The sequence below is a fragment of the Stenotrophomonas sp. NPDC078853 genome, from assembly GCF_044901215.1.
GTDB lineage: Bacteria > Pseudomonadota > Gammaproteobacteria > Xanthomonadales > Xanthomonadaceae > Stenotrophomonas > Stenotrophomonas lacuserhaii.
The window spans coordinates 1-45,973 of record NZ_JBJDOQ010000026.1 but is presented as its reverse complement, the minus strand read 5'-3'; the positions used below and the strand labels follow the sequence as shown (position 1 = coordinate 45,973).

The 45,973-nt window shown below is 67.1% G+C and carries 34 protein-coding genes; 14 read left to right on the top strand and 20 right to left on the bottom strand.

Annotated features, from left to right (window positions below):
- The 3 genes from ACI2JH_RS18875 to ACI2JH_RS18865 all read right to left on the bottom strand — a co-directional run.
- Window positions 1-1,644: bifunctional aconitate hydratase 2/2-methylisocitrate dehydratase (locus ACI2JH_RS18875; RefSeq protein WP_404736928.1), on the bottom strand; the 1,644-nt coding region annotated here is incomplete at its 3' end.
- Window positions 1,645-1,704: 60 nt separating this feature from the next.
- A complete protein-coding gene (locus ACI2JH_RS18870; protein ID WP_101099684.1) occupies window positions 1,705-2,103 on the bottom strand; it encodes a type II toxin-antitoxin system VapC family toxin in 399 nt (132 codons plus the stop codon).
- 7 nt (window positions 2,104-2,110) lie between these two features.
- On the bottom strand, window positions 2,111-2,335 hold the full coding sequence (locus ACI2JH_RS18865) for an AbrB/MazE/SpoVT family DNA-binding domain-containing protein (RefSeq protein WP_057687522.1): 225 nt from the start codon (window positions 2,333-2,335) through the stop codon (window positions 2,111-2,113).
- Window positions 2,336-2,567: 232 nt separating this feature from the next.
- On the opposite strand from ACI2JH_RS18865, the gene acnA reads away from it, so the two are divergent.
- The 3 genes from acnA to ACI2JH_RS18850 all read left to right on the top strand — a co-directional run bounded on the left by acnA (window position 2,568) and on the right by ACI2JH_RS18850 (window position 6,732).
- The gene (gene acnA / locus ACI2JH_RS18860; protein WP_404736927.1) at window positions 2,568-5,321 is read left to right on the top strand and encodes an aconitate hydratase AcnA; all 2,754 of its coding nucleotides are present in this window, start codon (window positions 2,568-2,570) and stop codon (window positions 5,319-5,321) included.
- A gap of 398 nt (window positions 5,322-5,719) precedes the next feature.
- The gene (locus ACI2JH_RS18855; protein WP_101099682.1) at window positions 5,720-6,094 is read left to right on the top strand and encodes a type II toxin-antitoxin system Phd/YefM family antitoxin; all 375 of its coding nucleotides are present in this window, start codon (window positions 5,720-5,722) and stop codon (window positions 6,092-6,094) included.
- Complete coding sequence (locus ACI2JH_RS18850; protein ID WP_319276852.1) at window positions 6,094-6,732, top strand: hypothetical protein; 639 nt, start codon at window positions 6,094-6,096, stop codon at window positions 6,730-6,732. Before ACI2JH_RS18855 ends, ACI2JH_RS18850 begins: the two co-directional genes overlap by 1 nt.
- Before the next feature lie 102 nt (window positions 6,733-6,834).
- On the opposite strand, the gene ACI2JH_RS18845 is transcribed toward ACI2JH_RS18850, so the two are convergent.
- The gene (locus ACI2JH_RS18845) at window positions 6,835-8,388 is read right to left on the bottom strand and encodes a BCCT family transporter (RefSeq protein ID WP_404736926.1); all 1,554 of its coding nucleotides are present in this window, start codon (window positions 8,386-8,388) and stop codon (window positions 6,835-6,837) included.
- A gap of 171 nt (window positions 8,389-8,559) precedes the next feature.
- On the opposite strand from ACI2JH_RS18845, the gene betI reads away from it, so the two are divergent.
- The 5 genes from betI to ACI2JH_RS18820 all read left to right on the top strand — a co-directional run bounded on the left by betI (window position 8,560) and on the right by ACI2JH_RS18820 (window position 15,481).
- Complete coding sequence (betI, locus tag ACI2JH_RS18840) at window positions 8,560-9,150, top strand: transcriptional regulator BetI (RefSeq protein ID WP_042612801.1); 591 nt, start codon at window positions 8,560-8,562, stop codon at window positions 9,148-9,150.
- 52 nt (window positions 9,151-9,202) lie between these two features.
- Window positions 9,203-10,675 carry a betaine-aldehyde dehydrogenase gene (gene betB / locus ACI2JH_RS18835; protein WP_182657499.1) on the top strand — a complete coding sequence of 491 codons (1,473 nt, stop codon included), beginning with the start codon at window positions 9,203-9,205 and terminating at the stop codon, window positions 10,673-10,675.
- A gap of 123 nt (window positions 10,676-10,798) precedes the next feature.
- Complete coding sequence (gene betA, locus ACI2JH_RS18830; protein WP_404736925.1) at window positions 10,799-12,478, top strand: choline dehydrogenase; 1,680 nt, start codon at window positions 10,799-10,801, stop codon at window positions 12,476-12,478.
- 229 nt (window positions 12,479-12,707) lie between these two features.
- Window positions 12,708-14,384 (top strand): long-chain fatty acid--CoA ligase, encoded by a 1,677-nt coding sequence (locus ACI2JH_RS18825; protein WP_101099678.1) that lies wholly within the window; start codon window positions 12,708-12,710, stop codon window positions 14,382-14,384.
- A 227-nt stretch (window positions 14,385-14,611) separates the two neighbouring features.
- The gene (locus ACI2JH_RS18820) at window positions 14,612-15,481 is read left to right on the top strand and encodes a crotonase/enoyl-CoA hydratase family protein (protein WP_101099677.1); all 870 of its coding nucleotides are present in this window, start codon (window positions 14,612-14,614) and stop codon (window positions 15,479-15,481) included.
- Between the two features lie 82 nt (window positions 15,482-15,563).
- On the opposite strand, the gene ACI2JH_RS18815 is transcribed toward ACI2JH_RS18820, so the two are convergent.
- From ACI2JH_RS18815 to ACI2JH_RS18795, 5 genes are all read right to left on the bottom strand, one after another.
- Complete coding sequence (locus ACI2JH_RS18815) at window positions 15,564-17,738, bottom strand: ATP-binding protein (protein ID WP_404736924.1); 2,175 nt, start codon at window positions 17,736-17,738, stop codon at window positions 15,564-15,566.
- 2 nt (window positions 17,739-17,740) lie between these two features.
- Entirely contained in the window at window positions 17,741-18,880 is a 1,140-nt protein-coding gene (locus tag ACI2JH_RS18810; protein WP_042612809.1) for a two-component system response regulator, read from the bottom strand.
- A 195-nt stretch (window positions 18,881-19,075) separates the two neighbouring features.
- A complete protein-coding gene (lysS, locus tag ACI2JH_RS18805; protein ID WP_404736923.1) occupies window positions 19,076-20,593 on the bottom strand; it encodes a lysine--tRNA ligase in 1,518 nt (505 codons plus the stop codon).
- Window positions 20,594-20,717: 124 nt separating this feature from the next.
- Window positions 20,718-21,843 (bottom strand): peptide chain release factor 2 gene (gene prfB, locus ACI2JH_RS18800; RefSeq protein WP_101099674.1). Its coding sequence is split into 2 segments (ribosomal slippage): window positions 20,718-21,767 and window positions 21,769-21,843, totalling 1,125 coding nucleotides; the frame shifts between segments, so codons are not numbered across the junction.
- 93 nt (window positions 21,844-21,936) lie between these two features.
- Complete coding sequence (locus tag ACI2JH_RS18795) at window positions 21,937-22,827, bottom strand: LytTR family DNA-binding domain-containing protein (protein ID WP_349998968.1); 891 nt, start codon at window positions 22,825-22,827, stop codon at window positions 21,937-21,939.
- Between the two features lie 157 nt (window positions 22,828-22,984).
- On the opposite strand from ACI2JH_RS18795, the gene ACI2JH_RS18790 reads away from it, so the two are divergent.
- Window positions 22,985-24,223 carry an acyltransferase family protein gene (locus ACI2JH_RS18790; protein WP_404736922.1) on the top strand — a complete coding sequence of 413 codons (1,239 nt, stop codon included), beginning with the start codon at window positions 22,985-22,987 and terminating at the stop codon, window positions 24,221-24,223.
- On the opposite strand, the gene ACI2JH_RS18785 is transcribed toward ACI2JH_RS18790, so the two are convergent.
- On the bottom strand, window positions 24,210-27,161 hold the full coding sequence (locus ACI2JH_RS18785) for a VIT domain-containing protein (protein WP_404736921.1): 2,952 nt from the start codon (window positions 27,159-27,161) through the stop codon (window positions 24,210-24,212). The two genes, ACI2JH_RS18790 and ACI2JH_RS18785, sit on opposite strands and share 14 nt — an antisense overlap.
- Window positions 27,162-27,293: 132 nt before the next feature.
- Between ACI2JH_RS18785 and ACI2JH_RS18780 the strand changes: the two genes are divergently transcribed.
- Window positions 27,294-28,355 (top strand): DUF1176 domain-containing protein, encoded by a 1,062-nt coding sequence (locus ACI2JH_RS18780; RefSeq protein ID WP_404736920.1) that lies wholly within the window; start codon window positions 27,294-27,296, stop codon window positions 28,353-28,355.
- A gap of 76 nt (window positions 28,356-28,431) precedes the next feature.
- On the opposite strand, the gene recJ is transcribed toward ACI2JH_RS18780, so the two are convergent.
- Complete coding sequence (recJ, locus tag ACI2JH_RS18775) at window positions 28,432-30,189, bottom strand: single-stranded-DNA-specific exonuclease RecJ (RefSeq protein WP_404736919.1); 1,758 nt, start codon at window positions 30,187-30,189, stop codon at window positions 28,432-28,434.
- 114 nt (window positions 30,190-30,303) lie between these two features.
- Here recJ and ACI2JH_RS18770 point away from each other — a divergent pair, with 114 nt between their 5' ends.
- Window positions 30,304-31,362 carry a DUF1176 domain-containing protein gene (locus ACI2JH_RS18770; protein ID WP_404736918.1) on the top strand — a complete coding sequence of 353 codons (1,059 nt, stop codon included), beginning with the start codon at window positions 30,304-30,306 and terminating at the stop codon, window positions 31,360-31,362.
- Window positions 31,363-31,423: 61 nt separating this feature from the next.
- Here the strand turns inward: ACI2JH_RS18770 and ACI2JH_RS18765 are convergent, their stop codons facing one another.
- The 9 genes from ACI2JH_RS18765 to ACI2JH_RS18725 all read right to left on the bottom strand — a co-directional run bounded on the left by ACI2JH_RS18765 (window position 31,424) and on the right by ACI2JH_RS18725 (window position 41,266).
- Window positions 31,424-32,374, bottom strand: a complete 951-nt coding sequence (locus ACI2JH_RS18765) for a phosphoglycerate mutase (RefSeq protein ID WP_404736917.1) — start codon at window positions 32,372-32,374, stop codon at window positions 31,424-31,426.
- 3 nt (window positions 32,375-32,377) lie between these two features.
- Window positions 32,378-32,842, bottom strand: a complete 465-nt coding sequence (greA, locus tag ACI2JH_RS18760) for a transcription elongation factor GreA (RefSeq protein ID WP_182657515.1) — start codon at window positions 32,840-32,842, stop codon at window positions 32,378-32,380.
- Between the two features lie 8 nt (window positions 32,843-32,850).
- Complete coding sequence (gene carB / locus ACI2JH_RS18755; RefSeq protein ID WP_404736916.1) at window positions 32,851-36,093, bottom strand: carbamoyl-phosphate synthase large subunit; 3,243 nt, start codon at window positions 36,091-36,093, stop codon at window positions 32,851-32,853.
- Between the two features lie 54 nt (window positions 36,094-36,147).
- On the bottom strand, window positions 36,148-36,702 hold the full coding sequence (locus tag ACI2JH_RS18750) for a hypothetical protein (protein ID WP_319276890.1): 555 nt from the start codon (window positions 36,700-36,702) through the stop codon (window positions 36,148-36,150).
- On the bottom strand, window positions 36,702-37,832 hold the full coding sequence (gene carA / locus ACI2JH_RS18745) for a glutamine-hydrolyzing carbamoyl-phosphate synthase small subunit (protein ID WP_349998961.1): 1,131 nt from the start codon (window positions 37,830-37,832) through the stop codon (window positions 36,702-36,704). Before carA ends, ACI2JH_RS18750 begins: the two co-directional genes overlap by 1 nt.
- Before the next feature lie 236 nt (window positions 37,833-38,068).
- Complete coding sequence (dapB, locus tag ACI2JH_RS18740) at window positions 38,069-38,791, bottom strand: 4-hydroxy-tetrahydrodipicolinate reductase (protein ID WP_182657487.1); 723 nt, start codon at window positions 38,789-38,791, stop codon at window positions 38,069-38,071.
- A gap of 110 nt (window positions 38,792-38,901) precedes the next feature.
- Window positions 38,902-39,156: a DUF6587 family protein gene (locus ACI2JH_RS18735; protein WP_404736915.1), complete on the bottom strand. Its 255-nt coding sequence runs from the start codon at window positions 39,154-39,156 to the stop codon at window positions 38,902-38,904.
- The gene (locus ACI2JH_RS18730; protein WP_101099661.1) at window positions 39,156-41,018 is read right to left on the bottom strand and encodes a ferrous iron transporter B; all 1,863 of its coding nucleotides are present in this window, start codon (window positions 41,016-41,018) and stop codon (window positions 39,156-39,158) included. Before ACI2JH_RS18730 ends, ACI2JH_RS18735 begins: the two co-directional genes overlap by 1 nt.
- Entirely contained in the window at window positions 41,015-41,266 is a 252-nt protein-coding gene (locus tag ACI2JH_RS18725) for a FeoA family protein (protein ID WP_101099660.1), read from the bottom strand. The genes ACI2JH_RS18730 and ACI2JH_RS18725 overlap by 4 nt, the downstream gene beginning before the upstream one ends.
- Before the next feature lie 116 nt (window positions 41,267-41,382).
- Between ACI2JH_RS18725 and ACI2JH_RS18720 the strand changes: the two genes are divergently transcribed.
- From ACI2JH_RS18720 to ACI2JH_RS18710, 3 genes are all read left to right on the top strand, one after another.
- Window positions 41,383-42,171, top strand: coding sequence for an enoyl-CoA hydratase/isomerase family protein (locus ACI2JH_RS18720; RefSeq protein WP_404736914.1), 789 nt, complete (start codon window positions 41,383-41,385; stop codon window positions 42,169-42,171).
- Window positions 42,172-42,402: 231 nt separating this feature from the next.
- On the top strand, window positions 42,403-43,296 hold the full coding sequence (locus tag ACI2JH_RS18715; RefSeq protein ID WP_101099658.1) for a hydroxymethylglutaryl-CoA lyase: 894 nt from the start codon (window positions 42,403-42,405) through the stop codon (window positions 43,294-43,296).
- On the top strand, window positions 43,293-45,848 hold the full coding sequence (locus ACI2JH_RS18710; RefSeq protein ID WP_319276900.1) for an EAL domain-containing protein: 2,556 nt from the start codon (window positions 43,293-43,295) through the stop codon (window positions 45,846-45,848). The genes ACI2JH_RS18715 and ACI2JH_RS18710 overlap by 4 nt, the downstream gene beginning before the upstream one ends.
- Window positions 45,849-45,973: the final 125 nt, after the last annotated feature.

The following is a 45,973-nucleotide window of genomic DNA, read 5'->3' as shown; positions in this document are numbered from 1 at the left end:
AATCAAACCCCAAACCATATAGAACAAGAAGACAACAATAACCGATTCCGGCATGTCCAGCGGCATCACGCCGGTGGCGGCAGCGAAGGCCACCAGGCCCGAACCGGCCGGGAACGAAATGCCCACCGGGAAGCGGGTATGCGAGTCACCGCCGGTGCCGACCGTGTCCGGCAGCAGCATGCGGTTGAGCCAGCTGTGGATCACGCCGTCGCCCGGACGCAGCGAGATGCCGCCACGGGTGGAGATGAACTCCGGCAGGGTGTGGTGGGTCTTGACGTCGACCGGCTTCGGGTAGGCCGCGGTGTGGCAGAACGACTGCATCACCAGGTCGGCCGAGAAGCCCAGGCAGGCCAGGTCCTTCAGTTCGTCACGGGTCATCGGACCGGTGGTATCCTGGGAGCCGACCGAGGTCATCTTCGGTTCGCAGTAGGTTCCCGGACGCATGCCCTGGCCTTCCGGCAGGCCACAGGCGCGGCCGACCATCTTCTGCGCCAGCGAGAAGCCCTTGCCGGTGTCGGCCGGCTGCACCGGCAGGCGGAACAGGTCGGTGACCGGCATGCCCAGCGCCTCGCGCGCCTTGGCGGTGAGGCCACGGCCGACGATCAGCGGGATGCGGCCACCGGCGCGCACTTCGTCGAACAGCACGTCCGACTTGACCTGGAATTCAGCGATCACTTCGCCGTTCTTCAGCGCCTTGCCGTCGTACGGACGCAGCTCGATGACATCACCGTGCTCCATCTGCGTGACGTCCAGCTCGATCGGCAGCGCGCCGGCATCTTCCATGGTGTTGTAGAAGATCGGGGCGATCTTCGAGCCCAGGCAGACACCACCGAAACGCTTGTTCGGGATGAACGGAATATCTTCGCCGGTGAACCACAGCACGCTGTTGGTGGCCGACTTGCGCGAAGAACCGGTACCGACCACGTCGCCCACGTAGGCGACCAGGTGGCCCTTTTCCTTCAGCGACAGGATTTCCTGGATCGGGCCGCGCTTGCCATCTTCTTCCGGCACGAACGCCGCGTCGGGACGCTTGTTCTTCAGCATCGCCAGGGCGTGCAGCGGGATGTCCGGGCGGGTGGTGGCGTCCGGTGCCGGCGACAGGTCGTCGGTGTTGGTTTCGCCCGGCACCTTGAACACGGTCAGGGTCATGCTCTGGGCCACTTCCGGACGGCTGGTGAACCATTCGGCGTCGGCCCAGCTCTGCAGCACGGACTGGGCGTTGGCGTTGCCGGCCTTGGCCTTTTCCTGCACATCGTGGAAGGCATCGAACACCAACAGGGTGTTCTTCAGCGCGGCGGCGGCGATCACCCCGACGCTGGCGTCATCCAGCAGCTGGACCAGCGGGGCGACGTTGTAACCGCCGAGCATGGTGCCCAGCAGTTCGGTAGCGCGCTCGCGGCTGATCAGCGGGTTCTGCTCGCTGCCGAAGGCGATGGCGGCCAGGTAGGAGGCCTTGACCTTGGCGGCATCATCCACGCCGGCCGGCACGCGGTGGGTCAGCAGGTCCAGCAGGAAATCGGCTTCGCCGGCAGGCGGGTTCTTCAGCAGTTCAATGACATCGGCCGTCTGCTGCGCGGTCAGCGGCAGGGGCGGGATGCCAAGCGCAGCGCGCTCGGCGACGTGGTGGCGGTAGGCTTCCAACATGACAACTCCCGGGTAATGCGGTGAATACAACGATTGGATGAAGCGGTAAAAAGGTAAGGCTCAGGCCTGCGGCACGATCAGCTTCAGGCCCTTGAAATAATCCCGATAGAACGCGTCGTTCCAGGTGATCAGACCGTCGCACTGCAACAGCGCGTGGGCCCCGACCATGAAACCGTCCAGGCTGCGGCGTTCGTTGCCGCGCTGGCGGTGGCGGCGTTGCATCTCCCCGGCGCGCAGGGCCGATTTGGCTTCCATCGCGTTGAAATGCACGCCCATTTCTTCCAGCGCCTCCAGCACCTCGGCCCCGCCGCGCAGCGCGGCGCAGACTTCGGCCAGGGTCGCCCCGCAGACCACCACGCGGCCGCCGACCAGGCACTGCCGCAGGCAGGCCTCCACCGCATCGGCCTGCGGGCCATTGCTGAGCAGTTCGATCAGGACCGGGGAATCAACGGCGATCATGGCCGGCTTACTGCTCGTCACGGACGGCCTTCACAGCCGCATCGGTGGAGTCGAAGCCATCCAGCGCGAACTTGCCGCGGGCGCGCGAGATGGCGTCATCCACGCTCTTGCGCAGGATGATCCGGCCGCCTTCCAGCTCTACGGTCAGCTGGGTGCCCTTGGTCAGGCCCAGCGCATCGCGGACTGCCTTGGGCAAGGTGATCTGGCCGCGTTCAGCTACGGTGGCTTCCATGGGTAGGCCCTCTTCGGTATGTACGAATTATACATACTTTTCAAAAAGGGGACGGAGGGGATTAAGTCGTTTCAGGCACACACGGGGCCGAAAACGACTTAATCCCCTCCGTCCCCTTTTTGGGCCGTGATGACATCGGCGCTACATCTGAATGTGTAAGATTTCACGCTGAGCAAGCAGGCGCGCCTGGTGCGCGGCCGTTGCAAGCCAATTCGCAAAGGAGTCATCTGCAATGAGTGATTCGTTCTCCACGCGCAGCCAGCTGGACGTCGGCGGCAAGCGCTACGATTACTTCAGCCTGCCCAAGCTGGGCCAGCGCTTCGATATTTCCCGCCTGCCCTATTCGATGAAGATCCTGCTGGAGAACCTGCTCCGGCACGAGGATGGCGGCGTCACCGTGGGCAAGGACCACATCGAAGCGGTAGCGACCTGGGACCCGAAGGCCGAGCCGGAAACCGAGATCGCCTTCATGCCCGCGCGCGTGGTGCTGCAGGACTTCACCGGTGTGCCGTGCGTGGTCGACCTGGCGGCGATGCGCGATGCGGTGGTCAAGCTCGGCGGCAGCCCGGAGCAGATCAACCCGCAGATCCCCTCCGAACTGGTCATCGACCATTCGGTGCAGGTGGATGTGTTCGGCAAGCCCGACGCGCTGGACCTCAACGGCAAGATCGAATTCCAGCGCAACCAGGAACGCTACGGCTTCCTGCGCTGGGGCCAGAAGGCCTTCGACAACTTCAAGGTGGTGCCGCCCAATACCGGCATCGTCCACCAGGTGAACCTGGAAAACCTGGCCCGCGTGGTGATGGCCGTGGACAAGGACGGCACCCAGCTCGCCTATCCGGATACCGTGTTCGGCACCGACAGCCACACCACCATGATCAATGGTATCGGCGTGCTGGGCTGGGGCGTGGGCGGTATCGAGGCGGAGGCGGCGATGCTCGGCCAGCCCTCTTCGATGCTGATCCCGCAGGTGGTTGGTTTCAAGCTGACCGGCCAGATGCCCGAAGGGGCCACCGCCACCGACCTGGTGCTGACCGTCACCCAGATGCTGCGCAGGCACGGCGTGGTCGGCAAGTTCGTGGAGTTCTTCGGCGACGGCCTGCAGCACCTGCCGTTGGCTGACCGCGCGACGATCGGCAACATGGCACCGGAGTACGGCGCGACCTGCGGCATCTTCCCGATCGATAACGAATCGCTGAACTACCTGCGCCTGTCCGGTCGCCCGGAAGAGCAGATCGCGCTGGTGGAAGCCTATGCCAAGGCGCAGGGCCTGTGGCACGACGCCGATACCGCGCACGCCCAGTACAGCGCCACGCTGGAGCTGGACATGGGCACGGTAAAGCCGTCGCTGGCCGGGCCGAAGCGCCCGCAGGACCGCGTGCTGCTGGAAGAGGTTCAGGCCAATTACCGCGAAGCACTGGTCGGGCTGACCACCAACCGTGACAAGAAGGGCGTGGACGTCTCCACCTTCGTCAACGAAGGCGGCGGCACGGCGGTGGGCAACGAGCAGCTGGCCAAGGGCCAGGCCGACGTGGAACTGGATGGCAAGGCGTTCCGGCTGAAGGACGGCGCTGTGGTGATCGCAGCCATCACCTCGTGCACCAACACCTCCAATCCGGCAGTGATGATCGGTGCCGGCCTGCTGGCCCGCAACGCGGCCGCGCGCGGCCTCAACCGGCAGCCGTGGGTGAAAACCTCGCTCGGCCCGGGCTCGCGCGTGGTTACCGATTACCTGGAGAAAGCCGGCGTACTGACCGAACTGGAGAAGCTCGGCTTCTACGTGGTGGGCTACGGCTGCACCACCTGCATCGGCAACTCCGGCCCGCTGCCGGCAGAAGTCAGCGCCGGCATCGCGCAGGGCGACCTGGTGGTGACCTCGGTGCTGTCGGGCAACCGCAACTTCGAAGGCCGCGTGCATCCCGAAGTGAAGATGAACTACCTGGCCAGCCCGCCGCTGGTGGTGGCCTACGCGATCGCCGGCACCACCGACATCGACCTGACCACCGAACCGCTGGGTACCGGCAGCGATGGCCAGCCGGTGTTCCTGCGCGACATCTGGCCGAGCAACAAAGAGATCGGCGATGTGATCGCCGCGACCCTGGGGCCGGAGATGTTCAAGCAGAACTACGCCGACGTGTTCAAGGGTGATTCGCGCTGGAACACCATCGCCTCGCCCGACGGCGACCTGTACGAGTGGGACGATGGGTCCACCTACATCAAGAACCCGCCCTACTTCGAGGGCATGACCATGCAGGTCGGCACCATCGAGGACGTGCACGGGGCGCGGGTGATGGGCCTGTTCGGTGATTCGATCACCACCGACCATATCTCGCCGGCCGGCAACATCAAGAAGGAATCGCCCGCTGGCCGCTTCCTGCAGGAGCGCGGCGTGCAGCCGGCCGACTTCAACAGCTACGGCAGCCGTCGTGGCAACGATGACGTGATGGTCCGCGGCACCTTCGCCAACATCCGCATCAAGAACCTGATGTTCGGCGGCGAAGAAGGCGGCAACACGCTGTACTACCCGGCCGGCGGCGGCGAGCCGGAGAAGCTGGCGATCTACGACGCGGCCATCAAGTACAAGGCCGACGGCGTACCGCTGGTGGTGCTGGCCGGCAAGGAATACGGCACCGGTTCTTCGCGTGACTGGGCCGCCAAGGGCACCCTGCTGTTGGGGGTGAAGGCGGTCATCGCGGAAAGCTTCGAGCGCATCCATCGCTCCAACCTGGTCGGCATGGGCGTGCTGCCGCTGCAGTTCCGCAACGGTGAGAACGCGCAGTCGCTGGGCCTGGATGGGTCGGAGGTGTTCGACATCACCGGCCTGCAGGATGGCGCCAGCAAGCGTGCGACGGTCAGCGCGAAGAAGGCCGATGGCACGGTGGTGACCTTCGAGGCTTCGGTGATGCTGTTGACGCCGAAGGAAGTGGAGTACTTCCGCCACGGTGGGTTGCTGCAGTACGTGCTGCGGCAGTTGGCCGGGCGCTGAGGGTTTGGGTCTGGTCGAACGGGCTGGGCCCCCTCGCGGCTGGTGGGCTGGTTTCCGGGGGTGGCGGCGGGCGGGTGGAGGGTCCGGGGGACGGCAAAAACCGCTCCTGCGGGCCTCGTTTCGCGCCATCCATGGCGCTCAACGCCCCCGCACCCTCCACCCACCCGTCGCCCTGACGGTTTCCGGTGGCCATCAGCCGCGTATGAAAAGAAAAAGGCGGGCGACGGGCGATGCCCGTCACCCGCCTTTGCTTTTGCTTTTGCTTTTGCCCCTGCCCCTCCCTCCCAGCAACGAGGCGCCACCCGGAAAAATGATTAATTCTTATTTTAGACAATTCATATATTAAGGACGAAACAGGAGTAATCTCGACCCCAAAGGCACATCCTGTGGAGTCCGCCATGCTGCACGCCCCGATCACCTTCGAACCGATCACAGAACTCACCCGCACCACCGCGTCCTCGGTGAAGGAACACTGGCGCAAGGTCATGCAGGAAGTCCGCGAACAGCGCATGGTCGTGGTCACCAACCACAACGAACCGCAGGCGGTGATCATCTCCGCCGACCAGTACCGCGCGCTGCAGGCCAAGGTCGAAGCGCTGGAACAATCGCTGGGTGAACTGCGCAACCAGACCCCCGCCCTGACCGAACTGCGCAAGGGCTTCGACGAACGCCTGGCCGTGCTGCAGCAGGCCCAGGCCGGCCAGCGCGCACGCGACCTGCTGCGTCGCCCTGCCCACCTCGGCGGCAAGGTCAAGGCCGGCTCCGGCTTCTGATGGCACGCCCGTTCCTGTACGTGCTGGCCGGGGTCAACGGCGCCGGCAAGAGCTCCATCGGCGGCCACCTGCTGCGTGAGGCGGGACTGGACTGGTTCAATCCGGACACCTACGCCCGCGCGCTGGTGCGCCAGTTGGGCGTCGGCCAGGCCGAGGCCAATGGACAGGCCTGGCAGGAAGGCGTCAGCCGCCTGCAGGCCGCCCTGGCCGAGGGCAGCAATCATGCCTTCGAAACCACCCTGGGCGGCACTTCGATCACCGCGATGCTCCACGAAGCCACCCGCACGCACGATGTGCTGATGTGGTTCTGCGGGTTGTCCAGTCCGGAGCAGCACATCGCGCGGGTGAAGGCGCGGGTGCAGGCCGGTGGCCACCCGATCAACGAAGCCGATATCCGGCGCCGCTGGCCATTGGCGCAGCAGAATCTGATCGGCCTGATGCCGGTGCTGGCCGCGCTGCAGGTGTATGACAACAGCACAGAGGCCGCGCCCGGCGAAGCGGTGCCGGATCCACAGCGGGTGCTGCAGATGGAAGGCGGACAGCTGGAATGGCCGCCCGCCGAAGACCTGGCGCAACTGCGGCAGACGCCGGACTGGGCCGTGCCGCTGGTGGAAGCGGCGTTGCGATCAGCTTCCTGAAGGGGGTCGGAGTCCGGACCCCAGGAGCGGCCGAGCGTGGCTCGGCGCCGCCAGAACGTGACGACCAACGATCGTCACCCACCGGACCCATGGTCGCCCGCTTCAGTGCCGGTGGGGCGCGTCCGGGTCGGTGCGCAGGGCGCGCAGCAGGCCCACCATGTAGAACGCCAGGGTGAACGAAAATGGCAGGCCGCACAGTACCACCGCGGTCTGCATGGCCCCGAAATTGCCGGCCAGCAGCAGGCCGATGCTGACCACGGTGATCACCACCGCCCAGAACACCCGCAGCCAGATCGGCGCGTCATGGCCATCTTCCACGCCACCGTCCACGCGGCGCGTGCACAGGTTGGCGATCATCAGCGTGCCCGAATCCACCGGCGTCAGGAACAGCACGAAGCCGATCACCACCGCCGCACCGGCCACGTACGGGGCCCACGGCAGGTACTCCAGCAGCTTGAACAGGGTCATCGCCGCGTCGTCCTTGGCGACCTCCCCAAGCACCGCCTGGCCATGGTTCAGCACCAGGTCGATGGCGGTGTTGCCGAAGATCGACAGCCACGCCAGGGTGAAGCCCAGCGGGATCAGCAGCACGCCCAGGATCACCTCGCGGATGGTGCGCCCGCGCGAGATGCGCGCCACGAAAAGTCCCACGAACGGCGCCCAGGCGATCCACCAGGCCCAGTAGAACAGCGTCCAGCTGCCCAGCCAGTCGCGGCCGTCCGGCTGGTTGAGGTAGATGTCGAAACTCTTGCGCACGAACGAGGCCAGGTAATCGCCGGTGTTCTGCACCAGCCCATCAAGCAGGTGCAGCGTCGGCCCGGTCACCAGCACGAACAGCAGCAGCAGGCACAGCAGGCGCACGTTGAGGTTGGACAGCCAGGCGATGCCTTTCTCCACGCCGGCCACCACGCCGATGGTGGCCACCACCATCATCACCAGCACGATCATCACCAGCGTCTGCGGCGTGTCGGGCACGTTGAACAGGTAGCTCAACCCGGACTGCACCACCAGCGCCCCGATGCCCAGGTTGGTCACCATCGACACCAGCGTCGCCAGGATGCCGAAGCCGTCCACCATGTCGCCGATCCGGCCATGGATGCGTTCACCGAAGACCGGGTACAGCGCCGAACGCAGTGCCAGCGGAAGGTTGCGACGGTAGGCGAAGTAGCCCAAAGCGACACCCACCAGCGCGTACAACGCCCAACCGTGCAGGCCCCAATGCAGGAAGGTCAGCACCATCGCCTCGCGACTGGCCGCGACCGTGCCGCCCTGCTGTCCCGGCGGGGTCAGGAAGTGGTCCAGCGGCTCATAGGCGCCGTAATACAACAACGCGATGCCGATGCCGGCCGAGAACAGCATCGACACCCAGGGCACGTAGGCGAAGGCAGGCGATTCTTCGTTGTGGCCCAGCCGGATGCTGCCGTAGCGGGAGAACGCCAGCCACAGCACGAAGCCCAGGCAGGCCACGATCAGCAGCATGTACCACCAGCCGAACGCAGCGGACACCTGCGCCTGCGCGACCTGCAGCCAGTGCTCGCTGGCCTGCGGGTTGAGCACGGTGAGCAGGCCCAGCACGCCGATGGACAGGGCCGAGCTGAAGAACACGAAACCGTTCAGTCGCAGCGGCGACGGCACGGAGGAAGCCTTGGAAGACATGCTGTTGTCTCATCGATCCTGGGGGCGCAGGGTCCGGCCGGATCGAAGGGACCGGGACCAGGGCGTGGGGACGCGAGCGCATCCTACGCCTTTATTGATTGAACGTTCAATCAATAAAAAGTATAGTGGTCGCCATCACGGGACCCCCCGGTCGCAGTGCATGGAGAGACAATGCCAAAGAAAGGCATCGAGCCGGTCCGCCGCGAACAGCTGATCCGCGCCACCTTCCAGACCATCGACGAGATCGGCCTGGCCGACGCGACGGTGGCCACCATCGCGCGCAAGGCCGGCCTGTCCACCGGCATCGTGGCGCACTATTTCGGCGACAAGGACGGGCTGCTCAATGCGGCCATGCGGCAGATCCTGCGTGAGTTGAAGAGCGCCGTGGCGCGCTTCCGCGACACCTGCGCCGACGATCCCCGCGCGCAGCTGCGTGCCATCGTCGATGGCAACTTCGACGACAGCCAGACCAACGGCACCGCCATGCGCGTGTGGCTGACCTTCTGGGCAGCGAGCATGCACCAGCCGGAACTGGCCCGCCTGCAGCGCGCCAACGACCAGCGCCTGTACTCGAACCTGTGCCACCAGTTCAAACGCGTTCTGCCTGGCGAACAGGCCACCCTGGCCGCCCGCGGGCTGGCCGCCATGGTCGATGGCCTGTGGCTGCGCGGCAGCCTGGTCGGCGGTGACTTCAACGCCGACAACGCACGCCGCATCGCCTACGCGTACATCGACTTCCAGTTACAGGCAAACGCGCTATAAGCGCTTGAACGCCTGCTCCCCTCCTCTCCCCCTTCCCCTTCCAGGAGTTCCCATGTCCACCCTGCCCCTGCAGCAGCTCTACATCCACGGCAAGCTGGTCGACGCCTCCAGCGGCAAGACCTTCCAGAGCATCAACCCGGCCACCGGCGAGGTGATCGCCGAGGTGCAGATCGCCAACCAGGCCGATGTCGAGCGCGCCGTGGCCAGCGCCGCGGAAGGCCAGAAGGTGTGGGCGGCGATGACCGCGATGGAGCGTTCGCGCATCCTGCGCCGCGCCGTGGACATCCTGCGCGAACGCAACGACGCGCTGGCGCAGCTGGAAACCCTGGACACCGGCAAGGCGCTCAGCGAAACCACCACGGTGGACATCGTCACCGGTGCCGACGTGCTGGAGTACTACGCCGGCCTGGCTACCGCCATCGAAGGCAACCAGGTGCCGCTGCGCGAATCCAGCTTCTTCTACACCCGCCGTGAGCCGCTGGGCGTGGTCGCCGGTATCGGCGCATGGAACTACCCGGTGCAGATCGCGCTGTGGAAGTCCGCCCCGGCGCTGGCAGCTGGCAATGCGATGGTGTTCAAGCCGTCCGAAGTGACCCCGCTGACTGTCATCGAACTGGCGAAAATCTACACCGAAGCCGGCGTGCCGGACGGTGTGTTCAACGTGGTGCAGGGCCCCGGCCGCGAAGTGGGCCAGTGGCTGACCGAACATCCGCTGATCGAGAAGATCTCCTTCACCGGCGGCGTGGAGACCGGCAAGAAGGTGATGGCATCGGCTGCCTCGTCCTCGCTGAAGGAAGTCACCATGGAACTGGGCGGCAAGTCGCCGCTGGTGATCTGTGACGATGCCGCGCTGGAACGCGCCGCCGACATCGCGGTGATGGCCAATTTCTTCAGCTCCGGCCAGGTGTGCACCAACGGCACCCGCGTGTTCGTGCCGCGCTCCATGCTGGCGGCCTTCGAAGCGGCCGTCGTGGAGCGCGTCAAGCGCATCCGCATCGGCGATCCGCAGGATGCACAGACCAACTTCGGCCCGATGACCAGCTTTGCGCACATGGACAACGTGCTGCGCCTGATCGAGACCGGCAAGCGCGAAGGTGCCCGCCTGCTGACCGGTGGCGGGCGTGCCACCGACGGTGCGCTGGCCAAGGGCGCCTACGTCCTGCCGACCGTGTTCTCCGACTGCCGCGATGACATGACCATCGTGCGCGAAGAGATCTTCGGGCCGGTGATGAGCATCCTTGCCTACGACGATGAGGAAGAAGTCATCGCCCGCGCCAACGATACCCACTTCGGCCTCGCCGCCGGCGTGGTCAGCAATGACATCGCCCGTGCGCACCGCATCATCCATCGCTTGGAAGCCGGCATCTGCTGGATCAACACCTGGGGCGAATCGCCGGCGGAAATGCCGGTGGGCGGTTACAAGCAGTCCGGCGTGGGTCGCGAGAATGGCATCTCCACCCTGGCCCACTACACCCGCATCAAGTCGGTGCAGGTGGAACTGGGCGACTACGCCAGCATTTTCTGATCCGAACGCATCGGCCTTGCGGCCGTCGTTCCGGCCGGGCGTGTCCCTCCCCCCACGCCCGGCCACCCTACACACCGCCAGCTGGCGCGACCGCGCGCCGCCCGGCCTGCAGGAGCAAAGACCATGAGCACCCCCAACGAGTACGACTACATCATCATCGGCGCCGGTTCGGCCGGCAACGTACTGGCCACCCGCCTCACCGAAGATGCCGACGTCAGCGTGCTGCTGCTGGAGGCCGGCGGACCGGATTACCGCCTGGATTTCCGCACCCAGATGCCGGCCGCGCTGGCCTTCCCGCTGCAGGGCAAGCGCTACAACTGGGCCTACAAGACCGATCCCGAGCCGCATATGAACAACCGGCGGATGGACTGCGGACGCGGCAAGGGCCTCGGCGGCTCCTCGCTGATCAACGGCATGTGCTACATCCGCGGCAACGCGATGGACTATGACAACTGGGCCAGCATGCCGGGCCTGGAAGACTGGACCTACGCCGACTGCCTGCCCTACTTCCGCAAGGCCGAAACCCGCGACATCGGCGGCAACGACTACCACGGCAGCGATGGCCCGCTGCAGGTCACCACGCCGAAGGCCGGCAACAACGAACTGTTCGCGGCGATGATCGAAGCCGGCGTGCAGGCCGGCTACCCGCGCACCGATGACCTCAACGGCTACCAGCAGGAAGGCTTCGGTCCGATGGACCGCACCGTGACCCCGCGCGGCCGTCGTTCGAGCACCGCGCGCGGCTACCTGGACCAGGCGCGCGCGCGACCGAACCTGACCATCGTCACCCACGCGCTGACCGACCGCATCCTGTTCTCCGGCAAGCGTGCGGTGGGCGTGGCGTGGCTGCGCAACGACGAACCGCAGAAGGCGCGTGCGCGTCGCGAAGTCCTGCTGTGCGGCGGCGCCATCGCCTCCCCGCAGGTGCTGCAGCGCTCCGGCGTGGGCCCGGCCGACCTGCTGCGCGGGCTCGGCATCGAGGTGGTGCATGACCTGCCCGGCGTCGGCGCCAACCTGCAGGACCATCTGGAAATGTACCTGCAGTACGAGTGCAAGAAACCGGTTTCGCTGGCCCCGGCACTGAAGTTGTACAACCAGCCGGCGATCGGTGCGGAATGGCTGTTCAACGGCACCGGCACCGGCGCCAGCAACCAGTTCGAAGGCGGCGGTTTCATCCGCAGCAACGAAGAATTCGCCTGGCCCAACCTGCAGTACCACTTCCTGCCGGTGGCGATCAATTACAACGGTTCCAACCCGATCAAGGAACACAGCTTCCAGATGCACGTGGGGTCGATGCGCTCGCCCAGCCGGGGCCGCATCCACGTGCGTTCGACCGATCCGCGCGTGCATCCGAGCATCCTGTTCAACTACATGTCCCATGAACAGGACTGGCGCGAGTTCCGCGATGGCATCCGCATCACCCGCGAGATCTTCGGCCAGCCGGCGTTGGCGCCGTACACCGGCCGCGAGATCTCGCCGGGCAGCCAGCTGCGCACCGATGCGGAGATTGACGCATTCGTCCGCGAACATGCCGAAACCGCCTACCATCCGTCGTGCTCGAACAAGATGGGCAGTGCCGCCGACCCGATGGCGGTGGTCGACGGCCACGGCCGCGTGCACGGGATGGAAGGCCTGCGCATCATCGACGCCTCGATCATGCCGCAGGTAGTGACCGGCAACCTCAACGCCCCGACCATCATGATGGCCGAGAAGCTGGCCGACGTGCTGCGCGGCCGCGCCCCGCTGCCGCGCAGCACCGCTCCGTACTTCCAGGCCAACGGCGCCCCGGCCCGCAAAAAGTAAGGTAGTGACGACCTGGCCTGGTGGGTGACGACCGTTGGTCGTCACGCTCTGTAGAAGGGCCGCTGCGCTCGCCGAGCATCGCTCGGCGCTACCGATCATCAGTCCAGAGGCCCGCCATTGGCGGGCCTCTTCGCGTTTTCCATCCGGGACGGTATGCTGCCACGGCTGGATCTGACCGATACTGGCTACAGAACCAACCCAAACATCACAGTTTCCTGGAGGGGGAAAGATGAGCCTGGAACGTCCCTGGTTGCAGAGTTACCCGCAAGGCGTGCCCGCCGAGATCGACATCAATGAGTTCCACTCGGTCTCCTCCGTCTTCGACGCCTCGGTGGCCAAGTACCGGGATCGTCCCGCCTACTCCAGCTTCGGCAAGGTGCTCACCTATGGCGAGACCGACGCACTGGTCGAGCAGTTCGCCGCCTACCTGCTCGGCGAACTGCAGCTGAAGAAGGGTGACCGCGTCGCCCTGATGATGCCCAACTGCCTGCAGTACCCGATCGCCACCTTCGGCGTGCTGCGCGCCGGCCTCACCGTGGTCAACGTCAACCCGCTGTACACCGCGCGCGAGCTGAAGCACCAGCTGGTCGACGCCGGGGTCACCGCCCTGGTGGTGGTGGACAACTTCGGTGACACCGTGCAGGCCGTCATCGCCGACACGCAGGTCAAGCACGTCATCACCACCGGGCTCGGCGATCTGCTCGGCGCCAAGGGCGTGATCGTCAACTTCGTGCTGAAGTACATCAAGAAGATGGTCCCCAACTACACCCTGAAGGGCGCGGTGCGCTTCACCCAGGCCTTGAAGCTGGGCCGCCGCCACGACCTGCCGAAGGTGGAGATCGACCACGACGACATCGCCTTCCTGCAGTACACCGGTGGCACCACCGGCGTGGCCAAGGGCGCGATGCTGACCAACCGCAACCTGGTCGCCAACATGCAGCAGGCGTCGGCATGGATCGGCGCGTCGGGCGTGGAGCCGGGCAAGGAGTGGATCATCACTGCCCTGCCGCTGTATCACATCTTCGCGCTGACAGCGAACGGCCTGGTCTTCATGAAGTTCGGCGGCTGCAACCACCTGATCACCAACCCGCGCGACATGAAAGGCTTCGTCAAGGAGCTCAAGGGCGTGCGCTTCACCGCCATCACCGGCGTCAACACGCTGTTCAATGGCCTGCTCAACACGCCCGGTTTCGATGAAGTGGACTTCTCCACGTTGAAGGTCACCCTGGGCGGCGGCATGGCGGTACAGCGATCGGTCGCCGAGCGCTGGAAGAAGACCACCGGCGTCACCCTGGTAGAGGCTTACGGCCTGACCGAAACCTCGCCGGCGGCCTGCATCAACCCGCTGACCCTGGCTGAGTACAACGGGTCGATCGGCCTGCCGATTCCGTCCACCGATGCCTGCATCAAGGACGACAACGGCAACCTGCTGGGCCTGGATGAAGTGGGCGAGCTGTGCATCAAGGGCCCGCAGGTCATGAAGGGCTACTGGCAGCGTCCGGAAGACACCGCCGCGGCGATCGATGCCGACGGCTGGCTGCACACCGGCGACATGGCGAAGATGGACGCGCAGGGTTTCTGCTACATCGTCGATCGCAAGAAGGACATGATCCTGGTGTCCGGCTTCAACGTCTATCCCAACGAGGTCGAGGACGTGATCGCGATGATGCCCGGCGTGCTGGAAGTGGCGGCGGTCGGCGTACCGGACGAAAAGTCCGGCGAGATCGTCAAGGTGGTGATCGTCAAGAAGGACCCGAACCTCACCGCCGAACAGGTGAAGGAACACGCGCGGGCCAACCTGACCGGTTACAAGCATCCCAGGATCGTCGAGTTCCGCAAGGAGCTGCCGAAGACCAACGTCGGCAAGATCCTGCGCCGCGAGCTGCGTGACGCACCGCCAGCCTGATGCAGGCGGCGCCGAGCCATGCTCGGCGAGCGCAGCGGCAAAGGCCTGACGGCCAGCGGCCGTCACTACCGAGACGCGGATGAGCGAAAAGTGAAAAGCCCGGGGTGGAAACGCCCCGGGCTTTTGCATTTGGGGCGACTGGGCCGGTGTAGCATCCCCGCGAGTGGACCCGTTCGGCCCGCCGACCACCGATTTCCCCGCGGGCCCGCCATGCCGAGGAACCTGCCATGAGCACCATCGAAAAGCTGCCTGCAAACCGCCCATACACCACCATCCGCACCGAAGACAGCGCCGACGGCGCCGCCCATTGGCTGTTCATGCACGCCGATGCATCCACCGGCATCCGCCCCTGCTGCCGCAAGGACATGCTCGATGAAATGTGGAGCTACATGAGCGCCGTGACCCGGGGGCCTGCCAGCCGCCATGACGGCCGCCTGCGCCATTTCGTGCTGGCCTCCGACGCCACCGCCTACAACCTGGGCGGCGACCTGGACCTGTTCACCCGGCTGATCCGCGAAGGCAATCGCGACCGCCTGCTGGCCTATGCACAGCGCTGCGTGGAAGGCGTGCATCACCTGCATACCGGGTTTGGCGGTGACGTGCGTTCGATCGCGCTGATCCAGGGCGATGCGCTGGGCGGCGGGCTGGAAATGGCCCTGGCCTGCCACACCATCGTCGCCGAAGAAGGCGCAGGCATGGGCCTGCCTGAAGTGCTGTTCGGCCTGTTCCCGGGCATGGGCGCCTACTCGTTCCTGTGCCGCCGCGTGGCGCCGCAGCTGGCCGAGAAAATCATCCTGGATGGCCGCGTCTACAGTGCCGAGGAAATGCATGCGATGGGCGTGGTCGACGTACTGGTCCGCAAGGGTGAAGGCCCCAAGGCAGTGCAGGACCTGATCCGCCAGCACCAGCGCATTCCGCAGTCCTACCTGGCGATGAATGCCGCGCGCAACCTGGCCCAGGCCGTCAGCTATGACGAACTGCTGGAAATCACCAAGGTCTGGGTGGATTCGGCATTGGCACTGGGCGATCGCTCGCTGCGCACGATGGATCGGCTGATCAAGGCACAGACCCGTCGTGCCGGTCTTGACGCGGCCTGAGCTGTGCCCTCCCCCACCAAGTGAACCGACACGTGCCGGCGGCCCGCCGGCACGTTTTCCGCATCGTCGACCGGGCTTCGGGTCAGCGCGGGTCCGCCTCGTCCACGCCGGGCTGGTTACGGTGCGCGGCACGCGCAGCCAGCGCCAGCCGACCTTCCTTGAGCGCGCCAGCCAGCACCGACAGGCGCTGGCGCCATTCGGCCTTGAGCTGCCAGTCCGCCATCCGCATCAGCTCACCGGCGCGGTTGGACACCCGCACCAGTCCAAGATTGCTGGCCACGCCCTTGATCGCGTGGGCCTGCTCGCGGAACTGCACCCAGTCCATCGCCTCGCCTTCCGCATAGGCCTTGCGCATGCAGCTTTCCGCATCGCCCAGGCACTGGCGGACGAACTCTCTTTCGAAGCCGTCGCCCATGCCGAGTGAAGCCAGTTCGTCCAGCACGCCCGAATCCAGCACGCCGTCGGTGCCACCAGCCAGCGTGCGCACGACCGGCGCGGAAGGTTTTAGGTCGCGGTTGGAGGCGATCTCCGCCAGCGTATCCAGCAGCCGCACCGCCACCACCGGCTTGGCCAGGAACGTGTGCGCACCGGCCTGCTGGCAGCGCTGGATGGCGTCGGGGGTGACGTCGGCGCTGAGCACCAGCACCGGCGTGCGCGGCGCGCCGCCGGCCTGCATCACCCGCAGTTCCTTCAGCATGTCCAGCCCGCTCATGCCCGGCATGTGCAGGTCGACGATGGCCGCATCGAAATCACTCTCGGCCATGGCATCCAGGACCGCTTCGCCGCCGTTGACGCACAGCACGCGGTGCCCGGCTTTCTGCAGGAGGCGCTGCAGCACCATGCGGTTGGCCTCGTGGTCGTCGGCCACCAGGATGCTCATGCTGCGCACCCGCGCGCGGTGGCGCAGGAACGGATCGGCGAAGGCGATGACATTGCCGTTGCTGCTGTCCAGCGGGTTGCCGACCAGCGCCGGGGTGATGCCCACGCGCTCCGGCAGCGGCGGGGCGAACGGCACTTCGAACCAGAAGCGGCTGCCCTGCGGCAGGTTCTCCTGGTAGCCGATCTCGCCGCCCATCGCTTCCACCAGTCCCTTGGCGATGGTGGTTCCCAGGCCAGTGCCTTCGTGACGCCGCGCCATGCTGACATCGGCCTGCTCGAATGCTTCGAACAGCCGCGGACGCATCGGCGCGGCCACGCCGATGCCGGTGTCGATGATTTCAAAGCGCAGGCGGACGCCACCGTCGGCAGCGGCGCTGACCACGTCGATGCGGATCTCCACCCTGCCGTGGTCGGTGAACTTCACCGCATTGCCGGCCAGGTTCAGCAGCACCTGGCGCAGGTGGCCGGTATCGCCACGCAGCCGGGGCGGCACGGCTTCATCCACCCGGACGCGGTAGTCCAGCCGCTTGGCCTTGGCCTGCGGCAGCAGGATCAGGCCGATGGCCTGCACCACGTCACCGAGGGCGAAATCTTCGGCGACCACGCGCAGCTTGCCCGCTTCGATGGCCGAAATATCGAGCACTTCCTCCACCAGCGCCAGCAGGCTGCGCGAAGAGGCCTGGATGGTGTTGAGGCACTCGCGCTGCTCTTCATCCAGCTCGGTGGTGGCCAGCACTTCGGTCATGCCCGCCAGCCCGTTCAAGGGCGTGCGGAATTCATGGCTCATGTTGGCCAGGAAGCGGCTCTTGGCCTCGCTGGCGCGGCGTGCTTCGGCCATCGCTTCGGTGAGCTGGCGCAGCAGCGTGGAAAAGTACAGCGGCACCGCCGCCAGGCCCAGCCACAGCCCGAACGCCAGCCGCGCATTGTCGACCCAATAGTCGGTGTACAGCGCGGTACAGCCGAAGCTGATCATCGCCATCGCCACGGCGAGGTAGAGGTAGTTGTTGCCGAAGCGCATGCCGTTGCCCACCGTGACCCACATCACCACGATGTAGACCCACGACAGCGGCTCGCCCATCTGGATCATGCCGGCGGCAATCAGGCCGTAGTCGGCCAGCATGCCCAGGATGCGCCGCGGGTCGGAGCGCTGCGGACGCCACAGCAGCCAGCCGAAGGCCAGCAGGGACAGCCCCAGCCCACCCAGCACGATCGCCAGCACGCCCACGTACTGGTCATGCGGCAGGTCGTTGCGCACGCCCGGCATCAGCACATAAGCCAGGATCAGGCTGATCAGCACGATGCGGACGATCTGCTGCCCATGCTCGGAATCCTGGCGCTGGGCCAGACGATTGCGCAGCCGGGGCAGCAGCGCGCGCATGCTCACAACCCGGGTCGCGCCGACGCGGTGGAGTGTTCGGCGCAGATCTGCTCCAACTGCGGGCGCCCGCGCAGCAGGGCATCGACCACGCGCGGATCGAACAGCCGGCCACGCTGCGCGTACAGGTAGGCCAGGGTCGCATCGAAGGTCCACGCTTCCTTGTACGGACGCGGCGAAATCAGCGCATCGAACACGTCGGCCACCGCCACGATGCGGGCTTCCAGCGGAATCGCATCGCCGACCAGGCCGTCCGGATACCCGCTGCCGTCATAGCGCTCGTGGTGACGCAGCGCGATCAGCGCGCCGATCTGGATGAAGCGGTTCTGGCTGCCGCTCAACAGTTCATGGCCGATGCGCGGGTGGCGACGCATGATCACCAGCTCTTCGTCGGTCAGCTTGCCCGGCTTCAGCAGGACTGCATCGGGAATGGCGATCTTGCCCATGTCATGCAGCGGCGCCGCCATCTCGATCAGCTTGACCTCCTCTTCGGGAAGCCCCAGCTGTTCGGCGATCAGCCCGGCCACGCGGGACATGCGTTCCAGGTAGGCGCTGGTGCCGGCATCGCGGTATTCAATGGCACGTGCGAGCCGCGACAGGGTTTCGCGTTCACGCTCTTCCACTTCGTGCATGCTGGCAAGCAGCCGCTGCTCCAGCGACAACGCCCGCTGCTTCACGTTCTCCGATTGCTGTCGCAGCTGCAGCAGGTTGTAACAGCGCGCGCGCAGTTCGCGCGGACGGATCGGCTTGACCAGGAAATCGATCACCCCCGCCTCCAGCGCTGCCTGCCGGATCGGCTCGTCGCCGACCACGGTGATCAGGATCACCGGGATGTCGCGGTGCTTGGGCAGGCGGCGGAAACGGCGGGCGAACTCCAGCCCATCCATCTCCGGCATGCGGTAATCCAGCAGCAGAAGGTCCACCGGCTGCGATTCGCACCAGTTGAGCGCGGCCAGCGGATCGCCGAAGTCGTGCACGCTCAGTTCCGGCGCAATGTCTTCGATGACATGGCGCAGCATCGTCCGCGCGGACGTCTGGTCGTCGACGATCACAATATTCAACGCTGCTTCTGCCTGCTTGTTCGACCACCCCGGGATCAGGGTTGGCGAGGATAACCTGCCATTCTGTAGGCCCGCACCCTGCATCTGTCCGATACCTGCCATGCGCTCCCCGGATCTTGATCGCCGTCACATTGTGATGGCGTAAAGGACGCGACCCATCGCCTCCCCCCGGCAATCGGGTCAATCCGGCCACTCAGCGGCCTCGCCGATACCATACTCCAGCGCTCGCCCGCACGGTAGCACCGGGCCGCCCGTGCAGGCGGCGCCGGCGTATCCGGATCAGGCTTCCGGGCGCATGTAGGGGAACAGCAGGACGTCACGGATCGAGCTGCTGCCGGTCAGCAGCATCACCAGGCGGTCGATGCCGATGCCCAGCCCGCCGGTCGGCGCCATGCCGTACTCCAGCGCCCGGATGTAGTCGGCGTCGAAATGCATCGCCTCGTCATCGCCCCCGTCCTTGGCGGCGACCTGTGCCTGGAAGCGCGCGGCCTGGTCTTCGGGGTCATTCAGCTCGGAGAAGCCGTTGGCCAGTTCCTTGCCGTTGATGAACAGCTCGAAGCGGTCGGTGTAACCGGGCGCATCATCGTTGGCCCGGGCCAAAGGCGACACCTCCACCGGATGGTCGGTGATGAAGGTCGGCTGGATCAGGGTGTGCTCGACGGTCGCCTCGAAGATTTCCAGCAGCAGCTTGCCCCAGCCGTAGGACGGCTTGATGCGGATCTTCAGGCGCTCGCAATGCGCGACCAGCGCATCGCGGTCGGTGCAGTCGGCCAGGCTGATTTCCGGGTTGTGGTGGCGCACCGCTTCGTCCATGCGCCAGCGGCGGAAGGCGGGGGCCAGGTCGATGCGGGCACCGTCCCACTCCACTTCGGTGGTGCCCAGCACCTGGCGGGCGACATCGCGGATGACCCCTTCGGTCAGGTCCATCACTTCGGTGTACGTGGCGTAGGCCTCGTACAGCTCCATCATGGTGAATTCGGGGTTGTGGCGGGTGCTGACGCCTTCGTTGCGGAAGTTGCGGTTGATCTCGTAGACGCGCTCCAGCCCGCCCACGACCAGGCGCTTCAGATACAGCTCCGGCGCCACGCGCAGGTACAGGTCCAGGTCCAGCGCGTTGTGGTGGGTGGTGAACGGCTTGGCAGTGGCACCGCCGGGGATGTAATGCATCATCGGCGTTTCGACTTCCAGGAAGTCGCGGTTGTCCAGCCAGGCGCGCATGGCACGGATGATCCGGGAGCGCTTGATGAACACCTCGCGCGACTCCGGCGTCACGATCAGGTCCACATAGCGCTGGCGGTAGCGCTGCTCCACGTCGGCCAGGCCATGCCACTTGTCCGGCAGCGGACGCAGCGACTTCGTCAGCAGGCGGATGCTCTCGGCCTTCACCGACAGCTCGCCGGTACGGGTGCGGGTCAGGCCACCTTCCACTGCGATGATGTCACCCACGTCCCAGCCCTTGAAGGCGGTGTAGGCATCGCCCAGCACGTTGCCCTGCAGGAATACCTGGATGCGGCCGGATTCGTCCTGGATCTGGGCGAAGCTGGCCTTGCCCATGACCCGCTTGGCCATCAGCCGGCCGGCCATCCTGACCCGGCGCTCGTTGGCCTCCAGCGCTTCGGCGGTCCAGCTTTCGGCGTCGGCGAAGTCTGCCTGCAGGCTGCCGGCGAAGTCTTCGCGACGGAAATCGTTCGGGTAGGCGATGCCCTGGGCCCGCAGCGCGGTCAGTTTGGCGCGACGCTCGGCGATCAGGCTGTTTTCGTCGACGGGGGGCTGCGGCGCGGCGGTCTGCTCGTTCATGGGCTTGGTCGGTCGTTGTCTGTGGGGGGGTCTTCAGGGATTCGCGCCCGCCGAGGATACGACGGACCGGGGGTGGCTGCGGCTGCAGCCACCGGGCGGGTCACCATGCAGGCGACCCGCAGGCTCAGGCGTCGCTGCGTTTGGCGCCCGCTTCCAGGCCGGATTTCAGGCTGGCTTCGATGAACTCATCCAGGTCGCCGTCCAGCACCTTCTGCGTGTCGGTACGCTCGATGCCGGTGCGCAGGTCCTTGATACGGCTCTGGTCGAGCACGTAGTTGCGGATCTGGCTGCCCCAGCCGATATCGGACTTGGTCGCTTCCAGGGCATCGCGCTCGGTATTGCGCTTCTGCACTTCCAGCTCGTACAGCTTGGCGGCCAGCATCTTCATCGCGGTGTCGCGGTTCTGGTGCTGGCTGCGGCCGGTCTGGCAGGCAACCACGGTATTGGTCGGGATGTGCGTGATGCGCACCGCCGACTCGGTCTTGTTGACGTGCTGGCCACCGGCACCGGAGGAGCGGTACACGTCGGTGCGCAGGTCGGCCGGGTTGATGTCGATTTCAATGTTGTCATCGACCTCCGGGGACACGAACACCGAGGTGAAGCTGGTGTGCCGGCGGTTGTCCGAATCGAACGGCGACTTGCGCACCAGGCGGTGCACGCCGATCTCGGTCTTCAGCCAGCCGTAGGCGAACTCACCTTCCACGCGGAAGGTGGCCGATTTGATGCCGGCCACATCGCCGCCGGACACTTCCATCAGTTCGGTCTTCCAGCCGCGCGCTTCGCACCAGCGCAGGTACATGCGCAGCATCATTTCGGCCCAGTCCTGGGCTTCGGTGCCACCGGCGCCGGCCTGGATGTCGACGAAGGCGTTGCAGCTGTCCATCTCGCCGGAGAACATGCGCTGGAACTCCAGCTGCTCCACGTGCTTGAGGTACTTGTCCAGGTCGGCGACCACCGCATCGGCGGTTTCCTGGTCCTGTTCGCTCTCGGCCAGTTCCAGCAGGTCGGTGGATTCCACCAGGCCATCGAGGATGCTGGCGATGCCGCCCACGGTCTTTTCAAGCAGCGAGCGTTCACGCCCCAGGTTCTGGGCGTACTCCGGCTTGTTCCAGATATCCGGGTTTTCCAGCTCCCGGGTTACTTCTTCCAGGCGTTCTTTCTTGACGTCGTAGTCAAAGATACCCCCTGAGCGAGACCACGCGATCGGTGAGATCGGTGATTCGCTGGCGGACAGGATTCAGCTCGAGCATGTCGGCGGTTTCGTGTTCGAAATATGACCGGTAATGATACCAGCACAGCCGCCGCTGCTGCCTACCCCGCCCGCCCGGGGGCCTGCCCCGCCCTCACCCGCCGCCCAGCGCCTGGCGCAGCAGCGGCAGCTGGCGCCGGCTGCAGGGCACTGTTGCCCCATCGGCCATGTGCAGCAGGGCCTCGCCGCCATCCAGCGGCTCGATCGAGCGCAGGCAGCGGCGGTTCACCAGCCAGCTGCGGTGGCTGCGCAGGAACACCGCCGGATCCAGCCGGGACTCCAGCGCGGCCAGCGTAATACGCAGCGGGTAGTCATGGCCGCGCACGTGCAGGTTGACGTAGTTGCTGGCGGCCTGGGCGTACTCCACGTCGGCCGTGGCCACCAGGAACTCCTTGCCCAGCTTGCGCACGAGGAAATGCGCCGGACGCTCGACCGGCTCCACCGGCGCCGCATCATCGGGCGCTGCCAGCAGGGTCGCCTCGCCCTGCCGCCGGCGCCCGAACCAGGCCAGCGCATGCACCGCGCTGACCAGGGTGGCGTAGGTCTGCAGGTCCTTGAACAGCTCGTACAGCCATTGGGTCGGCCACGGCCCGTAGTGATAGCGTCCGCCCACCAGCGCATGGGCGAGGTGGCGCAGGGCCACCATGCCGCTCACGTGCAGCAGCCACCACGCCAGCGCGCCGATCAGGTAGGCCGGCAGCAGGCGGCGCCAGGTGTCGGCATGCAGGGGCCAGCGCGTCGCCAGCCGGATCAGCACGGCCAACAGCAACAACGACACCAGCGCACTGCTGCCCTCGTCGACGATGCCGGCAAACCAGTCGAACGTTTCGTGGTCGCGGGCGGCACGCATATACCGCACCAGTACGTTGGCGGCCGCCGTCCCGCTGAACAAGGCCACCCAGAAGCCGGCGATCCGACGCCGATCCCGGCGCTCGGTCCTGTCGGCGGGTATCGCGCCATCCGGCGCTGCAGGTGCGGATTCCATGCCGCGCATTATGCCGTGGCAGTGACGTTTCGCCCGCGCCGTTGGTCCCGCCCTGCCCGCCATTGGTCCCAGGACACCCGCAGGACGGCCCTTCGGCGATGGCGGCGGCCGCTGCCGCGCGCACGCTGGCCGCTCCTGTCCCGCACCCGGCCTGCCCATGCAACGACGCAACGACCTGGACGCCCTTCGGGTGTTCGCCCTGCTGCTGCTGATCCCATACCACGTGGCCATGGCCTACGTGGCCGAGTGGGACTTTCACCTCAAGAGCAGTCACACGGTCGAGTGGCTGCAGTGGCCGATGATCGCGCTGAACCGTTGGCGCATGCCGCTGCTGTTCATCATTTCCGGGATCGCGCTGGGGCTGGCCCTGCCCGCGAAGGGGCGTTGGCGCTTTGCCCTGCGCCGCAGCTGGACATTGCTGCTGCCGCTGCTGTTCGGCATCGTCGCCGTGGTCAGCCTGCAGGCCTACTGCGAGGCGGTGGACAACGGGGGTGTCATGCCGGGGCTGTGGGCATTCCTGTGGCGCTACTGGCAGTTCCGCCCGTGGCCGGGCGCGGGGTTCGCGGGCGCCGGATTCGGCTTCACCTGGAACCACCTGTGGTACCTGGCCTACCTGATTCCCTACTCGCTGCTGCTGATCGCGCTGGCGACCCTGCTGCGTCCCCTCCGCTTCGCTGTGCCACGCGGGAGTCCCTCCGATCGCACCGTGGCCCTTCTCGGCCTGCTCGTGCCGGTGGCCTGGCTGGCATGGACCGTGCTCTACCTGCTGCCGCGCCATCCGCCCACCCATGCACTGGTGCACGATGCCTTCGTGCATGCCGAGTCGTTGCCGCTGTTCGCCCTCGGCTTCCTCGCCGCACGCTGGCAGCGAGGCTGGGAGCTGGTACTGCGCTGGCGCCGGACCACGCTGGCACTGGCGCTGCTTGCGATGAGCGTCGAACTGGGCATCCGCGCCCTGGGGCGACTTCCCGGCGTGGAAGGGCTCGACCCGTGGGTACTGGCGCTGCCGTGGGCAACCAGCGAACGGCTCGCACGTGCGCTGTACACCTGGACCGCACTGCTGGCGCTGTTCGGCTGGGCGCGCGCCTGGCTGGACCGCCCGTTTCGTTGGCTGCCGTATGCCCGCGAGGCGGTGTTCTGCATCTACGTCCTGCACCAGACGGTGCTGATCCTGCTGCTGTATGCCTTGCGCCCGCTGGCGCTGGGCCCGTGGCTTGAGCCGCTGCTGGTGCTCGCCGGCACTTTCGCCCTGTGCGTGCTGCTGCACGAAGGACTGATACGGCGCAGTGCCCTGCTTCGGCCGCTGTTCGGGGTGCGGCCGCCGCGGCGCGCCACGCGGCCAGGTGACGCGCCGACCGCCGCCGGCGCGTCGATGGCGCGTCCTACTTCACCGTGAACTCCCCGACCAGCACGCTCTCGGTCTGGTCCTTCAGGCGCAGGGTGACCGTCTGGTCGCGCTGCTGGCGCGTGCCCCAGTGGGTGCTCAGGCGCAGGCTCAAGGTGGTCGCACCGGTCACCAGCTGCTCGCGGCTGCCGAAGAAGTTGGCCTCCACCTTGTAGGTGCCCGGCTTGGCATCACGCAGCGAAAACTGCTCCGGCCCGTAGCCGCCGGTGAAGTCCTGCGACATCTGGCCGCCCTGGTAGGTCAGCCGGTTGCCGTAGTACGCGCGCTCACCGTTGGGGTCGGTCACCCACAGGTCCATGTCACTGTTGTCGCTGTCCCAGCCCAGCACCACGCGCAGGTCCAACGGCAGGGCACGGCGCAGGCGGGGGTCGATGGCACGGGCGTCCAGTCCTTCGCGTGCCATCAGGTTGGTGGCTTCATCCAGTGCGATCAGCGAGATGCCGGTGAAGCGGCTGTCCCACGGGCGCAGCACCACTTCGTACAGCGCCGTGAGTGCCTGCGGGTACTGGCCGCTGGCTTCCAGCGCCAGGCCCAGGTCGCGGTAGCTCTGGGGCTCTTCCTCGCCCATCGCCAGGACGTCACGGAACACCGGCACCGCCAGTGCGGGGGCACCGGCCTGCATCAGCCGATACCCGAGCACGCGCAGTACGTGCCGGTTTTCGATCTGCATTTCGGCCAGGTTGGACAGCACCCGCAGCGCCAGCGCACGCTGGCCCTTAGCCAGCAGCAGGTCGGCCACGTCCAGATAGAAGGCGCTGCTGTCCGCATGTTGTGCGCGCTCGGACAGGTACAGCGGATACAGCGCATCGGCCGGAGCAGCGCGCAGCCGCATGGCATAGGAGGCATCGGGGGCCCACGGTGCAAGCGCGATGGTGATGTCGCCGCCGTTGGCGGCGCGGCTGGCTGTCTCGTCGATCGCACCGCGCTCGGCGCGTGGGGCCGGGCGCGCCAGCATCGCCTGTGGCGCCGGCATTGCCTGCGGCGCCGGGGGTGCCGGCGGCGCAGGTGCGGTGACGCTGGCGTCCGGTCGGGCCTCGAAGGCCTCCCCCGCCGCTACCGGCGCTGCCATCGCGACCGCGGCGGGGCTGGACTTTTCCTGCTTCGCCTGCGGCGGGGTGCCTTTGGGCCAGCGGGTTTCCCACCAGCGCTGACGATCAGCGACCTGCCGTGCGATGTCATCGAGCCGCTGGCTGCGCTCACGTGCCACGTCGACGCTGGCCAGCGCGTGCCGACGGTCGTACTCGGCGCGCAGCGGCGACGGCGGACGGATGCCATGCTGCAGATAGTCTTCGATCGATTCCAGCACCAACAGCGAAGTGTCCGCACTGACCAGCCCGAACGCCTGTGACAGCGTGCGTCGCGCTGCGGCGTTGGCCACCGGATCACCCGCCCAGTCGGCCAGCTGGCCGTTCGCCCAGGCATGTGCCACCAGGCCGCCAGGCAGCAGCCGCGCTTCGCCGGCACTCACACGTTGAGTGTCGATGCGCCCATCCGGCAGCCGCACGCGCAACTGCACGCTGCCGCCCGGCTTTTCGATCCTGCCCATCACCCGCAACCAGCCCTGCGCTGCCGCACCGGCATCGGCCACCAGGCCGCTGATTCCCTCGCCTTCCAGCGACAGCACCGCCGCGCCCTGCTGCAGCAACCGCGCCGCCGCCGACGCCGCATCAGCGGTCGTGGACAGCACCAGCAGCTCGCCCTGATGGGCAGCGGTCCAGGCCCGCAGGCGCGCCACGTCGGTGCGCGCGCCGGCGCCGCTCAGGGCATACAGGCGCTGGCCTGCGGCGAGTGCCGGCTGGCTGCGGTTGCCGTAGTTGGAAAGCCCGTCACTGACCAGCAGGTATTCCTGCACCGCCGGCTGCGGGGTCCATGCACCCAGCGCGCTGGCGCCGTCCAGCGGCAGCGCCTGCAGGTGGGCGCGCAGCGCGGACCAGTCGCCACCGCGGATGCCGAATCGGCGTGTTGCTTCGGGCTGGTCGCGCAACACCGTCAGTTCTACCTGGCCATCGCCGATGGCCTTGAAGTAGCGATCCAGCACGGCAAACTCGGCTTCCCGGTCGCGATGGCCCGCCGATCCGGAGGCATCCCAGAGCAATCCGATGCGGGTGGGCATGGCACGCGCCACGGCCTGCACCGGCACCGGGATCTGTGCCATCAGGTAGCGCTGGCCCTCGTGCAGGCCGGCCACCACGTCGCGTTGGCGCACCTGCGGCAGCAACCATTGCGCCTGCGCCGGCAGCTCCGCGCCACGGCCCTGCCATTGCAGCTGGTAGCGGCCATCGCGCAGCGCGAACGCCCATGGCAGTCCGTTCGAGGCACGCGGAGCGCCGATGCCACTGGCCTCCAGGTGCACGCTGGCCTGCTGCGCGCCCCGCGCGAATTGCAGCGGCAACGTCCAGCGCAGGCCCTGCGTGTCCACTGGCAAGGTCTGGTGGATGGTCAACGCCACGCGTCGGCTGCCGTGTGCCGGAATCGGGTAGATGCGCAGGCGGAACTGGTTTCCGGCGGTCTGTTCCAGCAGACCCGGATCGACCCGCCGCCGCTCGATGGCTTCGAACACCTGCCGGCCTTGCGCCTTCGGCACCGGCACCGCGTCGCGCAGTGCGCCATCGATATCGAGTGCGAAGCCCGCCACCTGCTGGCCATCGGCCAGCGGAAACTCCAGCTGTCCCTCCAGCATGCGGCCATTGGGGTTGTGGAACTCCAGTTCGATGCGGATCTCGGCCAGGCCGGCGGCCACCGTCCCGTCCAGCATGGCGCGTTGCAGCTGCACCGGCATTTCCGCGCCCTTCACCTGCAGCAACGGCGCGGTCACGGCCAATGGGGGTGGCGCGGGTGGCAGCGGACGCTGTGCGTCGGCGGCGGTACCGGCTGCCATGCCCAGCACCGTGATGCACAGCATGACCAGACCGCGAGACAGACCTTCCATGTGACGCTCCTGCGTGGGTGACCTCCCGTTGAACGGACAGGGGCACCCGTCGGGGTTTGCCGTGTTGCCATCTTGGCCTGCGCCCTCGCATCGGCCACCATGCCCGGGTCTCTTTCATAGTGCTCCTCGTCCATGCGCCTATCCTCGTTGCTGCTTCTGCTGCTGGCCCCGCTGCCCGCCCTGTGTGCTTCGCCGTCTGATCTGGTCGGCATCGACTTCAGCCATCACGATTGGACCGTGGCCTGCGACAACACGCGGACCTGCCGCGCGGCGGGCTACCAGAACGAAGAAGACGCCGACCCGCTGCCGGTATCGGTGCTGCTGACGCGCCACGGCGGGCCCGAGCAGCCGATCAGCGCCAGCCTGATGCTGGGCCAGTACGAAGAAACCGTGCTGCCCGCGAAGCTGCGGATGAAGGTCGACGGACGCGACCAGGGTCCACTGGATTACGCAGCCAGCGCGGGCACGGCGACGTTGAGCGCGCCCCAGGTAGCTGCCCTGCTGGCGTCGGTGAGCGGTCCCGGCGCAGGCCGGGTCATCTTTACCGGCGACGATCAGCGGCAATGGACGCTGTCGGCGCGGGGCGCTTCGGCAGTCTTGCTGAAAATGGATGAGTTCCAGGGTCGGCTGGGCACGCCCGGGGCGGTGATGCGCAAGGGCAAGCGCGCGGAATCATCGGTGCCTGCTGCGTTGCCGATGCCGGTGGTGGCGCTGGCGAAATTGGCCGCGGCGCGCCCGTCCGACGCCGCACTGGCGACCTCCGGTGCGCTGCGCGCCGCCCTGGTGGCCGCCACTCCGCCCGATGACTGCGCGGCCTTGCAGCCCGACCAGACCGAGTCGATGGATGAGCCTGTCGTGCCGTTGAAGGTGCAGCGCCTGAGCGCGGACAAGCTGCTGGTATCGGCCCTGTGCTGGCGTGGCGCCTACAACGCGGGCAGCGGCTACTGGGTAGTCAACGCGCAGGCACCCTACGAGCCGCAGCTGGTCACCCACTTCGGCACTGATGATGACGGCCGCAGCATCAGTGGATCGCACAAGGGGAGAGGCCTGGGTGACTGCTGGTCGATGAACACCTGGGGCTGGGACGGTAAACGCTTCGTGGCGACCTCTGCCACTACCACGGGCCTGTGTCGACTGGTCGCTGCGGGCGGTGCGTGGGACCTGCCGACGCGGGTGACCACGGTCAAGGAATGAGGGGCAGCCGCGAACGGTCATCGCATCCGCCGGGCATGGCGCGGCGCTACCAGCGCTCGCCGCAGCCCGGGATTCGTCAGGCCGCGCTGCAGTGTTCGACGATCAGCTGGATGGCGGTGCCGCCGCGGTAATCGTCGCAGGCCAACCGATACGCCAAGTGGACATTGCGGGCCGGCGCGTTGCCGGTCCAGCCACCGAACTGGATCGCATTGATCAGACCGGCCACACCGGGGCGGCGCAGTTCCAGCTTGAGGTGGCGTTCCTTCAACACCCGCCAGTTGGTCACCTCGAAGTGTCCATCGAACAGCGGTTCCGGGAACCCCTGTCCCCACGGGCCGGCAAGCCGCAGCGCGTCGGCGTGCCGATGGTCGAGCTCGTCGCTGTCGAGTTCGCCGTCACTGAGTATCTGCTGCTGCAGCATCACCGGGTCCAGCATCTGCTGGACGGCTGCGGCGAAGGCGGCATGGAACGATGCCAGGTGGGCATGCGGCAGGCTCATGCCGGCGGCCATCGCGTGGCCACCGAAGCGCTCGATCAGGCCCGGCTGCTGTGCATCGACCAGCGCCAGCGCGTCACGGATGTGCAGGCCGGGAATCGACCGCGCAGAACCGCGCAACGCGTGACCGCCCGGCTCCGCAGGCGCGAAGGCGACCACCGGACGATGCAGGCGGTCTTTCATCCTGGAGGCGACCAGCCCGACCACGCCCGGATGCCACTCGGCGTCGAACAGCACTGCGGCGATCGGCCGCTGCCCGTCGTCGTCCAGCACCACCCTGGCCACGGCCTTCTCGGCATCGTCGGTCATGGTCTGCTGCACGGCGCGTCGCTCGGCGTTGATCTGCTCCAGCGTCTGCGCGATGTCGCGCGCCTGTGCCGGGTCCTCGGTCAGCAGCAGCGCGATGCCCAGCGCCATGTCCTCCAGGCGGCCGGCGGCATTCAAGCGTGGTCCCAGCGCGAACCCGATATCGGTGGCCGTCAAGCGCGCGGCGTCGCGCCCGCTGGCTTCGATCAAGGCGTTCAGCCCGACGCAGCCCTGCCCTGCGCGCAGGCGCCGCAGCCCGGCACTGACCAGCGCCCGGTTGTTGGCATCCAGCGCCACCAGGTCGGCGACGGTACCTACCGCGACCAGGTCCAGCAGCGTGGCCAGGTCCGGTCCCTTGCCGTCGGCGAACACCGCTGCCTCGCGCAGGTGCCGGCGCAGTGCCAGCAGCACGTAGAAGATCACGCCGACGCCGGCCAGCGATTTGCTGGGGAAGGCATCGTCATGCAGGTTCGGATCAACGATGACATCGGCCGGCGGAAGCTGCGGACCAGGCAGATGGTGGTCGGTGACCAGTACCTGCCAGCCCTTGGCCTTGGCCGCCGCCACCCCGGCATGGCAGGCGATGCCGTGGTCCACGGTGACCAGAAGATCCGGCTGCAGCAGGGCCAGTTCTTCCACCAGCGCCGGCGACAGGCCGTAGCCGTGCACCATTCGATTGGGCACCGCATGCGCGACGTGGCGCGCGCCGAGCATGCGCAGGCCACGCACGCCGACCGCACAGGCCGTGGCGCCATCGCAGTCAAAATCACCCACCACCACGATGCGCTTGTCCGCGGCGATCGCCGTCGCCAGCAGCTTCACGGCGCCATCGATGCCGCTCAACAGCTCAGGGGCATGCAGGCTGCCCAGCTTGGGCAGCGCCAGTTCGGGCGTATGCGCGCCGCGTGCGGCATACAGGCGCGCCAGCAGCGGCAGCGTGCCATCGGGCCAGGCGCCAGGCAGCACCGTATCGCGACGGCGGATCATCGGCACATCGGACGTTGGCTGCGCAGCATCGGCGGCAAGGGACATCGGCATCGCCGGGTTGCGGAAGACATGCGCATGATACCGCGCAGCAGCACCATCGGGATTGGCGGAGCAAGCGCGATCAGCCATGCTTGCCCGCCCCACGCATTGGATTTCAGCATGCGCCGTCCTGTTTCGACCGCCCTGTTCGGCTTTGCCCTTTACGCCGCATCGATGTCACACGCGACCGCGGCCAGCGGTGCTGCATTCTTCGAACAGGACGCGTTCATGGCCTGCGACAATACCGGCACCTGCCGGATAGCGGCTTTCGGTCCGTTGGCACCGCTGATGCTCGGCATGCTGATCGAGCGCGCGGCGGGGCCGCAGACCGCTGTCACCGCACGCATCGCGATGGCGGAAGGCGCAGAGGATGCGCCGCCGCCGCGCTCTGCCACGGTGGGGGGGCCGCAGGGGACGCTGCGGCTGCGCGCAAAGGGAAAGGACCTCGGCGAGATCGGTCGGATGGAATCCCAAGGGCAGGATCTGGCGTTGCCCGATCGCCACGTGCCGGCCTTGATCGAGGCATTGGCGGCTGGTGATCGCGTCGAAGTGGTCGATGGCATGGGCCAGGCGTGGCCGTTGTCCGAGCGCGGTGCCGGCCCGTTGCTGCTGAAGATGGACGAGGTACAGGGGCGGCTGCACACCCCAGGTGCGCTGGTACGCAAAGGCGCGCAGCCGGAATCGAAGGTGCCCTCTGCCGTGCCGGCCCCTTCGCTGAAAGCACCGCCGCTGGTGGTCGAAACACGCGAAGACGACGGCCTGCTGGCCGAGCGCGCGGACCTGCGCCAGCTGCTGCAACCGGTGGCCGATGCCAAGGACGCCTGCATCCAGGCGTCTTCGCGCCGACTTCGCGTCGAACGGGTGGATGCCAGCCATGTCCTGGCCGTGTTGAGCTGCGCGACCGAGCGCTACATCGTTCCAGCAGGGACGTGGCTGGTCCGCGACCGCCCGCCGTTCTCCCCCACCCTGGTCTCCGGTGCCGCGCTGTTTCCGCTCCCTCCTCACGCGGTGTTCGTGGAGGAAGGCGTGGCGACCGGCACGGACACCTGCGGCAGGACCCGGCATTGGGCCTGGGACGGAGCGCGCCTGGTGATGAGCGCCGAATTCGTCGGCGCCGACTGCGTCGGTCCGAGCCACAGGCACTGGCAGCTGCCGACCTACCTTGGCAGGATGGACTAAGCCGTTCCACAGCGGTCGCATGCTGTACCGCCGAGGGCCACCCCGCTACGGCGGGGCTGCTTCAGGCCTCGTGCAACTGTCGCGGTTTCTTCCAGAACCGCCAGCGCTGCGAGCGCTGGAAGCCGAACTGCACGCCGTCCTCGAAATCCAGCACCAGCCGGTGCAGCTCACCGCGCTGGAGCGCCTGCAGCAGCGGGATGATCGCCTGGTTCGCCAACTGGTCCAGCGAGCGCAACGGACGCAGATCGACCAGCGCATCCACCGATTGCTCGCCATCCACCTGCACTCCGGCGGCCGTCGCCAACGCACGCAGCAGCGCGTCCCGGCTGCGCACCTGTGCGTGCGGCGTCGCCACGCTGTGCGGAAGGCGTCCTGCGCCCCAGAACCACAGCGAGTTGATCGGGCTCAGCCCCTGCGCGACCCGTTGTCCGTTCCACGGATGTGCATGCAGCACCACCTGGGTTTCGGTAAGCAGCGCACGCCAGTGCCGGCCTTCCGCGCCGCTCGGCAGGTGGCTGAAAAGATCATCGCCGAGCACGTCATCCGGGCTGGCGAACACGGGCAAGGTCATGTCGTCCGGTACGCGCAGGTACCATCGCGACGCCACCGGGGCATCCAGGTGCAGGCCGTGTCCGGCGAACACCGGCAGCAGGTCCGGCAGCAGGGCGACGGCATCCTCGTGTGACGGGCGCAGCGTGTCGCCGTATCCCATCATCCGCGCACCGTGCATGTCCGGCACCATGTGCGCCGGATCGGCGCGCAGCCAGACGTGGCCGGCCGCATCGCCGGCATCCAGCTGCCGGGTCAGTGCCGCGGCCGGCATCGCGCCGCCGCCGGCGGCATCAAGCGCATCGGACGCCCCCTGCACGTGGAAGTGACGCTGCAGCTGCGCGCGCTCTCCGGCCGCGTGCTCGCTGCGCTCGGCGCGACCGAGCGCACGTGCCACTTCATCGGGCAACGCGGCCACCGCGAATCGACTGCGTGAAGCCAGCAGCAGCGTTGCCGTTGCCATCGATCAGCCTGCGTAGCTGACGCTGACGATCTCGTACTCGCGCTGGCCGGCCGGTGCATCGATGGTGATGCTGTCGCCTTCCAGCTTGCCGATCATCGCCCGCGCCACCGGCGAGGAAATGGCGATCAGGCCGAGCTTGATGTCCGCTTCCAGGTCACCGACGATCTGGTAGTTCTTCTCTTCATCGGTTTCCACGTCGGCCAGCGTCACCGACGCGCCGAACACCACCTTGGAACCGGCATTGAGCTTGGACACGTCGATGATCTCGGCGTGCGACAGCTCGCCTTCCAGCTGCTTGATGCGGCCTTCGATGAAGCCCTGTTCTTCGCGCGCGGCATGGTACTCGGCGTTTTCCTTCAGGTCGCCGTGCTCACGCGCTTCGGCGATCGCAGCGATCACCTTCGGGCGCTTGACCGACTTCAGCTGTTCCAGCTCTTCGCGCAGACGCTGCGCGCCCTTCATCGTGATGGGAGCTCTCATGCGTTCAGTTCCTTGTGCAGTTCCTGCAGCGACCAGACCGGGCCGGTACCGCGGAATTCAAGCGAATGCACCAGTGCCTTGGCACCGGCGATGGTGGTCGAATAGGTAACACGATGCTGCAGCGCTTCGCGACGGATGGAGAACGAGTCGTTGATCGCCGCGCGGCCTTCGGTCGTGTTGACGATGTAGACGATCTCACCGTTCTTGATGCGGTCCACGATGTGCGGACGACCCTCGACCACCTTGTTGACGATCTCGCATTCCATGCCGTGCTGCTGCAGCCACGCGGCGGTGCCACGGGTGGCGACCAGGCTGTAGCCCTTGGCCAGCAGCGCCTCGGCGACCGGCAGCACGCGCTGCTTGTCCGGGTCACGTACCGACACGAAGGCCTTGCCGACTGGCGGCGCCTTGATGCCACCGGCTTCCTGCGCACGCGCGAAGGCGGCGCTGAAGCTGCGGCCCACGCCCATCACTTCACCGGTGGAGCGCATCTCCGGCCCGAGGATCGGATCGACGCCCTGGAACTTGGCGAACGGGAAGATCGCTTCCTTCACCGAGTAGTAGTCCGGCACGATTTCCTTGGTGGCGCCCTGCTCGGCCAGCGTCTTGCCGGCCATGCAGCGCGCGGCGATCTTGGCCAGCGGCATGCCGGTTGCCTTGGACACGAACGGCACGGTGCGCGAGGCACGCGGGTTCACTTCCAGCAGGTAGACGATGTCCTCACCGTTCTCACCGGCCTGGATGGCGAACTGGGTGTTCATCAGCCCGACCACGTTCAGCGCCTTGGCCAGCTCCACCACCTGGCGGCGCAGCTCGGCCTGGGTTTCGGCGGACAGCGAATACGGCGGCAGCGAGCAGGAAGAATCGCCCGAATGCACGCCGGCTTCCTCGATGTGTTCCATCACCCCGCCAATCAGCACGTTGCCCTGGCTGTCGGCGATGATGTCCACGTCCACTTCCACGGCGTTGTCGAGGAAGCGGTCCAGCAGCACCGGCGAATCGTTGGAGACCTTCACCGCGTCACGCACGTAGCGTGCGAGGTCGGACTCACCGTAGACGATTTCCATCGCACGGCCGCCCAGCACGTAGCTCGGGCGCACCACCAGCGGGTACCCGATCTCGCGTGCCAGCAGCAGCGCTTCCTGGTCGTTGCGGGCGATGCGGTTCGGCGGCTGCTTCAGGCCCAGGTTGTCCACCAGCTGCTGGAAGCGCTCGCGGTCTTCGGCCAGGTCGATGGAGTCCGGGCTGGTGCCGATCACCGGCACGCCATTGGCTTCCAGCGCGCGCGCCAGCTTCAGCGGGGTCTGCCCGCCGTACTGCACGATCACGCCCTTCGGCTGTTCCAGTTCGACGATCTCCAGCACGTCTTCCAGCGTCAGCGGCTCGAAGTACAGGCGGTCGGAGGTGTCGTAGTCGGTGGACACGGTCTCCGGGTTGCAGTTGACCATGATGGTTTCATAGCCATCTTCGCGCAGCGCCAGTGCGGCGTGCACGCAGCAGTAGTCGAACTCGATGCCCTGGCCGATGCGGTTCGGGCCACCGCCGAGGATCATGATCTTGTCGCGGTTGCTCGGTGCCGCTTCGCACTCGTCCTCGTAGGTCGAGTACAGGTAGGCGGTACCGGTGGCGAACTCACCGGCGCAGGAATCCACGCGCTTGTACACCGGGCGCACCTTGTGCGCACGGCGCAGCGCGCGCACGGCCGCTTCGTTGGTGCCGGTCAGCTGGGCCAGGCGGGCGTCAGAGAAACCAGCACGCTTGAGCTTGCGCAGGCGGGCCGCGTCCAGCGAGTCGATGCCACCGGCGGCGACTTCGCCTTCGGCGGTGATGATCTCTTCGATCTGGTCCAGGAACCACGGATCGATGAAGGACAGCGCATGGATTTCTTCCACGCTCATGCCGGCACGGAAGCCGTCAGCCACGTAGAACAGGCGCTCCGGGCCCGGGGCCTTCAGCTCGCGGCGCAGGGTCTGCATGTCGTCTTCGTTGCCCAGGTCCAGCTCGGTCGGGTCGAAGCCCACCTTGCCGGTTTCCAGGCCACGCAGGGCCTTCTGCATCGATTCCTGGAAGGTGCGGCCCATTGCCATCACCTCGCCCACCGACTTCATCTGGGTGGTCAGGCGTGCATCGGCGGCCGGGAACTTCTCGAAGGCGAAGCGCGGGATCTTGGTGACGACGTAGTCGATCGACGGCTCGAACGAGGCCGGGGTCAGGCCGCCGGTGATCTCGTTCTTCAGTTCGTCCAGGGTGTAGCCCACGGCCAGCTTGGCGGCAACCTTGGCGATCGGGAAGCCGGTGGCCTTGGAGGCCAGTGCCGAGGAACGCGACACGCGCGGGTTCATCTCGATCACCACCACGCGACCGGTGTGCGGGTTGATGCCGAACTGCACGTTCGAGCCACCGGTATCCACGCCGATCTTGCGCAGCACGGCGATGGAGGCATCGCGCAGGCGCTGGTATTCCTTGTCGGTCAGGGTCTGCGCCGGGGCCACGGTGATCGAGTCACCGGTATGCACGCCCATCGGGTCCAGGTTCTCGATGGAGCACACGATGATGCAGTTGTCCGCGGTGTCACGGACCACTTCCATCTCGAATTCCTTCCAGCCCAGCACCGATTCTTCCACCAGCACTTCGGTGGTCGGCGACAGTTCCAGGCCGCGGGTGACGATGTCGATCAGCTCTTCGCGGTTGTAGGCGATGCCGCCGCCACTGCCGCCCAGGGTGAAGCTGGGGCGGATGATGGTCGGGTAGCCGACGCGGGTCTGGATGTCCAGGGCTTCTTCCAGCGTGTGGGCAACCGCCGCCGACGGGCATTCCAGGCCGATCTCGCCCATCGCCACGCGGAACAGCTCGCGGTCTTCGGCCATGCGGATCGCTTCGCGCTTGGCGCCGATCAGCTCGACGTTGTACTTCTCCAGCACGCCGTTGTCGGCCACTACCAGCGCGCAGGACAGCGCGGTCTGGCCGCCGATGGTCGGCAGCAGGGCGTCGGGCTTTTCCTTGGCGATGATCTTCTCGACCGTCTGCCAGTTGATCGGCTCGATGTAGACGGCGTCGGCCATCTCCGGGTCGGTCATGATGGTGGCCGGATTGCTGTTGACCAGCACCACGCGGTACCCCTCGTCGCGCAGTGCCTTGCAGGCCTGCGCGCCAGAGTAGTCGAACTCACAGGCCTGGCCGATGACGATCGGGCCAGCACCGATGATGAGGATGGTTTTCAGGTCAGTGCGCTTTGCCATTTTCTTCTCTAGGTCGGTACAGCGTGACAAGGGGGAGTGATCGCACGCTGACGATCAGGAAATCTGTTCCGCGTCGAAGTCGATGCCACATTCGCGCTTGAGCGCGGCGGACATCGTCTGGCCTATGTTTTCCGGCATCCCGCCGTCAGCACCCAGGCCGTCGATGAAGCGCTGGAAGGCAGGGGTTGCCATGAAGCGGGCGATCTCCACCTTGTTCGCTTCACTCACCTCCGGTCCCTCGCTGGCCATGCCCTGCTGGGCCGCCGCGCTGGCCTGGAAAGTGCGGCCCATGTCGGCACCGGCAGGCGTGGCCATGAACTGCTTCCATTCGCCGACCAGCACCGCCCCGTCTTCACCGAGATTGCCGGCGATCTGCTGCTGGAAGTGGGCATCGAGCAGCTTGCCGATCTGGCTGGACGCACAATCACGCCCGCCCTGGTCCAACGCCTTCAGCGTCGGGGAGATGCCGAACAGCACTTCGGCGCTGCTCTTGCCCAGCCCGTGCATGCCGAGCTGGTGCATGATCACCGCCACCTCGGCCGGCGTGGCCGGCTGGGCGCTTGCGGTACCGGCCAACAACAGGCCGGCCAGCAGTGCGGTAACGCGCATCAGGCCTTGGCCTCGGCCATCAGGGTCACGAAACGATCGAACAACGGGCCGACGTCGGTCGGTCCCGGCGAAGCCTCGGGGTGGCCCTGGAAGGAGAACGCCGGCACGTCGGTGCGCGCGATGCCCTGGTTGGTGCCATCGAACAGCGAGCGGTGGGTCACCCGCAAGGTAGCCGGCAGGGTCGCTTCATCCACCGCGAACCCGTGGTTCTGCGAGGTGATCATCACCCGGCCGCTGTCCAGGTCCTGGACCGGATGGTTGGCACCGTGATGGCCATGGCCCATCTTCAGCGTCTTCGCGCCGGAGGCCAGCGCCAGCAGCTGGTGGCCCAGGCAGATGCCGAAGGTCGGCACCTTGGCGTCCAGCACGGTCTTGATCGCGCTGATTGCGTAGTCGCACGGCTCCGGGTCACCCGGGCCGTTGGACAGGAACACACCGTCCGGCTTCAGCGCCAGCACGTCGGCCGCAGGGGTCTGCGCAGGAACGACGGTCACATCGCAGCCGCGTTCGGCCAGCATGCGCAGGATGTTGGTCTTCACACCGTAGTCGTAAGCCACGACCTTGTACTGCGACGGCACGCTGACGAACGCGTTGGCATCCAGATCGAGCTGGCCTTCGTTCCACTGGTAGGTGGTTTCGGTCGACACGACCTTGGCCAGGTCCATGCCCTTCAGACCGGGGAAGCTGCGTGCAGCCTCCAGTGCCTTCTCCACGCTGATGCCCTCGCCCGCCATCAGCGCACCATTCTGGGCGCCCTTCTCGCGCAGAATGCGCGTCAGCTTGCGGGTATCGATACCGGAGATGGCGACCACGCCACGCTGCAGCAGCCAGTCCTGCAGCGAGACCTGGCTGCGCCAGCTGCTCGGGCGACGCGGCACGTCGCGCACGATCAGGCCGGCCGACCACACCTTGGACGCTTCGTTGTCCTGGTCGGTCATGCCGGTGTTGCCGATATGCGGGTAGGTCAGCGTGACCATCTGCCGGGCGTAGGACGGATCAGTCAGCACTTCCTGGTAACCGGTCATGGCGGTGTTGAACACCACTTCACCGACAGACAGGCCGGGCGCGCCTACGGATTCGCCCTCGAATACGGTGCCGTCTTCGAGGACGAGGATTGCGGCTTGGGTCACGGAAATCTCACTTTGGCTACCGATGGGGTACCGAAGGTCACGCCTGCGCTCACGGTAAAAACCGGTTGCAAAAAAGCGCGGACGTACGGTTCAGGACCGGTCCGGCTATCGTGTTTCGGCGAGTGCGAATTGTAGACGCATGCGGCGTCCGGCGCCAGCGCCATGTTGCAGGTAGCGCCGACCCATGGTCGGCGAGCGCAGCGGGCCCTTCGCGCCGAGCCCACGGCGCACCCCGTTCAGCCGTTCAGCAGATCCCGCACCCGGTAGCTCCCTGGTGCGCGTTCAGCCAGCTGCCGCGCGGCGAACAAGGCGCCGCGGGCGAAAATATCGCGGTTGGTGGCCCGGTGCACCAGCTCGATCCGCTCGCCCAGCCCGGTGAACTGAACGAGGTGCTCACCGACGATATCGCCGGCCCGCAGGCTGGCGTACTGCGGCGTGGCCCCGCCGCGCCCGGCCGCTGCGCCCAGCGTCAGCGCGGTGCCCGAAGGCGCATCCAGCTTGCGGGTGTGATGCGCTTCGACGATGTCGCAGTCCCATCCAGCCAGCGCCTGCGCGGCGCGTTCGACCAGTTCATCCAGCACCGCCACGCCCAGGCTGAAATTGGACGCCCATACCAGCGGTATCGCCTTGGCCGCCGCATCCAGCGCATCGCGCTGCGCCTGGCTGATCCCGGTGGTGCCGGAGACCAGGCCCGCGCCGCGTTCCACGCACAGCGCCAGGATCGCATCGAAGCCTTCGGGCAGGCTGAAGTCGATGGCCACATCGAACGGCGGAGCGCCGTGCAGTTCCTTGGCGGCGAAATGCGGGATGCCGTCCACCACCCGCTGCGCAGGCGCGCGGCCGGTGTAGGCACCCACTACTTTCATCGTATCGGCATGTTCGGCGGCCAGCCGCAGCAGGGCCTGGCCCATGCGCCCGGAAGCGCCATGGATGAGCAATCGCAGGGGAGTCTGGTTCATCCGGGAAGGCTAGCGGCTGGGCCTGCATTTGCACAGGGGGCATGCGCCCATCGCCTGTGGTGGATGCCTCTGCCGCTGCGCTCGCCGAGCAGGGCCCGGCGCTACCGCGCTCAGTGCGCCTTCGGCGGCGTCGGCCCGCAACTGTTACACCCGCCGCAGGCTCCGCCGCCGCCACTGGCTGGCGGTGCGATGCGTCGACCCAGCGACTGCCGCCAGCCCGGCCGACCGGAACGCAGCAGGCCCAGCGCCAACGCGCCACGCGCCTTGCGTACCGTCCCCGGGAACTGCTTCTTCAGCACCACCCACGCACTGGCCAGCACCGCCAGCGCGACGATCAGGTACTGCAGCAGCAGGCCGGCCTCCATCAACCGCCTCCCAGCGCCACGGTCACCTGATAGGTGACCAGGGCTGCGATGTAGGCGGCGGCGAACAGATACACGGTCGCAAAACCCACCTGCTTCCACGAATTGGTTTCGCGCTTGATCGTGGCCAGCGTGGAGATGCACATCGGGGCATAGATGAACCACACCAGCAGCGACAGGCCGGTGGCCAGCGACCAGCCGTCACTGACGATCGGGGTCAATGCGGAAATCGCTGCGTCGTCATCCGGCGCCGACAGCGCGTAGATGGTCGCCAACGAAGACACCGCCACCTCGCGGGCGCCCATGCCGGGAATGAGCGCGATGCAGATCTGCCAGTTGAAGCCGAGCGGGGCGAAGATCGCCGTCATCGCATGGCCGAGCTGGCCGGCGTAGCTGTAATCGATGGCCGGCATCGTCGCATTGGCCGGCGCACCGGGGAAGGACAGCAGGAACCACAGCAGGATGGTCAGCGACAGGATGATGCCACCGACGCGCTTGAGGAAGATCATGCCGCGTTCGTACAGGCCCACCGCCAGGTCGCGCGGGTGCGGGATGCGGTATGAAGGCAGCTCCAGCATCAGCGGGTGCTCGCTCTTGTCGCGGCGCCACTTCTTCATCACCCAGGACATCAGCAGCGCACTGAAGATGCCCGCCACGTACAGGCCGAACAGCACCAGTCCCTGCTGGTTGAAGATGCCGACCTTGCCATCGGGAATGAACGCGCCGATCAGCAGCGCATACACCGGCAGGCGCGCCGAGCAGGTCATCAGCGGGGCCACCAGGATGGTCGCCAGGCGGTCGCGCGGATCCTGGATGCTGCGCGTGGCCATGATGCCGGGCACCGCGCAGGCGAAGCTGGACAGCAGCGGAATGAACGAACGCCCGGACAGCCCGGCCGACGCCATCATGCGGTCCAGCAGGAACGCCGCACGCGGCAGGTAGCCGGATTCTTCAAGCGCCAGGATGAAGGCGAACAGGATCAGGATCTGCGGCAGGAACACCACCACCCCGCCCAGACCGGCGATGATGCCATCGGTGACCAGGCTGGCCAGCGGGCCTTCGGGCAGCACCGCGCCGGCCTGTTCGCCGAGCCAGCCGAACAGCGCCTCGATACCATCCATCATCGGCGTCGCCCAGGCGAACACCGCCTGGAAGATCAGGAACATCACCACCACCAGGGTGGCCAGGCCGAACACCGGATGCAGCAGCCAGCGGTCCAGCGTGTCATCGATCTTCGCGGTGCGGGTGGGCATGCTGACGGCGGCATCAAGGATCCCGCGCACCTGCACGTGGTAGTCGATGCCCTGGCCTTCCACCGCCGCCACCGGTGCGCCGAGGTGCGGCACCATCGCATCCAGCCGCTCCACCAGCGCCTGCGCGCCATGTTTGCGCACCGCCACGGTTTCCACCACGGGCACGCCGAGCGCACGTTCCAGCGCCGGCACATCGATCTTGATGCCACGACGCTCGGCCGCGTCGACCATGTTCAGGGCCACCACCATCGGCTTGCCCAGCTCACGCAGTTCCAGCGCGAAGCGCAGGTGCAGGCGCAGGTTGGTCGCATCGATCACGCACAGCAGTACGTCCGGTGCCGCCTCGCCGGGGTAGAAGCCACGGCACAGGTCACGGGTGATCGCCTCGTCCAGGCTGGCCGGCTGCAGGCTGTAGGCGCCCGGCAGATCGAGGATGGCGAACTCGCGGCCAGATGGCGCGCGCATCCGGCCCTCCTTGCGTTCGACGGTGACGCCGGTGTAATTGGCGACCTTCTGTCGGCTGCCGGTCAGCTGGTTGAACAGTGCGGTCTTGCCGCTGTTCGGATTGCCGACCAGGGCCACGCGCAACGGCAGGGTTGCAGCGGTGCTCATGCCGGCACTCCCTGTTCAGCGCTGACCTGGACGCGAGCGGCTTCACTGCGGCGCAGCGCAAAGCGGGTGAAACCGACCTGCACCAGCAGGGGTTCGCCACCGACCGGACCACGCGCCACCAGGCGCACGGACTCGCCCCTGACGAAGCCAAGCTCCCTCAGGCGACGGGCGATGGTGTCGTTGGCGTGCGTGTCATGGACGGTTTCGACCACGGCGTTGGTTTGCAAGGGCAGATCGGACAGCGTCACTCGCGCACTTTCCAGTGATAAGAATGGTTATCAATTGTAACATCGCCGCGCCGCGTCATGGCCCATGACCTTTGGACCGCTATGATCTGTACAGGTATCGAGTATTTGCGGACTTTATGACGGATTCCCTGCTGGTCGAGCGCTCTGGCGCCCTGCTTACCCTGCGCCTGCACCGCCCGGCGCTGCACAATGCCTTCGACGACGGCCTGATCGCCCAACTGACCGGTGAGCTGGCGCAGGCCGGAGGCGACCCTTCGGTGCGCGCGGTAGTGCTGGCCGGCGAAGGTGCCTCGTTCTCCGCCGGCGCCGACCTGCACTGGATGCGCCGCATGGCGGCGGCCAGCGAATCGGAAAACCGTCAGGATGCGCTGGCGCTCGCCCGGTTGATGCGCACCCTGGACGAGCTGCCCAAACCGACGCTGGCACGGGTCCACGGAGCGGCATTCGGCGGCGGCGTGGGCCTGGTGGCCTGCTGTGACATCGCCATTGCCGCCGACAGCGCACGCTTCGGGCTGACCGAAAGCCGGCTGGGCCTGCTGCCGGCGGTCATCTCCCCCTACGTCATCGCCGCCATCGGTCCGCGCCAGGCGCGACGCTGGTTTGCCACCGGCGAGCACTTCGATGCCGCCACGGCGCTGCGCATCGGACTGGTCCACGCGGTGGTGGCGGGCGACCAGTTGGATGCCGCGGTCGAGCAGCAGCTGGACCTGCTGCTGGCGGCCGGACCGGTCGCCACCGCCAGCGCCAAGAGGCTGGTCCGTGACGTGCTGGGCAACGCCGATGCCGATGCGCGCGACCAGGCCAATGCCGAGCTGATCGCCCACCTGCGGGTATCGGCGGAGGGCCAGGAAGGACTGGGCGCGTTCCTCGACAAGCGTCCGCCGGAGTGGGCCGCCCGCACCTGACCCGACGCCTTCACGCTGCGGCGGCTGGGCCGGGCCGATGCTGCGCGCATGCGCCCCGCCCGGTGAAGCCGTTCATGCTGCGGGCTGGCCGGTTGCTGCGACGGCCCGCGTATATCTCTCTCGTGGCCACCCCTGCGTGCGCCACTTCATCTACAGGACGTTCCGTGACCGTTGCCTGCTGCCCTGCCCTTGCCTGCCCTGCCGCCCACCCCACCCACGGGAAGCGCAGGGATGTCTGATCATGTCCGCATCGTCGAAGTAGGCCCGCGTGACGGCCTGCAGAACGAGAAACAGCCGGTCAGCACGGCCGACAAGATCACCTTGATCGACCGGTTGTCGACCACCGGCCTGCGCAGCATCGAAGCCACCAGCTTCGTCAGCCCGCGCTGGGTACCGCAGTTGGCCGATGCCGCCGAGGTCTACGCCGGCATCCAGCGGGCAGCGGGCGTGGCCTATCCGGTACTGGTGCCCAATGCGCAGGGATACGACCGCGCCTTGGCGGCGGGGGTGCAGGAAGTAGCGGTGTTCACCGCCGCTTCGGAAACCTTCAACCGCACCAACACCAATGCCGGCATCGACGAATCCCTGGCGCGCTTCGAACCGATCCTGCAGCGTGCCGCGCAGGACGGCGTGCGCGTGCGCGGCTACGTATCCACCGTGCTCGGCTGCCCCTACCAGGGAGAGGTTGCAGTCAGCGAGGTAGTGCGCGTGGCGCGCGCCCTGCACGGAATGGGCTGTTACGAAATATCGCTCGGCGACACCATCGGCGTGGGCACGCCGCGCAAAGCGCGCGCCATGCTGCAGGCAGTCGCTGCCGAGGTGCCGATGCAGGCGCTGGCCGTGCATTTCCACGACACCTACGGCCAGGCCGTGGCCAATATCGCCAGCTGCGTGGAGGCCGGGGTGCGCGTGGTGGACAGCGCGGTCTCCGGCGCCGGCGGCTGCCCGTATGCGAAGGGCGCCAGCGGCAACGTGGCCAGCGAAGATGCGGTGTACCTGCTGCACGGGATGGGGCTGCAGACCGGCGTGGAGCTGGAGCCGCTGGCCGAGATCGGCCGCTGGCTGTCGGCGCTGTTGGGCCGGCCCACCGGCAGCCGCGTCGGCAAAGCGATGGCACCGACATGAGCCGCCGCGGCCCGTGCGACGACCTGGCCGCTGGCGGACATCCCGCCACGCAGAGCGACGCACTGGCCGCATTGGACCATGCACTGTCCCAGCCGCACCGCGCCGAACAGCACGCGCTGCTGCAGCAGGCCAGGCAGGCCCTGGATGAGGCCATGCAGCAGCGCCACGACGCCGAGCAGCGCTACGCCGCCCTGTTCGACGCAGTGCCCGACCCGGTCAGCATCCTCAGTTCGGCCGGCGTGGTGATGGACCTCAACCGCGCCGGCGTGCGCGCCTACGGACGCCCGCGCGAGGCCATCGTCGGCCAGCCGATCGAACTGTTGAACCCGGACCTGCCCAGCGACCACCTGGAACCGGTATGGGCCGCCCTGCAACGCGGCGACACCTATGTCATCGAAGTCACCAACATGCGCGGTGACGGCAGCCGGTTTCCGGTGGAGGTGCATTCGGCCGGCTTCGAACTGCAGGGCGAACCGTGCATCGTGGCGGTGGCGCGCGACCTGAGCGGGCGCTGGCAGGCCGAGTCCCGCTATCGCCTGCTGATGGAATCCATCGACAAGGGCGTGATCCTGTTCGACCGCGCACTGCACGTGGTATCGGCCAATCCGGCCGCGCACCGCATCCTGGGCACGGCCGGCACCGGCTCCAGCCTGCAGACCCTGCTCGACCCCCACGACTGGATCGTGGTGGACGAACACGGGCACCTGCTGGGCCATGACCAATGGCCGGCCAACCGCTGTTTCCAGGCGGGCCGGGTCATCCGCAGCACCATCGTCGGGCTGTACCACCGACCGCGCGGCCGCATGCTGTGGTTGTCGATCACCAACGTGCCGGTGTTCGGCAACGGGCGCGACCACGCCGACCATGTGTTCGCGATGTTCAGCGACATCACCGAACTCAAGCGCAACAACGCGCTGTTCGACCGCGCCCAGTCGCTGGCCCACATCGGCGGCTGGGAGTGGGATCGGGGCCTGGCGCGCCTGTACCTGACCGACGAAGCACGCCGGATCCTCGGCCAGGAGCTACCACTGGACGACATGCCCGAGCTGATGGAGTGCCTGCGCAGCGATGACCGGCTGGCCCTGCAGCAGGCGCTGGCGGCCAGCGTAGAGGCGCGCAGCAGCTTCACCCTGGAACTGCGCGGCCAGCGCGCCGATGGCCATACGTTCTGGGTGCGCATGATCGGCGAGGTGTCCGAAGGCGACGTGGACGCCGCACGCATCGCCGGCACCGTGCAGGACATCACCGAACGCAAGCAGGCCGAGGAAACCCTGCGCATCCAGGCGCGCACCGATCCGCTGACCGGCATCATGAACCGCGATGCGGTGCTCAGCGACCTGGGGGTGCGGCTGTCCAACCCGACCCACTGCAAGGTCGCGGTGCTGTACATCGACCTGGACCGTTTCAAGACAGTCAACGACCTGCTGGGCCACAGCGCAGGCGATGAACTGCTGGTGGAGGCCACCCGCCGCATCGCCCATGCGATCGGCACCGAAGGACTGCTGGCGCGCTTTGGTGGCGATGAGTTCCTGGTCATCTGCGATACCCGCGACCAGCCCGACCAGCCCGAACGGCTGGCCGAGCGCATCACCGCCGCGTTCGAACCTGCGTTCGTGTTCGGCAACGACGAGTTCGTGGTCACCGCCAGCATCGGCATCGCGTGCGCGCCGCGCGACGGCGTGCGCCCGCAGCAGCTGATCCAGAACGCCGACACCGCGATGTATGACTGCAAGCGCCGCAGCCGCAACGGCTGGCAGGTATTTTCACCTGAGCTGGCGCAGGCCCAGCACGACCGCCTGCAGATCGAAAGCCGGCTGCACCGCGCGTTGGAAGCCGATGAATTCCGCCTGGTCTACCAGCCTCAGGTGAACCTGCGCACCGGCGAGGTGATCGCCGCCGAGGCGCTGATCCGCTGGCAGAACGAGCAGCTGGGCGAGATGCGCCCGGACCTGTTCATCGCCCACGCAGAGAGCACCGGTGACATCGTGCGGATCGGCCAATGGGCGCTGCGCGAGGCCTGCCGCCAGGTCCGCCAGTGGCAGGACGAAGGCCTCGGCCTGGTGCGGGTGGCGGTCAATGTGTCCTACCGCCAGTTCACCGGCGACGACCTGGCACTGAAGGTGCGCCAGGCACTGGATGAGTTCCATCTGCCCGGCACCGCACTGGAGCTGGAGTTCACCGAGCGCGTGCTGATCGAGGATGCCCCGGACACCCTGCGCACCTTCGCCCGGCTGCGCGAGATGGGCGTGATGCTGGCCATCGATGATTTCGGCGAGGGCTACAGCGCGTTGAATTACCTGCGCCGGCTGCCGATCCACGGCCTGAAGCTCAGCCAGCTGTTCGTGGAGGGCGTGCCCGGTGACCGTTCGGACATGGCGGTGTGCGAGGCGATCTGCGGGATTGCCCGCAGCTTGGGGCTGGGCGTGGTGGCCGAAGGCATCGAATCCGAAGCCCAGCGTCGCTACCTGATGGGGTTGGGGGTCAATGTCGGCCAGGGTTTCCTGTTCGCGCCGGGGCTGACGCCGGAAGAATTCGTGAGGAAATTGAAATAGGTTTTTTGCGGTGGTGGGGCAAAGCCGTGTTTTCCTGGCTGGGCCGGGCGGGTGGGCTGCAGGGGACACGCCGCAAGTACGTCCCTGTAGGCTCGCGTTCGGCTCCTGCCTCACGACGGTCCCCC

Excerpts from the sequence above, each read along its gene's own strand:
- ACI2JH_RS18870 (WP_101099684.1), bottom strand. The coding sequence starts at position 2,103 with ATGATCGCCGTTGATTCCCCGGTCCTGATCGAACTGCTCAGCAATGGC.
- ACI2JH_RS18865 (WP_057687522.1), bottom strand. The coding sequence starts at position 2,335 with ATGGAAGCCACCGTAGCTGAACGCGGCCAGATCACCTTGCCCAAGGCA.
- acnA (WP_404736927.1), top strand. The coding sequence starts at position 2,568 with ATGAGTGATTCGTTCTCCACGCGCAGCCAGCTGGACGTCGGCGGCAAG.
- ACI2JH_RS18855 (WP_101099682.1), top strand. The coding sequence starts at position 5,720 with ATGCTGCACGCCCCGATCACCTTCGAACCGATCACAGAACTCACCCGC.
- ACI2JH_RS18850 (WP_319276852.1), top strand. The coding sequence starts at position 6,094 with ATGGCACGCCCGTTCCTGTACGTGCTGGCCGGGGTCAACGGCGCCGGC.
- ACI2JH_RS18845 (WP_404736926.1), bottom strand. The coding sequence starts at position 8,388 with ATGTCTTCCAAGGCTTCCTCCGTGCCGTCGCCGCTGCGACTGAACGGT.
- betI (WP_042612801.1), top strand. The coding sequence starts at position 8,560 with ATGCCAAAGAAAGGCATCGAGCCGGTCCGCCGCGAACAGCTGATCCGC.
- betB (WP_182657499.1), top strand. The coding sequence starts at position 9,203 with ATGTCCACCCTGCCCCTGCAGCAGCTCTACATCCACGGCAAGCTGGTC.
- betA (WP_404736925.1), top strand. The coding sequence starts at position 10,799 with ATGAGCACCCCCAACGAGTACGACTACATCATCATCGGCGCCGGTTCG.
- ACI2JH_RS18825 (WP_101099678.1), top strand. The coding sequence starts at position 12,708 with ATGAGCCTGGAACGTCCCTGGTTGCAGAGTTACCCGCAAGGCGTGCCC.
- ACI2JH_RS18820 (WP_101099677.1), top strand. The coding sequence starts at position 14,612 with ATGAGCACCATCGAAAAGCTGCCTGCAAACCGCCCATACACCACCATC.
- ACI2JH_RS18815 (WP_404736924.1), bottom strand. The coding sequence starts at position 17,738 with ATGCGCGCGCTGCTGCCCCGGCTGCGCAATCGTCTGGCCCAGCGCCAG.
- ACI2JH_RS18810 (WP_042612809.1), bottom strand. The coding sequence starts at position 18,880 with ATGCAGGGTGCGGGCCTACAGAATGGCAGGTTATCCTCGCCAACCCTG.
- lysS (WP_404736923.1), bottom strand. The coding sequence starts at position 20,593 with ATGAACGAGCAGACCGCCGCGCCGCAGCCCCCCGTCGACGAAAACAGC.
- ACI2JH_RS18795 (WP_349998968.1), bottom strand. The coding sequence starts at position 22,827 with ATGGAATCCGCACCTGCAGCGCCGGATGGCGCGATACCCGCCGACAGG.
- ACI2JH_RS18790 (WP_404736922.1), top strand. The coding sequence starts at position 22,985 with ATGCAACGACGCAACGACCTGGACGCCCTTCGGGTGTTCGCCCTGCTG.
- ACI2JH_RS18785 (WP_404736921.1), bottom strand. The coding sequence starts at position 27,161 with ATGGAAGGTCTGTCTCGCGGTCTGGTCATGCTGTGCATCACGGTGCTG.
- ACI2JH_RS18780 (WP_404736920.1), top strand. The coding sequence starts at position 27,294 with ATGCGCCTATCCTCGTTGCTGCTTCTGCTGCTGGCCCCGCTGCCCGCC.
- recJ (WP_404736919.1), bottom strand. The coding sequence starts at position 30,189 with ATGTCCCTTGCCGCCGATGCTGCGCAGCCAACGTCCGATGTGCCGATG.
- ACI2JH_RS18770 (WP_404736918.1), top strand. The coding sequence starts at position 30,304 with ATGCGCCGTCCTGTTTCGACCGCCCTGTTCGGCTTTGCCCTTTACGCC.
- ACI2JH_RS18765 (WP_404736917.1), bottom strand. The coding sequence starts at position 32,374 with ATGGCAACGGCAACGCTGCTGCTGGCTTCACGCAGTCGATTCGCGGTG.
- carB (WP_404736916.1), bottom strand. The coding sequence starts at position 36,093 with ATGGCAAAGCGCACTGACCTGAAAACCATCCTCATCATCGGTGCTGGC.
- ACI2JH_RS18750 (WP_319276890.1), bottom strand. The coding sequence starts at position 36,702 with ATGCGCGTTACCGCACTGCTGGCCGGCCTGTTGTTGGCCGGTACCGCA.
- dapB (WP_182657487.1), bottom strand. The coding sequence starts at position 38,791 with ATGAACCAGACTCCCCTGCGATTGCTCATCCATGGCGCTTCCGGGCGC.
- ACI2JH_RS18735 (WP_404736915.1), bottom strand. The coding sequence starts at position 39,156 with ATGGAGGCCGGCCTGCTGCTGCAGTACCTGATCGTCGCGCTGGCGGTG.
- ACI2JH_RS18730 (WP_101099661.1), bottom strand. The coding sequence starts at position 41,018 with ATGAGCACCGCTGCAACCCTGCCGTTGCGCGTGGCCCTGGTCGGCAAT.
- ACI2JH_RS18720 (WP_404736914.1), top strand. The coding sequence starts at position 41,383 with ATGACGGATTCCCTGCTGGTCGAGCGCTCTGGCGCCCTGCTTACCCTG.
- ACI2JH_RS18715 (WP_101099658.1), top strand. The coding sequence starts at position 42,403 with ATGTCTGATCATGTCCGCATCGTCGAAGTAGGCCCGCGTGACGGCCTG.
- ACI2JH_RS18710 (WP_319276900.1), top strand. The coding sequence starts at position 43,293 with ATGAGCCGCCGCGGCCCGTGCGACGACCTGGCCGCTGGCGGACATCCC.